Source organism: Sphingopyxis sp. EU05-FHT14B03 (assembly GCF_058790875.1).
In genome coordinates, this window is sequence record NZ_JBYTDC010000001.1 from 1 (window position 1) to 56,009 (window position 56,009).

Annotated in this window: 57 protein-coding genes and 1 pseudogene (1 of these 58 running past the window's edge); 26 read left to right on the forward strand and 32 right to left on the reverse strand. The window is 65.5% G+C overall.

Annotation, left to right across the window (positions count from 1 at the left end):
* The coding region (locus AC3WS4_RS00005; protein ID WP_492740339.1) for a tetratricopeptide repeat protein at positions 1–441 on the forward strand (441 nt) is incomplete at its 5' end.
* Here AC3WS4_RS00005 and AC3WS4_RS00010 read toward each other — a convergent pair.
* Complete coding sequence (locus AC3WS4_RS00010) at positions 407–1,591, reverse strand: S1 family peptidase (RefSeq protein WP_492740338.1); 1,185 nt, start codon at positions 1,589–1,591, stop codon at positions 407–409. The genes AC3WS4_RS00005 and AC3WS4_RS00010 overlap by 35 nt on opposite strands.
* A 241-nt stretch (positions 1,592–1,832) precedes the next feature.
* Between AC3WS4_RS00010 and AC3WS4_RS00015 the strand changes: the two genes are divergently transcribed.
* From AC3WS4_RS00015 to AC3WS4_RS00030, 4 genes are all read left to right on the forward strand, one after another.
* Entirely contained in the window at positions 1,833–2,984 is a 1,152-nt protein-coding gene (locus AC3WS4_RS00015; RefSeq protein ID WP_492740337.1) for an ImmA/IrrE family metallo-endopeptidase, read from the forward strand.
* Position 2,985: 1 nt separating this feature from the next.
* Positions 2,986–3,483: a DUF4411 family protein gene (locus tag AC3WS4_RS00020; RefSeq protein ID WP_492740336.1), complete on the forward strand. Its 498-nt coding sequence runs from the start codon at positions 2,986–2,988 to the stop codon at positions 3,481–3,483.
* A gap of 439 nt (positions 3,484–3,922) precedes the next feature.
* Positions 3,923–4,216, forward strand: coding sequence for a UvrB/UvrC motif-containing protein (locus AC3WS4_RS00025; RefSeq protein WP_492740335.1), 294 nt, complete (start codon positions 3,923–3,925; stop codon positions 4,214–4,216).
* Positions 4,206–4,451, forward strand: coding sequence for a DUF3253 domain-containing protein (locus AC3WS4_RS00030; RefSeq protein WP_492742548.1), 246 nt, complete (start codon positions 4,206–4,208; stop codon positions 4,449–4,451). Before AC3WS4_RS00025 ends, AC3WS4_RS00030 begins: the two co-directional genes overlap by 11 nt.
* Positions 4,452–4,621: 170 nt before the next feature.
* Here the strand turns inward: AC3WS4_RS00030 and AC3WS4_RS00035 are convergent, their stop codons facing one another.
* The 5 genes from AC3WS4_RS00035 to AC3WS4_RS00055 all read right to left on the reverse strand — a co-directional run bounded on the left by AC3WS4_RS00035 (position 4,622) and on the right by AC3WS4_RS00055 (position 9,191).
* Positions 4,622–5,551: a HEPN domain-containing protein gene (locus AC3WS4_RS00035; protein ID WP_492740333.1), complete on the reverse strand. Its 930-nt coding sequence runs from the start codon at positions 5,549–5,551 to the stop codon at positions 4,622–4,624.
* An 85-nt stretch (positions 5,552–5,636) separates the two neighbouring features.
* Positions 5,637–5,960 (reverse strand): DUF736 domain-containing protein, encoded by a 324-nt coding sequence (locus AC3WS4_RS00040; protein WP_439511475.1) that lies wholly within the window; start codon positions 5,958–5,960, stop codon positions 5,637–5,639.
* A 301-nt stretch (positions 5,961–6,261) separates the two neighbouring features.
* On the reverse strand, positions 6,262–7,065 hold the full coding sequence (locus tag AC3WS4_RS00045) for a TspO-related membrane protein (RefSeq protein WP_492740332.1): 804 nt from the start codon (positions 7,063–7,065) through the stop codon (positions 6,262–6,264).
* A gap of 132 nt (positions 7,066–7,197) precedes the next feature.
* Complete coding sequence (locus AC3WS4_RS00050) at positions 7,198–7,455, reverse strand: DUF5818 domain-containing protein (RefSeq protein ID WP_137892546.1); 258 nt, start codon at positions 7,453–7,455, stop codon at positions 7,198–7,200.
* A 167-nt stretch (positions 7,456–7,622) separates the two neighbouring features.
* Positions 7,623–9,191 (reverse strand): sensor histidine kinase, encoded by a 1,569-nt coding sequence (locus tag AC3WS4_RS00055; protein ID WP_062179339.1) that lies wholly within the window; start codon positions 9,189–9,191, stop codon positions 7,623–7,625.
* Positions 9,192–9,362: 171 nt separating this feature from the next.
* Here AC3WS4_RS00055 and AC3WS4_RS00060 point away from each other — a divergent pair, with 171 nt between their 5' ends.
* Positions 9,363–9,755, forward strand: a complete 393-nt coding sequence (locus AC3WS4_RS00060; RefSeq protein ID WP_054728006.1) for a response regulator — start codon at positions 9,363–9,365, stop codon at positions 9,753–9,755.
* Positions 9,756–9,822: 67 nt separating this feature from the next.
* Here AC3WS4_RS00060 and AC3WS4_RS00065 read toward each other — a convergent pair whose 3' ends face one another.
* The 5 genes from AC3WS4_RS00065 to AC3WS4_RS00085 all read right to left on the reverse strand — a co-directional run bounded on the left by AC3WS4_RS00065 (position 9,823) and on the right by AC3WS4_RS00085 (position 13,730).
* Positions 9,823–10,080, reverse strand: coding sequence for a hypothetical protein (locus AC3WS4_RS00065; protein ID WP_145923392.1), 258 nt, complete (start codon positions 10,078–10,080; stop codon positions 9,823–9,825).
* Positions 10,081–10,417: 337 nt separating this feature from the next.
* On the reverse strand, positions 10,418–11,380 hold the full coding sequence (locus AC3WS4_RS00070; RefSeq protein ID WP_492740331.1) for an NAD(P)/FAD-dependent oxidoreductase: 963 nt from the start codon (positions 11,378–11,380) through the stop codon (positions 10,418–10,420).
* 26 nt (positions 11,381–11,406) lie between these two features.
* Entirely contained in the window at positions 11,407–12,102 is a 696-nt protein-coding gene (locus AC3WS4_RS00075) for an MgtC/SapB family protein (RefSeq protein ID WP_054728014.1), read from the reverse strand.
* The gene (locus AC3WS4_RS00080; RefSeq protein ID WP_238586601.1) at positions 12,095–12,976 is read right to left on the reverse strand and encodes an NAD(P)H-hydrate dehydratase; all 882 of its coding nucleotides are present in this window, start codon (positions 12,974–12,976) and stop codon (positions 12,095–12,097) included. The genes AC3WS4_RS00075 and AC3WS4_RS00080 overlap by 8 nt, the downstream gene beginning before the upstream one ends.
* Entirely contained in the window at positions 12,969–13,730 is a 762-nt protein-coding gene (locus tag AC3WS4_RS00085) for a histidine phosphatase family protein (protein WP_062179329.1), read from the reverse strand. Before AC3WS4_RS00085 ends, AC3WS4_RS00080 begins: the two co-directional genes overlap by 8 nt.
* 295 nt (positions 13,731–14,025) lie before the next feature.
* Here AC3WS4_RS00085 and AC3WS4_RS00090 point away from each other — a divergent pair, with 295 nt between their 5' ends.
* From AC3WS4_RS00090 to AC3WS4_RS00105, 4 genes are all read left to right on the forward strand, one after another.
* Positions 14,026–14,772 (forward strand): HAD-IIB family hydrolase, encoded by a 747-nt coding sequence (locus AC3WS4_RS00090; protein ID WP_054728021.1) that lies wholly within the window; start codon positions 14,026–14,028, stop codon positions 14,770–14,772.
* Between the two features lie 308 nt (positions 14,773–15,080).
* On the forward strand, positions 15,081–15,224 hold the full coding sequence (locus AC3WS4_RS00095) for a hypothetical protein (protein WP_193749121.1): 144 nt from the start codon (positions 15,081–15,083) through the stop codon (positions 15,222–15,224).
* 112 nt (positions 15,225–15,336) lie between these two features.
* Positions 15,337–15,912, forward strand: coding sequence for a DUF4142 domain-containing protein (locus AC3WS4_RS00100; protein ID WP_492740329.1), 576 nt, complete (start codon positions 15,337–15,339; stop codon positions 15,910–15,912).
* A 141-nt stretch (positions 15,913–16,053) separates the two neighbouring features.
* Complete coding sequence (locus tag AC3WS4_RS00105) at positions 16,054–16,632, forward strand: DUF1989 domain-containing protein (protein WP_062179326.1); 579 nt, start codon at positions 16,054–16,056, stop codon at positions 16,630–16,632.
* A gap of 59 nt (positions 16,633–16,691) precedes the next feature.
* Here the strand turns inward: AC3WS4_RS00105 and AC3WS4_RS00110 are convergent, their stop codons facing one another.
* From AC3WS4_RS00110 to AC3WS4_RS00145, 8 genes are all read right to left on the reverse strand, one after another.
* The gene (locus AC3WS4_RS00110) at positions 16,692–17,027 is read right to left on the reverse strand and encodes a hypothetical protein (protein WP_152682318.1); all 336 of its coding nucleotides are present in this window, start codon (positions 17,025–17,027) and stop codon (positions 16,692–16,694) included.
* 40 nt (positions 17,028–17,067) lie between these two features.
* Positions 17,068–17,850: an SDR family NAD(P)-dependent oxidoreductase gene (locus AC3WS4_RS00115; protein WP_062179320.1), complete on the reverse strand. Its 783-nt coding sequence runs from the start codon at positions 17,848–17,850 to the stop codon at positions 17,068–17,070.
* Positions 17,843–19,060 carry a zinc-dependent alcohol dehydrogenase gene (locus AC3WS4_RS00120; RefSeq protein WP_492740328.1) on the reverse strand — a complete coding sequence of 406 codons (1,218 nt, stop codon included), beginning with the start codon at positions 19,058–19,060 and terminating at the stop codon, positions 17,843–17,845. Before AC3WS4_RS00120 ends, AC3WS4_RS00115 begins: the two co-directional genes overlap by 8 nt.
* 38 nt (positions 19,061–19,098) lie before the next feature.
* Positions 19,099–19,773 (reverse strand): SRPBCC family protein, encoded by a 675-nt coding sequence (locus tag AC3WS4_RS00125; protein WP_238586600.1) that lies wholly within the window; start codon positions 19,771–19,773, stop codon positions 19,099–19,101.
* Positions 19,774–20,001: 228 nt separating this feature from the next.
* Positions 20,002–20,658: a DUF6766 family protein gene (locus AC3WS4_RS00130; RefSeq protein WP_056350125.1), complete on the reverse strand. Its 657-nt coding sequence runs from the start codon at positions 20,656–20,658 to the stop codon at positions 20,002–20,004.
* Entirely contained in the window at positions 20,639–21,313 is a 675-nt protein-coding gene (locus tag AC3WS4_RS00135; protein ID WP_492740327.1) for a PRC-barrel domain-containing protein, read from the reverse strand. Before AC3WS4_RS00135 ends, AC3WS4_RS00130 begins: the two co-directional genes overlap by 20 nt.
* 199 nt (positions 21,314–21,512) lie before the next feature.
* Positions 21,513–21,710: a hypothetical protein gene (locus AC3WS4_RS00140; RefSeq protein ID WP_492740326.1), complete on the reverse strand. Its 198-nt coding sequence runs from the start codon at positions 21,708–21,710 to the stop codon at positions 21,513–21,515.
* Positions 21,707–22,456 carry a Crp/Fnr family transcriptional regulator gene (locus AC3WS4_RS00145; protein WP_062179311.1) on the reverse strand — a complete coding sequence of 250 codons (750 nt, stop codon included), beginning with the start codon at positions 22,454–22,456 and terminating at the stop codon, positions 21,707–21,709. The genes AC3WS4_RS00140 and AC3WS4_RS00145 overlap by 4 nt, the downstream gene beginning before the upstream one ends.
* A 398-nt stretch (positions 22,457–22,854) precedes the next feature.
* Here AC3WS4_RS00145 and AC3WS4_RS00150 point away from each other — a divergent pair.
* The 8 genes and pseudogenes from AC3WS4_RS00150 to AC3WS4_RS00185 all read left to right on the forward strand — a co-directional run.
* Positions 22,855–24,930, forward strand: a pseudogene (locus AC3WS4_RS00150) (catalase); the annotation flags it as partial.
* 119 nt (positions 24,931–25,049) lie between these two features.
* Positions 25,050–26,168 carry a glycoside hydrolase family 130 protein gene (locus tag AC3WS4_RS00155; RefSeq protein WP_062179308.1) on the forward strand — a complete coding sequence of 373 codons (1,119 nt, stop codon included), beginning with the start codon at positions 25,050–25,052 and terminating at the stop codon, positions 26,166–26,168.
* Entirely contained in the window at positions 26,161–28,383 is a 2,223-nt protein-coding gene (locus AC3WS4_RS00160; protein WP_492740324.1) for a hypothetical protein, read from the forward strand. The genes AC3WS4_RS00155 and AC3WS4_RS00160 overlap by 8 nt, the downstream gene beginning before the upstream one ends.
* Before the next feature lie 130 nt (positions 28,384–28,513).
* Complete coding sequence (locus tag AC3WS4_RS00165; RefSeq protein WP_152682317.1) at positions 28,514–28,801, forward strand: hypothetical protein; 288 nt, start codon at positions 28,514–28,516, stop codon at positions 28,799–28,801.
* A gap of 10 nt (positions 28,802–28,811) precedes the next feature.
* Positions 28,812–29,132 (forward strand): hypothetical protein, encoded by a 321-nt coding sequence (locus AC3WS4_RS00170; protein ID WP_062179299.1) that lies wholly within the window; start codon positions 28,812–28,814, stop codon positions 29,130–29,132.
* Positions 29,129–29,884, forward strand: coding sequence for an SDR family oxidoreductase (locus tag AC3WS4_RS00175; RefSeq protein WP_062179296.1), 756 nt, complete (start codon positions 29,129–29,131; stop codon positions 29,882–29,884). The genes AC3WS4_RS00170 and AC3WS4_RS00175 overlap by 4 nt, the downstream gene beginning before the upstream one ends.
* Before the next feature lie 19 nt (positions 29,885–29,903).
* Positions 29,904–30,482, forward strand: coding sequence for a hemerythrin domain-containing protein (locus tag AC3WS4_RS00180; RefSeq protein WP_062179292.1), 579 nt, complete (start codon positions 29,904–29,906; stop codon positions 30,480–30,482).
* A 121-nt stretch (positions 30,483–30,603) separates the two neighbouring features.
* Complete coding sequence (locus AC3WS4_RS00185) at positions 30,604–30,864, forward strand: DUF6894 family protein (protein ID WP_054728047.1); 261 nt, start codon at positions 30,604–30,606, stop codon at positions 30,862–30,864.
* Positions 30,865–30,876: 12 nt separating this feature from the next.
* Here the strand turns inward: AC3WS4_RS00185 and AC3WS4_RS00190 are convergent, their stop codons facing one another.
* Positions 30,877–32,184 (reverse strand): glycoside hydrolase family 130 protein, encoded by a 1,308-nt coding sequence (locus AC3WS4_RS00190; RefSeq protein WP_294048082.1) that lies wholly within the window; start codon positions 32,182–32,184, stop codon positions 30,877–30,879.
* Positions 32,138–34,486, reverse strand: coding sequence for a glycosyltransferase (locus AC3WS4_RS00195; RefSeq protein ID WP_492740321.1), 2,349 nt, complete (start codon positions 34,484–34,486; stop codon positions 32,138–32,140). Before AC3WS4_RS00195 ends, AC3WS4_RS00190 begins: the two co-directional genes overlap by 47 nt.
* A 385-nt stretch (positions 34,487–34,871) precedes the next feature.
* Between AC3WS4_RS00195 and cphA the strand changes: the two genes are divergently transcribed.
* Genes cphA through AC3WS4_RS00210 form a run of 3 tightly spaced genes read left to right on the forward strand, consistent with a single transcriptional unit; the run spans position 34,872 to position 39,238 of the window.
* The gene (gene cphA / locus AC3WS4_RS00200; protein ID WP_492740320.1) at positions 34,872–37,601 is read left to right on the forward strand and encodes a cyanophycin synthetase; all 2,730 of its coding nucleotides are present in this window, start codon (positions 34,872–34,874) and stop codon (positions 37,599–37,601) included.
* On the forward strand, positions 37,594–38,457 hold the full coding sequence (locus tag AC3WS4_RS00205) for an isoaspartyl peptidase/L-asparaginase family protein (protein ID WP_492740319.1): 864 nt from the start codon (positions 37,594–37,596) through the stop codon (positions 38,455–38,457). Before cphA ends, AC3WS4_RS00205 begins: the two co-directional genes overlap by 8 nt.
* Positions 38,447–39,238: a cyanophycinase gene (locus AC3WS4_RS00210; RefSeq protein WP_492740318.1), complete on the forward strand. Its 792-nt coding sequence runs from the start codon at positions 38,447–38,449 to the stop codon at positions 39,236–39,238. The genes AC3WS4_RS00205 and AC3WS4_RS00210 overlap by 11 nt, the downstream gene beginning before the upstream one ends.
* Before the next feature lie 15 nt (positions 39,239–39,253).
* Here AC3WS4_RS00210 and gntA read toward each other — a convergent pair whose 3' ends face one another.
* Together gntA and AC3WS4_RS00220 are read right to left on the reverse strand one after the other, a co-directional pair.
* Positions 39,254–39,940 (reverse strand): guanitoxin biosynthesis heme-dependent pre-guanitoxin N-hydroxylase GntA, encoded by a 687-nt coding sequence (gntA, locus tag AC3WS4_RS00215; RefSeq protein WP_492740317.1) that lies wholly within the window; start codon positions 39,938–39,940, stop codon positions 39,254–39,256.
* A gap of 204 nt (positions 39,941–40,144) precedes the next feature.
* Positions 40,145–40,696: a type 1 glutamine amidotransferase domain-containing protein gene (locus tag AC3WS4_RS00220; protein ID WP_492740316.1), complete on the reverse strand. Its 552-nt coding sequence runs from the start codon at positions 40,694–40,696 to the stop codon at positions 40,145–40,147.
* Between the two features lie 311 nt (positions 40,697–41,007).
* On the opposite strand from AC3WS4_RS00220, the gene AC3WS4_RS00225 reads away from it, so the two are divergent.
* From AC3WS4_RS00225 to AC3WS4_RS00245, 5 genes are all read left to right on the forward strand, one after another.
* Positions 41,008–41,676, forward strand: a complete 669-nt coding sequence (locus AC3WS4_RS00225) for a thermonuclease family protein (RefSeq protein WP_062179274.1) — start codon at positions 41,008–41,010, stop codon at positions 41,674–41,676.
* Between the two features lie 287 nt (positions 41,677–41,963).
* A complete protein-coding gene (locus AC3WS4_RS00230; RefSeq protein WP_083435714.1) occupies positions 41,964–42,545 on the forward strand; it encodes an RNA polymerase sigma factor in 582 nt (193 codons plus the stop codon).
* A complete protein-coding gene (locus tag AC3WS4_RS00235) occupies positions 42,542–43,450 on the forward strand; it encodes a FecR family protein (protein WP_062179268.1) in 909 nt (302 codons plus the stop codon). The genes AC3WS4_RS00230 and AC3WS4_RS00235 overlap by 4 nt, the downstream gene beginning before the upstream one ends.
* Positions 43,451–43,528: 78 nt before the next feature.
* Positions 43,529–46,465 carry a TonB-dependent receptor gene (locus tag AC3WS4_RS00240; protein ID WP_062179265.1) on the forward strand — a complete coding sequence of 979 codons (2,937 nt, stop codon included), beginning with the start codon at positions 43,529–43,531 and terminating at the stop codon, positions 46,463–46,465.
* On the forward strand, positions 46,459–48,447 hold the full coding sequence (locus tag AC3WS4_RS00245; RefSeq protein ID WP_062179262.1) for an Atxe2 family lasso peptide isopeptidase: 1,989 nt from the start codon (positions 46,459–46,461) through the stop codon (positions 48,445–48,447). Before AC3WS4_RS00240 ends, AC3WS4_RS00245 begins: the two co-directional genes overlap by 7 nt.
* Positions 48,448–48,535: 88 nt before the next feature.
* Here the strand turns inward: AC3WS4_RS00245 and AC3WS4_RS00250 are convergent, their stop codons facing one another.
* From AC3WS4_RS00250 to AC3WS4_RS00290, 9 genes are all read right to left on the reverse strand, one after another.
* The gene (locus AC3WS4_RS00250; protein ID WP_492742551.1) at positions 48,536–50,200 is read right to left on the reverse strand and encodes an asparagine synthase-related protein; all 1,665 of its coding nucleotides are present in this window, start codon (positions 50,198–50,200) and stop codon (positions 48,536–48,538) included.
* A gap of 41 nt (positions 50,201–50,241) precedes the next feature.
* On the reverse strand, positions 50,242–50,901 hold the full coding sequence (locus AC3WS4_RS00255) for a lasso peptide biosynthesis B2 protein (protein WP_062179257.1): 660 nt from the start codon (positions 50,899–50,901) through the stop codon (positions 50,242–50,244).
* Between the two features lie 42 nt (positions 50,902–50,943).
* Positions 50,944–51,078: a hypothetical protein gene (locus tag AC3WS4_RS00260; protein ID WP_274520227.1), complete on the reverse strand. Its 135-nt coding sequence runs from the start codon at positions 51,076–51,078 to the stop codon at positions 50,944–50,946.
* A 97-nt stretch (positions 51,079–51,175) separates the two neighbouring features.
* Positions 51,176–51,781: a GntR family transcriptional regulator gene (locus AC3WS4_RS00265; protein ID WP_062179254.1), complete on the reverse strand. Its 606-nt coding sequence runs from the start codon at positions 51,779–51,781 to the stop codon at positions 51,176–51,178.
* Between the two features lie 14 nt (positions 51,782–51,795).
* Complete coding sequence (locus AC3WS4_RS00270; RefSeq protein WP_238586598.1) at positions 51,796–52,701, reverse strand: phytanoyl-CoA dioxygenase family protein; 906 nt, start codon at positions 52,699–52,701, stop codon at positions 51,796–51,798.
* Between the two features lie 10 nt (positions 52,702–52,711).
* Positions 52,712–53,359 carry an acyl-homoserine-lactone synthase gene (locus tag AC3WS4_RS00275; RefSeq protein ID WP_492740315.1) on the reverse strand — a complete coding sequence of 216 codons (648 nt, stop codon included), beginning with the start codon at positions 53,357–53,359 and terminating at the stop codon, positions 52,712–52,714.
* Positions 53,360–53,416: 57 nt separating this feature from the next.
* Positions 53,417–54,142 (reverse strand): helix-turn-helix transcriptional regulator, encoded by a 726-nt coding sequence (locus tag AC3WS4_RS00280; protein ID WP_193749120.1) that lies wholly within the window; start codon positions 54,140–54,142, stop codon positions 53,417–53,419.
* Between the two features lie 243 nt (positions 54,143–54,385).
* Complete coding sequence (locus tag AC3WS4_RS00285; RefSeq protein ID WP_062179242.1) at positions 54,386–55,321, reverse strand: DUF2493 domain-containing protein; 936 nt, start codon at positions 55,319–55,321, stop codon at positions 54,386–54,388.
* Between the two features lie 313 nt (positions 55,322–55,634).
* On the reverse strand, positions 55,635–56,009 hold the end of the coding sequence (locus tag AC3WS4_RS00290; RefSeq protein WP_062183721.1) for a DUF7146 domain-containing protein. It continues 660 nt past the right edge of the window; 375 of the gene's 1,035 nt are visible here — the last part of the coding sequence; its start codon lies beyond the right edge, outside the window; its stop codon occupies positions 55,635–55,637.

Genomic DNA, 56,009 nt, shown 5'->3' on the forward strand with positions numbered 1-56,009 from the left:
AATCCCCGGGATGAAGGGGTCCTTTTTGCACGCCGATCACCCCACGAAGGGGGTGCCTATTGCACGCTGATCCTCAGCCTGCACTTGATGGGGCAGACCGATACCGCTCTGGCCTGCTACCGGAAGTCGGCGTCGCTCATCGAGGACGAAAAATCCGCGTTCTTTGAAAATCAGGCCTATATTCGCCAATGGGTGGGCGAATTGTTGCTGACCCGCGGCCACACCAAGTTGGCCCGACAATATTTTGAAGCGGCAATCGTGAAATGGTCCGTCGTCTCGCCGCCTAAGGCAGCAAATCTTCGCGAATATGTCACGGCAACCTTCAGCGATGAGACAAAGCCGGTCGATGCCAAGGCCGCGGAAGCAAGCTTTCTCGCGTGGATGGCGGGCCCGGGCGCGGATCCGGTCACACCGCCCGGCCTTCCGAGCAATGGTCGATAAGGTTGCGAAGCAGTTCGGCCGGTAGGGCTGCGGAGAAGCGCATCCGCTCGCTCGCCGAAGCCGCTGGCACCGCGGCCGCGCATTCGCACGCCTTTTCCTTCTCCTCCCGGTCCTCATCATCGTCCTTTTCCTGACGCGTTTCCTGGACCTTGCGCTCGCCTTCGAGCCAGTTGATCGTCATCCCGACACAGCGTCCGTCGCGCGTCAGAACCGGGCCGCCGCTGCTCCCGGGCGAAACGAGATTCGAGATGATCAGCGCCGGACATCGCTCCTCGTAGAGTTGTGCACGGCCATTCATTTCGCCCCGGTGGCCGAGCAGCAGCGAGTTAGCGCGCGGCACGAGCGGATAGCCGAGCGTGAACAACTCGTCGAACAAGTCTATATTGTCCGAGAGCGCGAAGCAGGGGCCGACGATCGGCTCGGCCAAGGCGGCGACGGCGATATCGTAATCCGGCGACCGGATTATCGGATTGAGGATAAGGCGCGCGCCCGCCTCCGACGTCACTGCCTCGACTACGACATCTTCGTCCGGATCGACATTATGCTTGGCCGTCACGAGATACTGCTGGCCCTCGTGACGCACAACGAAGGCGGTCCCGCGATAGATATCTCCGCCCTTGAGGACGTCCACTGCCGCGATCGCGCCGGCATAACGCTGCGGCAGGCGCGCCGGCGATGCAAAGAGATTGGCGAAACTGTCGTCGTCGATATGGCCATAGAGCACGTGTTCAAGGATCTGATGGTCGGCAAAAACGATCCCCGGCATCGCTGCAAACGTCTTCATGATCACGCCGGACGCAACGAGCCGCTCCCACATAATGATCACAATGACAGGCTTGAACGACTGGCCGCCGCAAATCATCGCCCGAAATAGTTCGAACGAGAACATGCCGAGATGTCGGCTGCATTCGATACGGTTCTCTGCGTAATGATCACCCGCTCCGAACGCAAATCCCGCGCGAAGTCGCTCCTCGAACGCGCCCGTGTCGGTGCGACGGACGCCAAACCAGTGCTGCGCGCGCCGCACATATTCGGCCATGTCGATTTCGATCGAACGGTCAAATAAGCTGGTGCCCATATCGCGTTCTACGCCGCCGGCACCCGTACGACGAATCCCTTCCTGGAAATGGCGCGCATCGAGGTCTCCCACTTTTCCCTGAGTTCAGCGGCGCAAATGAAGCGGACGCTCGCCAGAGCCACTCCGAAGTGAGCGGTTCTATGATTCGGGCCCAACTGCGTTCGCGACCATTCCCGTTGCATCGGGTGGTTTTACAGCCGTTTGCCACTGATCCCTCGATACGTCCCGACATGCCATTCGAGGAATTTGCTTCGCACTTGTTCGTAAATAGCGGTGCGCTTTCTGCGAATTCGTGCTTAGCTGCTTTCAAGCTATGCCGAAAGTTAATCCCGATATCCTGACTTGGGCACGCGAAAGCGCCGGGTTTGACGTCGCCGAAGCCGCGCGAGCAATAGGGCTAACGGGCGCAAACGCCGTGGATGCGCTCTCTGAATTGGAAGCGGGCGAAAGGCAACCGAGCCGCCGGCAGTTGGTCGAAATGGCGAAGAAGTATCGTCGCCCCTTACTCGCGTTCTACCTCGCCGAGCCGCCCAAGCCGGGCCCGAACACGCACGACTTCCGCACGATCCCTGAGCAGCGCCTTGGTAGCGAATCTTTGGTCAATGCGCTTGTACGAGACGTGAAGGCGCGTCAGGCGATTGTCGCCACTGCGCTCGAAGATGCGCAAGAGGCCGAGCCACTCGACATCGTCGGCTCTATGCTGGTTCAGGATGGGCCCGCTCGCCTCGCTGACGTGATGATGCAAACCCTCGGGGTCAGTCGTGAGGACTTCCGCGCAGCGCGAACCAAGGACGACGCTTTTCGGTTGCTTCGAGACGCAACCGAGCGCGCGGGTGTATTTGTCATTCTGATGGGGAATCTTGGCACGTTCCACACGGCCATCGACGCGGAGGTCTTCCGTGGCTTTGCCATGGCTGATCCGGTCGCACCCTTCATCGTCATCAACGAAAATGATGCGCGCGCGGCTTGGCCGTTCACCCTTCTACATGAGCTCGGGCACGTCTTCCTTGGGCAGAGCGGCATCAGCGGCTATCGTGCCGATCTCGAGATTGAACGCCTCTGCGACCGCGCCGCCGCGGCGTATCTGCTTCAGCCGGGCGAATTGGATCAATTACCAGCTGGCGCGCCGATTCCACCCCTAATTGAGGCCATCGGCGAATTCGCACACGCAAGACACCTGAGCCGCAAAATGGTGGCCTATAACCTGCTTCGAGAGGGAATGATCACCTCCAACAAATATCAGGCGATCTGCGCCCAGCTTGACGTCGAGCGAGCCGAAGCGGCGGCGGGACGGGCTAAGGGGCAGCCGAACTATTACGTCGTTCGAGGCCATCGAGTCGGGCAAGGGCTAATTCAGCTCGTAAATAGGATGGTCGCCGGCGGGGCGCTGACATCCACGAAGGCGGGCAAGGTCTTGGGCGTAAAGCCGACGGCAGTCGGCCGCATGACCGAGCGGGCCGCCTGACATGCTCTACCTGCTCGATGCCGATACGCTAATTCGTGGCGATCGCGGGTTCTATCCGCTGAGGCGTTTTCCGGTCTTTTGGCGCTGGCTCCTGCACCAAGGCGAGACTGGCCAAGTCAAGGTCCCGATAGAGCAGTACGAAGAGATTATCGTCGGCAAGGGCGAACTAGTCGATTGGTTGCGTGAGGCCGACGTAAAGGACGCACTCGTCCTCGATGAGGAAGCAGACCCCGACGTCATCGCCGTGGTGCTTTCATTAGGTTACGGAGAAAATCTCAACGAAGACGAAGTTGAGCTTCTCGGCCGAGATCCCTTTTTGATATCTTACGCGCTTACCGACCCGGCGAACCGCACTGTCGTGACATTCGAGGTCGCCGCCCCGAATCAGCGTCGCGGGAAGCGCAAAATACCGGATGCGTGCGCCCCTTTTGATATCCAATGCTGCAATTTAACGGGCCTAATCCACGCACTGGATTTCACAACCGACTGGCGCCCCTAACGCACCGACTTTTAATCGCTGCTTAAACAAACAACTGTTTTCGAGATTTCCGCGCTCGTGCCTGAATGGCCACCAGCAGGCGCGATGTGGCCTCGGCTCGAACATTCGGTGAATGACCGCTTTCGGGCACAGTCCGACGGGTCTCGAAACGGCCGAGATCGGGCGCTGAGCCGCCGGTCGCCGGAGTTGCAATCAGCCCAAAAAAAAAAGGCGGCCGGAAAGGCCGCCAAGTTTTTGTGATGAAGGAGCCCCTTCATCGGGTCGCGGGTGGCACATACTTCAGCGCGAGGAAGACACCATAGGAATTGCCGCACCGGTTCGGCGATTCTTTCCCACTGATGCCGCAGCGCAACACATCGTTTCGTGTGCAACTTATGCGGCGAAATGCAGACGCTCCAAATAGGATGCGGCCAATGCTCGGGTCAGGCGTATAGCGAGAATGTCCAAGGCGATCGAAGCACTTCAGAAAAGAATGCAAGCCGCTGTCGACGCGCTCGACTTCGAAGAGGCACGCCGCTGCCGAGACCAGATCAATCTTTTACGCGGCGGCGCGGCGCCCGAGGCGGTAGAGCGAGCGGACCTGTCCGGCATCGAGCGGCAGCAGCCCGGCGCAATGGGGCTCGGCACGAGCCAGCAACGCATGACGCCGCCTCAGGGATGGAAACCGCCACCGAAACCCGACCCTATGACCAAAGGGCGATCTTCGCGTAGTGCGGGCAAGCGTGGACAATAAAGTACAAGAAGCTGCTCTCGCGCTTCTGGCCGCGCGGACGGCCGATGGATCAGTATGTCCGAGTGAGGTCGCTCGCGCGATAACCCGCGGGCCTAAATGGCGCAGCGCCATGCCCGCCGTCCATGCGGCAATCGACGGCATGCTCGCGAGCAATCTGGTGCAGCTTAGCTGGAAAGGTAAGCCCCTCGCCCGACGCAAGGGACCGTATCGTATCGGGACGGCGATCAAAAACTAAGTTCGCCGACTTAACCTGTGTTTATTGCCACGAACCAGCAGAGCCTTATTGTCGCCGGTCTAATGCTTCCGTGCGACCCCGGAGGCAAAAGGGGCATCTTTCGGCGGGAGACCCTCTGCGCCGAAAGAAGAGAGGGCTCTGCCACGGCAGGGCCCTTTGCTTTTGGAACCTCAGCCAGCGTCGCGCGCGGTCGCCTCCAACAGCGCAATGCGCTCGCGGCACACCAGTTCAACCATGCCTGCCAAGTCAGCAATGCGCTCGCCCAGCCAAGCCAACTCTGCCTCAGAAATGCTGTAGTGCTTCGAGTAGCGCGCCTTGATGTAAGCCTCCTTGAGCTTCTCGAAACGCGAGCGATCGATCTTTTCGAGGCGCGGCCATGCTTTAGCCAAGCGCGGATCGATGCGTTCAGCCTGCGTCCGCAGGAAGGCGAGATTATGCACATGCGGTGTGTAGAAGCTGCAGACGAGTAGCGCACAGTGGTAGTAACGCTCTGTCGCCTGATGAAGATTAAACGCCGCCTCGCGTAGCCCATCTTCAGAGATGAGGAACTCAGCGGCGCGTTTAAACTTGCCAGCGCTCGGAAACCACTCTTCAAAATATTCCCGCGCCATCTCGAGCGCCGCATGCGGCGTCTTCGGCTGCGGCTCGGCAAGCTCGCTGTCCTCGGCTTCGTAAAGCGCGATCCCGTCGCGCGCGACGTCCATGAAAAAATAGCGCCCCTGCGACAGCCCGCTATTCACCTCGTCGAGACTGTGCACGATGAAGTTCACCGGCGTCCGCAGCGTCTTCGTTACCGACAATTCCCGAATGAGCCGGTCGTCGAGCTTCGACCAATAATCGGCCCGATCGGTCAGCCGCTTATCGTTGACGATGATCAGCAGATCATAGTCCGACTGATAGCCCTTGGCGGTGTGCGGCTCGTCGACCCAGCCGCCGCGAGCATAGCTGCCGTAGAGAATGATCTTCGAGATGCGCCCCTTCTTCTTCCAGCCCTGCGTCGCGAGCGCCAGCGCATCCTCGAATTCTTCGAAGATAATCTCGACGACGCGCTCGAGTTCGCGCTGCTTGTGCGGGGGAAGATGGTCGATACCGCTTTTCATCGTCGTCACCCTATCAACGCGGCGCCTCCTGCGCACCAGCTATTGCAGCCAGTGCGAGGATAAACCGCGTGTTTCTCTAACGCCGTCAGTCGGCGGGGTTCCAGAGCAGCGCATAAGCGTCGGGATTGTCCTGCCCCGCCGCGCGGGCAAGGTTCGCATAAAGGCGTCGCTGCCCGAACTCGGGGGCTTCGAGCGCGAGCGACACATAGCGCCGCTCGGACACAGCCGCGAGGCGCACCCATCCCGCGCCGATCTCGACGTCGTCCGAATAGACGCGGTAGTCGGGCTGCACCTCGCTCCCCTTGCCGCGGTTGATGCGAATTTCGATCGGCACCCGGATCGAGAGGGTGCGAAGTTCGCCGACAAAGCCCTTCTCGATCGTGCCGCTGACGAAGCCGATGGCTCCCATGATGTGTCTCCTGCCCTTGCCCGCGAGCCCGTCCCGCGGCGCAGAAAGGCAGCCGGGGCGCCGCCAGGCGCCGGCGCACCCAGAGGGCCGCAACGGCAGTGGAGGACGGGCGAAGCCCGTTGCGCCGGGGCCGCGCCCCGGCAGACGCCTCAAGCGCGGGTCGGGATCGCGGCTGGCCGCAGGGACGCGGCGATGCCCGGTGCGCCTCGCCGTAAGAAGGTGCCGATCGCGCGCTGAACCTCGGAAAAGTTCGAAATCAAACCGACTGCGGCGAAGACGCTCGAGCGTCCCCGAGACAGAATTACGATCTCGAAGCGGACCAATGGTGCGCGCCGCCGTCGCGCCAGCCCAGCGAAATTCCGATCAGCACCAAGATCGCCGCGATCGCTGCAGCCACCGCGACCGCAACGGCCTCCTGCCCGCCGGCTGCAAAGATCGCTGCCAGCGCCCAGAGGAAGACGAGCGCGAAAGGCGGATTGCCCTTGCCCCGCGCAAGGGCCGCGGCCGCGATCAGACCGCCGACGACGATAATCGCGGCGGAGATGAGCGGCGCGACATCGGGCGCAGCGTCGACGCCATAGTAGCGCAAAGTGGCGGCGACATTGACGATCGACGCCGCCGTCAACCAGGAAGCGAGCGCCGACAGCGGCAGGATGGCGCCCCAGCGCTCGGCCGCCGAAAAGGGCGCCGTCCAGGCAGCGATACGGCGATAGGCGATGAGGATCGAGACAAGCGAGCCGAAAATGATGAGGGTCGATACCGCGTCGATGTCGCCTAGCTGCACCCAAGTGGCCCAGAGCGCATTGCCGAGAAAAGCACCGGCTGCCGGCCAGCGCAGCGCGGCGAACAAGGTGCTATCGCGCCCGGCCGACGTAAACTGGAGAAGCGAGAAAACCAGCGATCCCAGATAAAGCGCTCCCCAGATCGAGAAGGCCCAGCCCGCGGGCGTTATCAGCGTCTGCACGGCGTCCGAACGCTCGCCGACCGGCGTGCCGATCCCCATCACGGGCAATAGGGCAGCTCCGATCTGCGCCAGCGCACAGAGAAGGACGACGATACGCGCCGGATCGGCGGCGGGTGCGGGGGTTGCGATGGTCTGGGTCATGCAGCTCTAACCGGCGTCGTACAACTTTGTTCCGCTACTTGGGCCGGTCAAAATTGAGAGGCATCCGGACCGCCTGCGGACATCCGGCTTTACGATCCTCCCACCAGGCGGCTTCGGCCAGTGGCGGCGCGGCTATGCTTCGATCGGCGAGCCGCTGTCCGGAAGAGCACCACCCGCCGCGGTAGCGCCTTCTGGGGCGACGCCGTCGACCTCGACAAGATCGTCGCCGACGAGCGTGCCCGTGATGCGCACGCGCTTCTCGACATGGTCGACGGGGGTGCGGCGAAGGTCGAGCCGCCAGCGGCCGCCGAGGTCGCGGCGAAGCGCGAAGCCGCCTGCCACCCGCAGCAGCATTCCCGACTCGTCGATGCGTGATCCGATTCCCGCCATGGCTACGCCTTAACCGAGCCGCGCCGGACTCGCCAGCCACGAGCAAGGTTTGAGACGCCCGCCCTGCGAACCGCTCCCTTCGACCATCGACCTTCGGCCCGCACCTTCGATCCTCGACCCACGAAGCGCGCGAACCTCGCGCGATCCCGCCGCGCCCAAGATGCTGGTCATGCGGGAAGCTCGAGAGTGCAGCAGACACCCTCGGGCCTGAATTCGATCGCGGCGCTGCCGCCCTGCCCGCGGAGCGCCCGTTCGAGCATCCGCGTGCCGAACCCCGTACGCGCGGGAGGCGCGACGGGGGGACCGCCCTGCTCGCTCCAGCGCAGGCGGAGCCGATCCCGGCCGCTCTCGTTCACCATGTCCCACTCGACCGCGACCGTGCCGGCATCGCCCGACAGCGCTCCATATTTGACCGCATTGGTCCCTAGTTCGTGCAGCACCATCGCCGCGAGCAGCGCCCTTGAAGCCGGCACCTCGGCGTCCGGCCCCGCGAGGCTGATGCGGCCCGGCTTCATCTTGTCGAAAGCGTGGAGCGCGCGCTCGATCATTTCACCGGCCGATACGGTGCCCCAGTGGCGCTCGGTGAGGAGGTCGTGCGCGTCGGAGAGGGCGCGGACGCGCGCCTCGAACGACTGGCGCTCGGCGGCCGGCGTCTCGCGAAACGTCTGCGCGGCGATCGCCTGGACCATCGCGAGCGTGTTCTTCACCCGGTGGCGCATTTCGGCGAGAGTGAGCTGGAGCTCCTCTTCGGCCTTCACGCGCGCCGCGATCTCGACGCGCGCCGCCTCGTGAAGATGGGCGTTGTCCATCGCCACCGCCGCCTGCGCAGCCACGGCCTCGACAAGCTCCTCGACCTCGGCATTGAACATGGCGGGCTCGTCATGGCCAAAGAAAAGCCCGCCGAGCACCGCGCCCGAGCGCGAGATGACGGGAACCGCGAGATAGCTCACGACGGGCAGATGCCCCTCCGGCATGCCGTGGTGCGGCGCGCTCAGGCCGTAGCGCGGATCCTTGCGGATATCGTCCGACCGGATCGTCCCCGCTCCGCGGAACGTCGGGTCGAAGACGGCGGTATTGCGCGGCATGCCGAAGCGCTCGAACGCCTCGCGCGGGGCGCCGGATAGCGAGAAGAGCAGGTAACTTTCGCCCTCGTCGCCCAGCACATTGTAAAAGAAGGCGCCGAAGCGCGCACCGCTGAGCTCCGTCGCGATATCGGTCACCGCCTGGACGATCCGTTCGAGGTCGAGATCCTGCGATACGAGGAGGGCGGCGCGATTGAGGTGGGTCAGCCGCTCGGCCTGGCGGGCGAGCTGCGCCTCGACCGCCTTTCGTTCCGAGATGTCGCGCGCGATCTTCGAAGCGCCGATGATCGTGCCGTCGGCGCGGCGCACCGGCGACACGGTGATCGAGAGGTCGACGAGGCTGCCGTCCTTGCGCCGACGGACCGTCTCGAAAGGCGGAACGCGCTCGCCGGCGCGCACACGCTCGATGATCGCGGTTTCTTCGCTGCGGCGTTCCTCGGGGATGAGGGTGAGGATCGAGCGGCCGACGATCTCGTCGGCACGATAACCGAACATGCGTTCGGCCGCGGGATTCCAGCTGGTGATGGTTCCATCGAGCGTTTTACTGATGATCGCATCGTCCGAGCCCTCGACGAGCGCCGCGAGGTGCGCGGCACTTTCGCGAACGGCTAAGCCCCCTTGCGCCGCTTCGTCCTCGACCAGCGTCTCACGCATATGTCATGGTCCCTGCCCCTCCGATGGCCCCTGCGTTCCCGAAACGGGAATTCGCTATGGCAAAGAAACCCTTGAGTGGTTGATGCGTTCCGCCGAGACTGCCATGCGCCCAGCCGTGACGCCGAGCGACCTCTCAACTTCGATCCATGTTTCAGGGCGAAAGTCATCAGCGTGCCAAACCCGTCCCCCGCCCCTCTCTGCACGGCCATCGTCGCCGAAGACGAATGGCTCGTCCGCATCGACATCGTCGAGGCGCTCGAGGCAGCCGGGTTCGCGGTTCGCGAGGTCGAAACCGCCGAGGACGCACTACTCCTGATCGGCGAGGAGCGACCGCATATCCTCGTGACCGATATCCGGCTTGCCGGCGCTCTCGACGGATGGAGCCTCGCGGAAGCCTATCGCGACGCTCATCCGGGCGGCGGCGTCGTCTATGCCTCGGCCAATGTGCCGCTTGCCGACCGCCAGGTCGAGGGCAGCTTCTTCTTCTCGAAACCCGTGCTGATGAGCGCGCTCGTCGATGCATGCCTCGGCCTCTGCGCCGGGCAAGACGGCCGGCCCGCCTGAGGCGGGCAAGCGGGCGTGATCCACCTGTCACGCGTCCATCGCGCGCCCGTCACCTCCGCAGCGCGGGTCAGGCGGCGGCCGCCCCTGCCTGAGCAGAGGGCCCCGCGGTGCCTTGGGATGGGGGGAGGCCGTGCAGCTTCCAGAGATTGGCTTCGGTCTTGCTCATGCGAACGAGAAGCTGCTCGCCGTCCCATAGTTCGACCTCGGCACTGCCGCGATCGTTGAGCGCGAACTGGAACGCCTGATAGGCGTCGGGCGCGCGAAATTCGACGCGGCGCGGCTCGCGCGCATCCTCGCCATGAAAAAGAAGATGAAAAAGGCGCATGACATGCTCCATTCCTGTTCCGGAGCAAGCGCGACCCTGCTCTCAGCACCGATCGGAACGCCTCAGGCAAAGGGCGGACTGCAAAATCAGGCAGCCGCAAGAGACGCCGATGAGGGTGGGACTCAGCCACTTCTGCATAGCAGATTTGGGACCCCAAGGCGCGAAAATCGTGATGATCGAGATCAATCCTGCACGCGCTGCGGCGGGTAGCGCCCCATCCGCCCGTCGCGTCGCCAGATCCATCGAGGCAGGTTTTGCCCAACGACCATGTGGGCCGAACGCGCCCGGCCGAGCAGCTTTCGTGCATCCGTCGAAGCGATAGCCTGCCCCTTGCCTTTCAGTGCTGGTCCGCCATTACATGCCCTTCGACACGGCGCAGCCAGTTGTGAAGCCGCGTCGCAGCCGCCGCGCCATGGCCCGTCGCGGTGCTGATCTGGTCGAGCCCGGCGAGAACATCGCCGGCGCCGTAGACGCCGGGCATCAAGGGCTCGGCAAAGGCATCGGCGGGCAGGCAGCGATTGGCGTCGCCTTGGAGACCGAGCCCCGCCAGCAATTCGCTGCGCGGTTCGGATCCGAGCGCCGGATAGAGGGTATCGAAAAAAAGTGGCTCATCCGCACCCTCCAGCTGCACCGCTATGCGTCTGTCCCGGTGCGCGAGGCGAAGCAGCTGCCGCTCCTCGATCCGCACGTCGCTGGCCGCGAGTTCGGCACGCTGCGCGGGCGTGAGCTCGACCTGCCACTTGGGGATGAGGGTCACATCGTCGGTATATTGCCTCAGGAACATCGCCTCGGCGGCGCCATGAAGGTCCGACCCGAGTACGGCGATCTTGCGCCCGCGATGCTCAAATCCGTCGCAGATCGGGCAGTAGCGCAGCGCGCCGCTCCGGACGGCGGCGTCATGGTCGCCGCTAGCGAGCACCGCCTCGTTGGTGATGACGCCGGTCGCGAGAATGAGCCCGCGCGCCGACAGGCGGCGGCCGTCCTCGAGCCGCGCCGCGAAGGGGGCACCGCCGGCGCCTGCGGACAGACAGTCGACGCGCGCCAATTCGATTTCGGCACCGTATCGCCCTGCCTGATCGGTGAGCCGCGCGACGAGATCGGCTCCCGATATTCCGTCGGGAAAGCCGGGCACGTTCCAGGCCATCGGCGCGCCAAGCGCGCGCGAACGTCCGTCGTGGAGCACGAGGGTGCGGCGGCGATAGCGCGCAAGATAGAGAGCGGCGGTGAGCCCTGCGGGTCCCGCGCCGATGACGAGCGCATCATAAGCGGGCTCGCCCGAAGGGTCGCGGCCAGCGGGCATGCGCGCTCCCGTTCCGGCCCCACCCTTCATCCCTGCTGCGGCCTGATGTCGAAGGCGGCGATGCGATCGTCCCCGCTGAGCGCCGCCGCCAGCGCATCGGCACATTCCTCGCCATAGCCTGCGGCGATCGCGGTAAAGCCGGGTGCGCCGCCGGCGCGGCGCTGTTCGACGGTGATCGCCTTGAGGCCATGTTCCCCGAGCAAGGCGATGACCTCGGCCGAGGCGATGCTCGTGCCCGCCCGATAATCGAGCGTGACATGCGCGATACGCCGCTGCGGCGCGTGGCGCTCGGTCCAGGTGACGGCAGCGAGCACGAGGAAGGTCGCGACGCCGCCGAAGATGGCGAGTTCGTAGAAGCCTACGCCGAACAGGATGCCGAGCGTCGCGGTCATCCAGAGCGATGCAGCGGTGGTGAGCCCGCGCACATTGAGCCCCTCGCGAAAGATCACGCCGCCGCACAGGAAACCGATGCCGGTGAGCACGCCATGCGCCATGCGCACGGGATCGATGCGCACGACCTCGGTCGGCGTGTCGGTGAGCCATTCCATCTGGTGAACGGCCGACAGCATGAGGAGACAGCAGGACAGCGCGACGAGGATATGGGTGCGCAGGCCCGCCGGGCTCGCGCGATATTCGCGCTCGCCGCCGATAATCGCGCCGGCGATGACCGCCCCCGCAATCGGCAGCAGGAGATCGGGGTCGAGGAGATCGAGCTCAGACACCGCGCATCAGCCCCGGGACGAGCGGCAGCAGCTCGCGCGCAAGATAGCCGAGCGGCCCCATGGTTTCGCCGAGCCGCCGCCCCGCTTCGCCGTGCAGCCAGATGCCCCAGGCGGACGCCTGCAGGGGCGAGAGGGCTTGCGCGCCGAGCCCGGCGATGAGGCCCGCCAGCACGTCGCCCGAGCCGCTGACGGCAAGGCCGAGCCCGCCGCCCGCATACGCCAGGCAGCTCCCCTCGGCGATGAGATGGCTCGTCGCGCCCTTGACCATCACCGCCGCGCCGAACCGGTCGGCGGCCTTGCCGAGCGACGCGAGCGGGTCGCTCGCGACCTCCTCCTTCGCTACATCGAGCATCGCGGCAAGTTCGCCTTCGTGTGGGGTGAGGATTGTGTGCGCGGCGCGCGCCCGGATCGCATCCGAATGCGCGGCCGCCGCGCGCAGCGCGACGGCATCGAGGAGGAGGAAGATGTCCTCGGGCAGCGCCGGCAGCAGGGCTTCGAGCAGGGTCCGGACGATGTCGGCGTCGATCATCGCGGGTCCAAAGACGATGGCGTCGTGCAGCGCCACCTCGGCGAGCAGCAGTTCGGCCGCCTCGGGCGCAATCTCGCCCGCTTCGGTTTCGGGGAGCGCGACGACGGCGCAGGCCGGAAAGGCGATGCCGATCGGGATCGCGGCCGAGGCGATCGTCGCGATCGTCACCTTGCCCGCCCCGGCGCGGAACGCCGCCTCGGCGGTCAGCAGCATGCCGCCGGGCACCCGGCGGCAACCGCCGATCACGAGCACCCGGCCGCGTCCGTTCTTGTCGACATTGTCATGATGATCGGGAAGCGGATGCGCCTTGAGCCAGGCGGTGTCGAGCGGGGTTGCCTCAGCCACGCGCGGCCACCATCGCATCGGGTTCGCGGGTGACGGGGACTTCGCCCTCCATTGGCGCAGTCACATTGTAGCGCGACAGGACGAGGTTGCCGTCGCGGCCCACGTCAGCGTCGAAGCGATATTCGGTGATCGCGCAATTGGCGACGTCGCCTTCGCTGTCGATTGCCAATATCTCGGCCTCTCCCAGATTTTCGATGATGGTGCGCAGGCAAAGGACGACCACCTGGTGCGCGACGATCATCACGCGCCGCCCGCCATAATGGAGCGAGACGGTGTCGAGCAGTGAGCGGAGGCGCAGGATCACGTCGCACCAGCTTTCGCCGCCCGGCGGGCGGTGATAGAATTTACCGAGCGCCAGCCGGAATTCGGCCTGATCGGGATGCGCCGCCTCGATGCCGCGGCGCGTGAGGCCATCGAGGATGCCGAACTCCTTCTCGCGCAGCCGCTCGTCGATGCAGATTTTCTCGTCGGCCGCGCAGCCTCCTGCGCCGCGGAAGATTTCGGCGGTCTGCACGGCCCGCACATAGGGCGAGGCGAGCATGATCTCGGGGCGGCCGTCTTCCTCGCCCGCGGCGAACCAGGCGCCGAGCGCCCGTGCCTGTTGCTCGCCCAGCGCCGAGAGGGGCACGTCGACATCGCGGTGGTCGAGCGCGATGCGCAGGTCACCCGCCGCGTCGGCGGCATCGCGCGCGACATTGCCCGCGCTCTGGCCGTGGCGAACCACCCAGAGCACCGAAGGCCAGCGCGGGGTCATCGAATGGCTTTCCTCGTCATCGACACGCTAACGCCTCCAAAGCCGAACTCGTTGCGTTAGGCTCGCGGGTCGCCCAGCGAGCGGCCCCGACCTTGCCGCGGCCGCGGCATGCCGACAACGACGGCCCGCCATCCGTCCCCGCCACGCCCGCTCCCGCCGTGCTCGTAGCCCCGTCTTTGACATTTTGCCCGCGAGGTAGGTCGGGGCGAGGTGCCCGCAGGAACTTCGGAAGGCCTCAGGCGATTGGGATGCTTTGTCGGCTCAGCGTCGGCGACAGCGAACAGAGGAGACAATCATGAAGAAACTCGTCGCCTTCGATCTCGATGGAACCCTGGCGGAAAGCAAGCAGCCGCTCGCCCCGGAGATGGGCACGGCGATCGCGAAGCTCCTGGGCGTCGCCGAGGTCGCGGTGATTTCGGGCGGCGACTGGCCGCAGTTCGACAAGCAGGTCGCGAGCCGGCTTCCGGCAGACGCCGATCGGGGTCGGCTCTGGCTGATGCCGACGACGGGCACGAAGCTTTTCGTCCACCGCGGCGGCGGCTGGACGCCGCTTTATGCCGAGCTGTTCAGCGACGAGGAAAAGGCGCGCATCCTCGCCGCCTTCGACGCGTCGCTCGAGGCGACGGGGTTCGTTCCCGAGGAAGTCTGGGGCGATCGCATCGAGGACCGCGGCAGCCAGATCACTTTCTCGGCGCTCGGCCAGCAGGCGCCGATCGCCGCCAAGGAAGTCTGGGATCCCGACTTCGCGAAGCGGCGGATCATCCAGGCGGATCTCGGCGAGCGGCTCCCGGGCCTGTCGATCAACATGGGCGGCGCGACCTCGATCGACGTCACGCGCGAGGGCGTCGACAAGGGCTATGGGCTCAAGAAGCTGAGCGCCGAGAGCGGAATCGCGCTCGGCGACATGATCTTCATCGGCGACGCTATCTTTCCGGGCGGCAACGACTATCCGGCGAAGTTGCTAGGACTCGACACGGTGCGCGTGCGCGACCCCAGGGAGACGATCGCGGTGATCGAGGCGATCGTCGCCTGCCTCGGTTGAAGGTGCGTCAGGCGACTGCGAGCCGCGCCGCGCGCCGAGCCCTTTTTGGCCGCACCGGCGCCGCGCCGCCGCCCTCCCGCACGCATGATAAGTCTGGCGAAGCGCCGAACGCGCCTGCCCGCCTCGCCCCACCGCCACGCGGCCGCGCCGTCGCGAAAGGCGGCCGGAACACGCACGGCGTCCCGGACCGTTGCCGCACGCCAAAAGCGTATAACTTCGATCAACCCGGCTCCTCTTTCACGCAACAAGCCGGACAAGCGCGGGGTTTCCATATTGGCCCGCCTCGGGCCGCATGGAAAGGATGCGTCATGGCACAGAATGAGAAGAAAGACGGCAAGCAGCAGGGTAGCTCGTCCGGCAAGGGCAGCCAGCAGCAGCAGGACGGCAGCAAGAGCCAGTCGGGAGCCGACAAGCAGTCGGGAAGCAAGGACCAGGGCAAACAGCGCAGCTGACCTCCGCCCCCGCATTCCGGGTGAAAGACCGGGCCGCGCGCGCTGCGACCCGGTCTTGCATGCGGAAAAGCCGAGAGGCCAAGGCGCAGAAGATCATTTGAGGAGAGACGAGATGAAGACATGGATTGGAGCCGCGGCGGTCGCCGCGATCGTCGCGGGATGCGGCGGACCCGATACGCGCGACGAGGAGCAAGCCGCCGCGTCTGCTGACACGGCCGTTGTGGCATCCGAGCCCGGTCCGGCCGCCGCAACGCCGGCGCAAGCAGTCAGCACGGCCGATTATGTCGCGCAGGCGGGTGCCGGCGACCTCTGGGCGGTCGAATCGTCGAAAGCCCTGCTCGCCAAATCGAAAGATGCAAAGGTCAGGGCCTTTGCCGAGATGATGATCGACAATCACGGAAAATCGACCGCGAAAGTGAAGGCGGCCGCCGCGAGCGCCGGGGTCGAGGCGCCGGCACCGACACTTGCTCCCGACCAGGAGAAGATGCTGGCGGACATCAAGGCCGCCGATGCCGCGGGTATCGACAAAATCTATCTCGACCACCAGAAGACCGCGCATGGTGCGGCACTGGCGCTGCACCAAGGCTATGCTGCCTCGGGCGAGGCGGTCGCACTCAAGCAGGCGGCAGCAGAGATTGTGCCGGTGGTGGAAGCGCACCGCGCCGAACTCGGCAAGCTGGCCCCCTGACAGAGGCTCGGAACCGGCGTCTCAAAGCCGCCGCGCGATTAGCGCGGCGGCTTTCGCTCGCCGCATTTCGTCCTCCTCCCGGCAACCGCTTCATGACATCTTAGTTCATTCCCGCCGCACCTTCTCAGTTCAGGAGCATTCATGACCGACCGGATCGCGCCCCGCAGCGGCGTCGCCTTCACGCTTCCCAAGGACAAGATTCTCTGCGTGACCGACCCCGATGGCGGCCAGGTCGGCGACCTTCTTGCGTTTCGTGCGGCGGATCCCCGCGAAGCGATCTCGAACGGGCGAACGTTCGACTATGAAGAGACGATCCGGCTGACGACCGGCAACCGCTTGTGGTCGAACCGGTCAAACGCATTGCTCGAGATCGTCGAGGACAGCTGCGGGGTGCATGATTTTCTGCTGACGCCATGCAGCGAGGCGACCTTTCGCCATTTCTACGCCGACAAGCCCGTTCATCGCGGCTGCTTCGGCAATCTGGCCGAAGCGCTCGAGCCATATGGGATTGCTGCCGACGCCATTCCCGTCGCGTTCAACCTGTTCATGAATGTGCCGGTCGGCAGCGAAGGCAAGATCCGCGTCCTTCCGCCGACGACGAAGGCCGGTGACTTCATACGGCTTCGCGCGCTCGACGACCTGATCGTCGGGCTCACCGCCTGCTCGGCCTACGACAGCTGCGGCGGCAGCTTCAAGCCGATCGACTACCGGATCGAGTGAACGGCCGGGTACAGCGCTGCCAGAGCGATTGCGCCGCGCCGCCCGACCACCGCGAGGGCCTAACGGCTCCCGCCAACCGGCGCGTCCGCCCCCTTGCCGGGCGGGGGCGTATCGGGTTCGGCGGCGCGCCCGCCGCCGCCTTGCGGGTCGCTGTCATAATCCTCCGCATTGCCTTTGCCGCCGGCACCCGCGCCGCTTCCGCTGACAGGACCGCTGCCGGTGCTGCGCCGATGGCCGCGGTTGGCGGCGCCCGATACGTCGCCGGCCTCGCGCTCCCCGGCGGGATAGCGGTCGGGCGTCGTCTTTCCGACATTCTCCCGGCGTTCCATGGGCTCTTGCGGCAGCGACCCGTCCCCGGCGGAGCCCCCATCCCTGCTGTCATTGCGATTGTTCATGATCGTCTCCTCTTCACCAAATGATGCCGGATCGGCCAGATCAGCCTTGCGTCCCCGACCCCGGCTCGGCCAGCTTTCGGTGCATCTCGGCTGTCGCCGCTTCGCTGAGAACGCCCGATACGAGGACCTGCGCCTTGTTCTTGAGCCCGTGAACGACCGCATGCTCTCCTGCGAGGAGCGCGTCCCATCCGGTTTTCGCCACATCGGCGGGATCGTCTTTTTCCGATTGCCCGACCTTGGTGTCGAGCATGCCGGCCCGCTCGAAAAAGCGCGTCTCGGTCGCGCCGGGTTTGAGACAGGTGATGGTGACGCCGCTGTCCTTCAATTCATTGCCAATCGCCGCGGCGAAACTGTCGACGAAGGCCTTGGTGCCGTTGTACACCGCCTGGAAGGAGCCGGCGAGATGCCCGGCGATCGAGCCGGTGATCAGTACCTTGCCTTCGCCGCGCGCGACCATCGCCTTCAGGACCGGCTGAAGCAGCAACAGCGTGCCGGTGATATTGGTGTCGATGACGTGACGCCACGCGTCGACGGGCTGGTCGAGAAAACCGTGGCCGAGGCCATGACCCGCGTTGGCGACGAGAATGTCGATCGGCCTGCCGCCCGCAGCGGCAAGAAGACGTTCGACCCCGGCAGCAGTCGCGAGGTCGGCTTCCACCGCCTCGACCTCGACGCCCTTGGCAAGGAGGCCCGCGGCAGCATCGACGAGCGGCTCGTCGGCCGCGACGATGAGGTCGTAACCATCCTTCGCGGCGAGTAGGGCGATCTCGCGGCCGATACCGCTCGAGGCGCCGGTGACGACAGCGAGTTTGCGATCAAGCATGTTCCATCTCCTGCCGGGCCGAGACGGCCCCTTTTGCGAGGCCGGGCTTGAGTACGATCTTCGTGTAGAGGTCCTGCTCGTCGTGCCAGTGCCGGTACATCTCGGCCGCGTCCTCGAGCGATGCGTGATGCGAGATGAGCGAGACGGTGTCGAACTTGCCGCCCTGGATCATATCGAGAAGCTCGCCTGAATAGCGCTGGACATGCGTCTGTCCGCTCTTGACAGTGAGGCCCTTCTCCATGAGCTGACCGAGCGGGAATTTGTCGGCGAAACCGCCGTAAACCCCGGGAATCGAAAGACGGCCGCCCTTGCGGCACGCAAGGATCGCCTGGCGCAAGGCGTGGATGCGCTCGGTGGACGAGAGCAGTTTGACCTTCACCTGGTCGAGAATGTCGTCGACCGTGAACCCGTGACTCTCCATGCCGACGCAGTCGATGCACGCATCGGGGCCCACGCCGCCGGTTATTTCGGCCAGCGCCTCGCGGACATCGACCTTCGTATAGTCGAGGATCTCTGCACCATATTTCTTCGCGAGCGCGAGGCGCGTCGGAAAGTGATCGATCGCGATCACGCGCCCGGCGCCCAGCAGCAGCGCCGACTGGATCGTGAACAGGCCGACGGGGCCGCAGCCCCACACCGCGACGGTGTCGCCGGGCTCGATGTCGGCGTTGACCGCCGCCTGCCAACCCGTCGGCAAGATGTCCGAGAGGAAGAGCACGTCGTCGTCGGCAAGGCCGTCGGGAATGACCACCGGCCCGACATCCGAATAGGGAATGCGGACATATTCGGCCTGCCCGCCGGCGTAGCCGCCGGTGAGATGCGCATATCCGAACGCCCCGCCCATCGCATGACCCATCATCAGCTCGGATGCATCCCGCGTCTCGGACGGGTTGCTGTTGTCGCAGGCGCTATATTGCTGCTTCTCGCAGAAGAAGCATTGCCCGCAGCTGATCGTGAAAGGCACGACGACGCGCTGGCCCCGCTGCAGCGTCGAGGATGCGCCGGTCTCGACCACTTCACCCATGAATTCGTGGCCGACGATATCGCCCGCGCGCATGCCCGGAATATAGCCGTCGTAAAGATGAAGGTCCGAGCCGCAGATCGCGGTCGAGGTCACGCGAATGATCGCATCGCGCGGGTTGACGATTTCGGGATCGGGAACGGTTTCGACACTGATCTTGTGGCGTCCCTGCCAGGTAACGGCGCGCATGGCCTTCTCCTTGATGTGATTGTGCTGCGGTTCGGCGTTCAGATGTGCGGCTCGGCAGGGCTCTCGGCGCCTCGCGCGGAGGGCGAGGCATTGGTCGTCACTTCGCCCGTTTCCATAAGCTGCTTGAAACGGTGAAGGTCGCGCCGCGCCTGCACTTCGGGCTCGCGCTGAAGGAGCTTGGCGGCGAGGCGCCCGACCTTCCCGGCGGGCGGGTCATAGGCGAGGATCAGGCTGACATAGGTGCCTCGCCCCGCCGGCGCGTCGGTGAAGCGCACCTCGCCGCTGTTCGCGATGTCGGAGGCCGGCGTACTTTGCCAGTAGATCGATGTGTCCTCGACGCGCTCGGTGATGCGGTTGACCAGTGTCACCTCGCGCCCGGCGGGCGCCTTGATCGTCCACTGCGAGACATCGTCGCCGAGGTCGTCGACCGCGACCACATTCTCCATGAAGTCGGGAAAGCGTTCGGGCGTCCATGCCGCATAGAGCTCGGCGCGGGGGCGATTGATCAGCACCGACTTGCCGAACATCGTGCGGGAGGAGGCTTTGTCGAGCGTCCAATGCGGCGCGTCGGTCGCGATTGTTTCTTCCTGCCCTCGGCTCTCGCGGTGCCGACGGCGCTGCCAGAGCGACGCGACGGTTGCGAGCACGGCGATGCCCGCGCCAGCGGCGGCGAGAATCAGCGGATCGGGAAGGTCATTCTTGGATCTGGACATGGATCATCTCCCGCCCGGGCAGAGGCCGGGCGTCATCTGGGGAGCGTCGGCGGGGCCGGCGCCGGTCGGGGGAAGCGGCCCCGACTTCGGGGCGATGAACGACTGACGCCCGTCCGCTGCGATCGTTCCGCGGTTCGAGGATTAAATCGGCGCTCCGAGCGCCCAGCGAGACAGGCACCGGGGCAGCGGGGCCGTAACGCCCACGCCGGTTCGCTCGGCCATTCGCCGTCACGATCCCGTCTCCGCGTGCGGAGCGGCGACGGGCTTCGATTCGGGCGACTCTTTCTGACGAAGGAAGATCGACAAGAGCACCAGAACGGCGGTCGACAGAAATTCGCTCTGCCAATTCTGGAAGGATTCGAACCAGAGGCCGGGGTCGCCGAGATAGGCGAAGGTGGAAAGGGCGATTTCGCCATGCTCGCGCGCGTCCTCGGCGGCCGCGCGCGCGCTCTGCGTCCAGTGGAGGATGAAGGAGGCAAGAAACAGCATCGCGAGCACCAGCCCCAGCGACCGAGCATAGAGAGCGCGCGCGAGACGACCCTTGCGCAGCACCGCAGGGGCACCGGGCTTGCGCGCCTGCGCGGCAAGATCGGCGTCGCGTAGCGGCGCGTCGGGACCCCGCGATTCCGACGAGCCACGCTGAACGAGCATCGCCGTCAGCACGACATAGGCCGACATCTGGAGAAACTCGCTCTCCCAGTTTTCGAACACCGAGGACAGGAATTGCGGACTGCCGCCATAGGCCCAGAGCGAGAGACCGGGCTGATGGTGCCGCGCAGCGTCCGCGAGCGCGACGTGCCACCCCGTTACCCAATGGCCGACGATCGACGCTGCGAACAGCAGCAGAAGCACGATGGTGAGACCATTATCCTTGAGCCGCGTCATGGGCCCCTTCCTTTCTGGTACCCCTCGGCCCATCGCCCGCCGCCGCCGCGGGGGCGAGCGACGCCTCCGTGGCTATCTGTCCGCGTGGGGGCCGCGCAGGCCAGGCGGCGCCGTCGAGCGTATCGCGCTTCTCATATTCCGCCGCGCTCATCAGCAGCACGAGCCCGTCGGCATGACAGTCGAGCATCGCCGCCGGTACCGCGCGCAGCGTCTCGTCGATGGCGCCGAGCCCGCCGCTCGCGACGACGACATAAGAGAGGCATCCGCTTTCGCATTCGATCATCGCATCGACCGCCTGGCCGACAACTTCGCCGCGGATATCGCTCACCGGAAGACCGCCTAGCGCACTCGCGGCGAAGAGCGAGGGCGAGGCCGCGATCCGGCTTCGCTTCGCGGCACGCCGCGCGCCATCCTCATAGCCGCGCTGGCGGCCGAGCCATCGCCATATTCCGACGAGATTGACGAGCGTCAGGAACAGGTTCGTCGCAAGAAGATTGGTCTGGCCCGATGTGAACCCGACGACCGACCAGGCGAGCGAGCCCAAAGTGAACACGACGAAGCCCGAGCCGGTCACGCGCGCGCCGAGATTGGCTGCCGTCATCATCGCCGCGATCATCGTCGCGGCAGGCGCAATCAGTCCGGCGGCCTCTTCCACGTGCGGCTCTCCTCGGTCGGCGGCACCCGCTGGCGCCGCTCCCGGGCAGAACCCGCCGCCGTATCACTGCGTTCCCCCGGACGGCGGCGATGCAACATCGATCAATGCATTTATCGGCGCCGCGCGCTGTGCGTCGGCTCCCTGGCGCCAAATCGGCGACGGCCCCGTCGCCCCCGTACGGGCGCGATCAGGCGATCCTTCAGGACCGCCTGGCCGCGAGCTGTGCTTCCGCGCGCCTCGCCGCCTCGATAAGGCTTTCGCCGGTACTGCGCGCCGCCGCCGAGGTCATCGTCACCGCGACACCGTCGGGGCCATCGAGCAGGACAACGCCATCTTCGGCGGTGGCGACCCCCGCTTCCGTCTCGGGCGGCTGGGGGGAAGACAAATCGTCGGTCATCGGCGGGGCCTCTGGTCTGGGGGCGGCGGAGATGCGGGATCGTCGATATAAAGATAGGCGGGATCGAACTGGCCGCGTCGCGCCAGCTTCGCGGCATCGAGAATCTCGACCTTGCCGTTGCGGAACGTACAAAGCCCTTCCTCGCGAAGATGGCGTACGACCCGGTTCACATGCACGGTCGTCAGGCCGCAGATCTCGGCGACGTCGGCCTGCGTCAGTCCGAGCGTGAACTGGCGCCCGTCGCTCAGCCCCGCCGACTGGAGACGCACATTGGTTTCGCAGAAGAAATGCGCGACGCGGCCGATGGCGTCGAGGCGGCCAAGCCGGAAGAGCCAGGCGCGGTGGATCGCGGCGTCGAGCAAGGTCGCGAACCAGAGCTTGCGCGTGAGCTCGGGCATCTCCTCGGTGATCGCGTCGAGCTCGACATGCGGGACGATCGCGATCGTCGCCGGGGTCATCGTACCGACATCATGGTCGAGGTGTTTCAGCGGGTAGGCGTGGAGGTCGACAAAGTCGCCCGGCAGGTGGATCGCGACAAGCTGGCGAAGACCGTCCCGGTCGTCGAGATAGCGCGACATGATGCCCTCGACGAGGAGCGTGCTCTGGTCGAGCCACTGGCCGGCGCGCGCGATGATCTTGCGGGCCTCGACGGTCGAAGTGGTGCTGATGGCGGCTTCGAGGCGCGCGCGCTCGCCGGCGTCGAGGCTTACCCCGCGACGGTCTCTCAAGAAGCGATCGGTTAACATCACTGACGTTCCCTGTTTCGTCCGAAATGCATGAGCGGGCCTGCTCGACTGCGAACATTCCGAAAGCCCGGCAACCCCTCACAAGGGAAGCGGAATCGTCATGATCGAGGTTAATCGCAAACCCGGTGCAGCAACTTTCAAAGCGCGAACTCGTTCCATCGCCGGGTCCGGAGGGCGTGCTTGCACGCCCTCCGGACCGCGTTCCGCCCAACTGCTGCGCCCCTTCAGACAAAGCGAGATCCGACATGGCCAAATCCCCCACCGCCCCCTCTTCCACCCGCGCGGACGCCGCGAAGCCGAAGCCGCGCCGTGGGCAGAGCGCCGCTGCGATCGCGGGCAAGGACATGGGCGGGGAATCGGTTCGTAAAGCGCCGGTCTTTCCGGCCGATGCGCCGATCATGCAGAGCTATGGCGAGGATCGTGGCACCGGCGGCGAGACGCATCAGGCGGGCGCCGGCCATGCGCCGCTCACCACCCAGCATGGCGTGCCGGTCGCCGACGACCAGAACAGCCTCAAGCAGGGCGCGCGCGGCCCGACGCTGCTCGAGGATTTCCATTTCCGCGAGAAAATCTTTCACTTCGACCATGAGCGCATCCCCGAGCGCGTCGTTCATGCACGCGGCTATGGCGCGCACGGCTATTTCGAGCTTACCGACAGCCTCGCCGACGTCAGCCGCGCCGACATCTTCCAGCGCGTCGGCGAGCGCACGCCCGCCTTCGTGCGCTTCTCGACCGTCGCGGGTTCGAAAGGCTCGTTCGACCTCGCACGCGACGTGCGCGGCTTCGCGGTGAAGCTCTACACCAAGGAAGGCAATTGGGATCTCGTCGGCAACAATATCCCGGTCTTCTTCATCCAGGATGCGATGAAATTCCCCGACCTCGTCCATTCGGTGAAGCCCGAGCCCGATCGGGCCTTCCCGCAGGCGCAATCGGCCCACGACAATTTCTGGGATTTCGTGAGCCTGATGCCCGAGAGCTTCCACATGATCATGTGGGTGATGTCGGACCGCGCGATCCCCCGCTCGTTTCGCACGATGGAAGGCTTCGGCGTCCACACCTTCCGCCTCGTCGACGCGAAGGGCAAATCGACCTTCGTCAAATTCCACTGGAAGCCCAAGCAGGGCCTCCAGTCGGTGGTGTGGAACGAGGCGGTCAAGATCAACGGCGCCGACCCCGATTTCCATCGCCGCGACCTCTGGGATGCGATCAACAGCGGCGATTTTCCCGAATGGGAACTCGGCGTTCAGCTGTTCGACGACGCCTTCGCGGACAAGTTCGAATTCGACGTGCTCGATGCGACCAAACTCATCCCCGAGGAGCAGGTACCGATCCGCACCGTCGGCCGCCTCGTTCTCGACCGCGTCGTCGACAATTTCTTCGCCGAGACCGAGCAGGTCGCCTTCTGCACGCAGAACATCGTCCCCGGCATCGACTTCTCGAACGATCCGCTGCTCCAGGGCCGCAATTTCTCCTATCTCGACACGCAGATCAAAAGGCTCGGCGGCCCCAATTTCACCCATATCCCGATCAATGCGCCCAAATGCCCGATGGCGCATTTCCAGCAGGACGGTCATATGGCGATGCGAAACCCCGTCGGCCGCGCCAATTACGAGCCGAACAGCTGGGGACCGACGGACGGCGGCCCGCGCGAGGATCCCGCGCGCGGCTTTGCGAGCTTCCCCGAAGAGGCCGAAGGCGCCAAGCGGCGCATCCGCCCCGAGAGCTTCGCCGACCACTATAGCCAGGCGCGGCAATTCTTCGTGAGCCAGACCCCGATCGAGCAGAAGCATATCGGCGACGCGCTTGTCTTCGAGCTGTCGAAGGTCGAACGCCCCGACATTCGCGCCCGCACCGTATCGCATCTCCTCCATATCGACCGCGGCCTCGCAGCCACGGTTGCCGATGGCCTGGGGCTGCCGCTTCCGGCGCCCGCCAAGGCCGCAACAAAGCCGCTCGCCGACCTTCCCCCTTCCCGGCCGCTCAGTATCCTGCTCAACGGCCCGGCGAGCTTCGCCGGACGCAAGCTCGGAATCCTCGCGACCGACGGCGCGGATGCGCGGGTCTTCAAGGCGCTGACCAAGGCGGTCGACGCCGCCGGCGCTGTCTGGGAACTGGTTGCACCGAAGATCGGCGGGATCACGCTCTCGGACGGCACGAGCGTCGCGGGCCGGCACAAGATCGACGGCGGGCCGTCGGTGCTGTTCGACGCGGTCGCGCTTCTCCCGAGCGACGACGGGGCGGCACTGCTCGCAGGCGATGCGGCGGCCAAGGACTTCGTCAGCGACGCCTTCGCGCATTGCAAATTTATCGGACATGGCGCCGAAGCGGCGCCGCTCTTCGCGGCCGCCGGCCTCGCCGACAAGCTCGACGACGCCTGCATCGCGCTGGCCAAACCTGGCGATGTCACCGCCTTCCTCGATGCCTGCGTAACGCTTCGGCACTGGCCGCGTGAAGCCGGCGTCGACCTCGACGCAAAAAGCGGAACGAAGGAGGCGGCCGAGACATCGGCATCGCGCAAGGCGGTATCCGCTCCGGCAGCGAAACCGGCTTCCAAGCCGGCACACTGACCGGCCTGGGCGAAGGAGCGGTACCCATGCAATTCGCGACCGATCGGCTGGTCTTCGGCCCCGACGATGTCGATCTGTCGCGCTCGCCGCTCGCGGGTCAGCTCGGCCGCGAGACCTATGTGCTCGGGGCCTTCAACCCGGGCCTGCTGCGCCTCGCCTCGGGCAATCTCCTGATGATGGTGCGCGTCGCCGAGGCGCTCCGGGTCCCGATCGAGGATGGTCATGTCCATTCGATCCGGTGGGAGGCTGGGCGCTACAAGGTCGATAGCTGGCCGCTCGAGCTGTGCGATACGTCGGATCCCAGAAAGTTCATGGTGCACGGCGGTAGCTGGCGGATCATGGCACTAACCTCGCTTTCGTGGCTGCTTCCCGTCGAGCTCTCGCCCGACGGGCTCGAGATCGTTGCCGTCCATTACGACAAGGCTGTCGATCCGGGCGCGGATTTCCAATGCTATGGCGTCGAGGACGCGCGCATCAGCCGGGTCGGAAGGCGCTGGTTGATGACCACCTGTTCGGTGAGCCCCGAGCGCCACTCGACGACGCTCTACAGTTCGGCGAACGGCCTTGACTGGGTCTTCGAGGGGATCGTTCTCGATCATCAGAACAAGGACATGCTGATCTTCGAGGGCCTGATCGACGGCCGCTATTGGGCGCAGACGCGGCCGCTCGGCGATCTCTATTTCGCCTATCCGCCGGGATCGAAGTGGCGCGCGGGCCCCTCGATCAACCTCGCGACCTCGCCCGATGCGCTGCACTGGAAGCCTCATGAGGCCCCCGGCATCCGTCCGCATGCCGACACGGTGGCGACCGCGCGCATCGGCGGCGGCACCCCGCCGATCCGTACCGACGCGGGATGGCTCACGCTCTGGCATGGGGTCGAGCCGAAAGAGATCGTCGGCATTTACCGCACCTACTGGTCGCTACTCGATCTCGACGATCCCTCGGTCGTCCTCCGCACCGATCACCGGCCGCTCCTCGAGGCGAACCCCGAGCTTACGCGTCCGCTCGAAGACAAGCTCTATATACGCGATGTCGTCTTCACGACGGGCATCGCCGATGGCGGCGATCATTATATCGTCGCGTCGGGGGAAGCCGATCTTGCCTGTCGGATCACCCATGTTCCCAAGGCCTGTTTCGGTGACTGACCAACGCGTGGAGACGCGCCACGACACGCCGCTGACGCCCGATCTCGTTCGCGTTCGCGGCGAGCTCGCGGTCGCTACTCCGATCGTCTCGCAGAGGCTCGACGACCTCTCCGTCGAACTTGCTGCGGGCGGCGAAGCGCTCTGGCTGTTCGTCCGGCGCGCCGACAGCGGCGGCGTCGCCCTCCGCGCGGCCTCGTGGCCCGGCGCGGCGAAGGTCCGCCGCGTCAAGCGCGCGGGCGGCGAGCTCGCCCGCGTGCATGTCGAAAGTGCGATCGGCGCGCATGAGGTCGCGCTCGAGGCGCGACCCGGGCCGCTCCCCTGCCTCCGCCTTGTCTCGACACTCCGCCCCTCGGCGCCGCTGCTCCTTCCGCCCGGAGCGCGCGATCTCTTTCCGTTCGACGCCCAGGACGATCCGATGGGGACCCGCGGAACCGTCGAGGCGGTGCAACGCGGTCTCAACGCCGGGCTCCTCTATGGCGAACTTACCGACCCCGCCTTCGGTACCTTTTTCTATTTCCAGGATTTCACCGCGCTCAATCCCTATTTCCAGGCGACTGGCACCAATCCGGATGCCGCGGTGGGAGGCATCTGGCCGGGGCTGGGCTTCCGCCTTCCCGGCCAGACGCTCCACACGGCCGGCGAAGCCGCGCCGCTGGCGCCCGGGATCACTTATACGCTGAGCGATGCGAGGCTCGTCGTCCGCGACGGCTCTCCGGCAGACGAGCGCGACAGCGCGCGGCGATTTCTCCAGATGCTGGGCGCCGCCTATCGTTCGCTGTCTCTGCCGCCGACCGACTATCGCGACTGGCGGCAGCGGGCCGCGCGGACGGCGCGACATCTCGGCGCCGCGCCGGAGGCGACCGTGCGCCATTATGGTCATCGTTACATCCACCCCTATACGGATGCCGAATATCCGGACGCCATGGTCCAGATGTCGATCGTGCAGGCACTGCACGACTGGGGGAAATGGCGCGGCGAGATTCATCCCCTCGAGGAAGAGTTCAAGGCCGGCCTCGGCAAATTCTACGACCGGAAGCTCGAGACGCTGCGCCGCTATCTGCCCAATGTCGGTGACGACAAGGATGCCGATGCCGTCGACAGCTGGTATCTCTACCACCCGCTGCTGAACCTCGGAAAACTCGCTCTCGATGGCGACGCGAAGGCGCGGCGGCTGTTTCTGAAATCGCTTCCTTATGCCATCCGCGCAGCGCGGCATTTCACTTACAAATGGCCGATCCAGTACAAGATCACCGATTTCTCGGTCATCACCGAGACCGCCGGAGCCGACGGGCGCGGCCAGACCGATGTCGGCGGCATCTATGCCTGGGTGATGCTCGAGGCGTTCGAGCTCACCGACGAGAAGCTGTATCTCGACGAGGCGTGCGCCGCGATCGACACCGCGGTCGGTCTGGGTTTCGACATCAATTATCAAGCCAACCTCACCGCCTGGGGGGCTGCCGCCTGCATGCGCTTGTGGCGGGTCACCGGCCGCGACGTCTACCGCGAGCAGAGCTATGTCTATCTCGCGAGCTTCTTTCGTCACACCGAGATCTGGGAAAGCGAGATCGGCCTCGCCGTTCATCACCGCAACTTTCTGGGCGCCACCTGTCTGCAGGACGCACCCTATATGGCGATCTACGAATGTTTCGACAGCTTCGCCGCTTTCGAACATTATCTTGCCGACAGCGGACCCGACCTCGAGCCTGCGGCGCGCATGCTGATTTCGGAATATTGCCGCTATGCGCTCGATCGGGCCTGGTTTTATTATCCCGACGCCCTGCCCGCCGAGGCCGTCTCGGACGAACAGCGCCCCGGTAACGGGCGCATCGACCCCGCCCTCTCCTTTCCCGTCGAGGATCTTTATGCCGACGGTCAGCCCGCGGGCCAGGTGGGGCAGGAAGTCTATGGCGCCGGGGCCGCATTCATCTTCGCGACCCGCGCCTTTCACCGCGTCGACGGCGCGCCGTTCGACCTTTATTGCGATCATTTCGTCCGTGCCCTCGAGCGCATGGCGCCAGCGCGGCTCTCGCTTCGCCTCGACGGCGGCGAAGGCTGCACGGCCCGGCTCAGCTTCGTCCGGAAGAGCCAAGGCGAGCTTCCCGCGATACGCGTCGCCGCGGCGGACGGCGATGCGATCCGGCCCGATGGGAACAGCGGCGACCGCCTCGATTTCCTCGTTCCGGCGAACGGCAGCCTCCTTCTCAGCTGGAACTGAGGCGTCCGCCACGCACGCCCGGTACAAACAGCGCAACATTTGTTAATCGGTGCGGCGCCGCGGCAACTTTGAGGCCGCCCCCCCGTTGCCCTTTCAGCCTCCCGGATTTTTTCTCAAGCTGGAGACAGACATGGCACACGCAATGACGGCGCCCCGCCGTTCGTCGGGGTTCGGAAAAATTCTCGGTATCGGCGTCCTCGGGGCGCTGTTCTGGTTCACGCGCAAGCAGGCGCCGGCCGATGTGAAGGACGACGGCCATTCGGCGGCCTTCGCCGACGGCGAGACACATCCCGAAAATTTCGATCAGACCCGCTCGGCGGGACCGGACGGCATGCGCGACGAGGTAAGGCGTAAGTGGGACCGCGTCGACCAGGCCGCCGACGAATCCTTCCCGAGCAGCGATCCGCCAGCTTACTGAGGGACTGACGATGAACGCTCCCGTCACCGGCCAAGTCGCGGCAGTAACATCGGACGACCCGGCGCCCGCACGCAAGCCGACGCTCATGCTGCACTATGCCGAGGATCATATCGGCCTCGAGAAGCGCCTCCTCTTCGAGGCGGCGAGCCCCGCAAGCGCGCTCGATATCGCCGCCGGCGAAGCGGCCGGCCGCTCCGCACGGCTGTTCGTCGACGGCGCGCCGCTCTGCAGCCTGCTCAAGGCCGACGATGACAATCCCTACTGGGTCGTCGCCGCGCCGTCATTGCGAACGAGAGATGAGCCCACCACGACGTTCGAGGAAATGCCATGATCGACGAAGCCGACGCGCATACCGAGGCTCCCGACATCAAGGGCCGGCGCGCGATCATAACCGGGGGCACGACCGGGATCGGCCGCGCGATCGCGGTCCTCTTGGCAAGTTACGGCGTCAAAGTGTTCATCTGCGGCCGTACCCCCGAACATCTGGAGGATGCGCTGCAGCGCGTCCGCGAAGTGGGCGAAGGCGACGGGATCAATGTGGATCTTTCGGTGGCGGAAGACGTCGACCGGTTTTTCGAGGCAGCGCGAGACTTTCTCGGCGAAATCGACATTGCGGTAATCAACGCCGCCGTCCCGGCGGCGGCGCTTGCCGACGCAGGCGAGAGTGAGGCGCGCTACCAGCTCGAGACCGACTTCACCGCCTATCTCGTCTGCGCCCAGGAAGCGGCGCGCTGCATGTCGGCGGGCAGCGACATCATTATGATCGGATCGATGACCGCGGTGTCGCGCGGTCCGGGCAGCTCGATCTACGTCGCGGCGAAAAGCGGCATACAGGGCTTCGTCCAGTCGTTCCGCAAGGAGCTGGCGGAGCAGGATATCAAGGTCGGACTGATCGAGCCCGGGTTTACCGGTGCCGACTTCCAGTATCCCGAATTCCCGCCCGAAAAGCAGAAGGAACTGATCGGCAAGCATCAGATGCTTCGCGCCGAGGACATCGCGGTCGCGGCCCACTTCATGCTCGTTCAGCCGCGACGCACGGCGGTATCGCTCATCCGCGTCGAGACCCGCCTCGACCATCCCTGACCTTCCGAAGGAGCCTTCCATGTCCCTCAACATTTTCGCCAACGCGCGCCAGCCGCTGGGCAACCCGGCCTTCCTGCTCGGTGCGGCCGCGGCGGGGTTTGCCGTCGGCCTCGTCGCCAACCTCGGCCGAAAGGCCGCGGTGCAGAGCCTCACCGCGCTCAAGGGACAGTGGGACGAGGGCCTCAAGGCCGAACACCGGTTGACGATGACGCTGTTCGACGCACTCGAGGCGACCGACGAAAGCGACGTCAAAAAGCGAAAGGCGCTGCTCGTCCAGCTCCAGCACGCGCTCGCCAAACATGCGTTCGAAGAGGAGAATGTCGTCTATCCGGCGATGCGCGACCATGGCCAGATCGAGGACGCCGACAAGCTCGTTCACGACCATGGCTATGTGAAGCAATATCTTTTCGACCTCTCGGAAATGGACGCCGCCGACCCCGCCTGGATCGCCAAGGTCCGCGAATTTCGCAGCCAGATCGAGGCGCATGTCGAGGAAGAGGAACAGCGCCTTTTCCCCCGTCTCAGGGCTGCGCTCGGCGACGACGGCAACAAACATGTGACCGCAGTGATGAACAAGGCTGGATTTGCCGCCGCCTGAGCGCCATAGGCGGGTATGAGGCCCCCCCGATCGGCATGTGTCGTGGTGCAGTGACGAAGGGGCGGTGGCCGGATCGAAACCCTAGGCAGACTTGTGAGTTGCCGAAGGTGGGAGAAGTTGGATGCCCCGTTATTATTTCCACAGCAGCAGCGGCCAGCGCGAGCTCGACGATGAAGGCGTCGATCTGCCCGACACGGCCGCAGCCCGGGTCGAGGCGGCCCGCTATGCGGGGCACCTCCTCGGGGACAATCCCGAACTCATCAACGATGTCGATACGCTCCGGATCGAGGTGACCGACGAGGATGGCTGCCTGTGTTGCGCCGTGCTCGTCGCATCGGTCGATGCCAGGCGGAAGATCGAGCGTCCCGCGCCCTTTAAATAAGGCGCCCGGCCTCTAACGCATGCTCGCGAGCAGCCGCTCGATCGGCGTCGTCGCAAAACCGATCGCGCTGTCCGAAATCCCGTAAGGTATGAACAGGTCCCCGCCGACGCGCATCGCGCCGCAGGTATAGACCACATTCGGAACATAACCTTCGCGGTCGCTCTCGGCGGCCGATAGGATCGGGCACTCGGTGCGCGCGATGAGTTTGGTCGGATCGTCGCGGTCGAGCAAGGCCGCGCCAAGGCTGTATTTGCGCATCGCACCGACGCCGTGCGTGAGAAGGATCCAGCCCTCGTCGCATTCGATCGGGCTGCCGCAATTGCCCATCTGGATGAGCTCCCACGCATAGGCGGGACGCATGAGGATCTGTCCCTCGTCGTCCCAGTCGGTGAGACTGTCCGACGCGATGATGGTGATGTTCTTGCCGTCCTGCCGCGCGATCATGAGATAGCGGCCGCCGACCTTGCGCGGAAACAGCGCCATGCCCTTGTGGCGCGCGGCGCGCCCCGACAATGGTTCGAGCGAGAAGCCCGAGAAATCGGTCGTGCGCAGGAGCTCCGAGCGGATCGCCTGCCCCGAATAAGCGGTATAGGTGCCGATATATTCGGTGCGACCGTCGTCGTGCACGAAGGGCACCAGACGCAGATCCTCGATGCCGCCGCGCTGCGCCTCGGTCATCGGAAAGAGAACGCTGTTCGAGATCGCACTGTCGGGCTGGCGGTGGACATTCACTTTGCCGTCATCGCCAAGCCGATGGCGGTCGTCGGCAACCGCCGCCATCGCGGGCCCCGACTGGGGCCAAAGCGTGAAGTCGCCGCCCTCGCCGATGATTCCCTCGCGGAAGGCGACCGAGCTGATATGGCCCTCGCCCACCGCGCGCATCGACATGAGAAAGCGTTGCTGGTCGGCGGCAAGCCCGCTCTGGTCGGGATGCGGGACGACGCTCGGGTTCATGAGCGCGGCGGCGGCATAGCTATATTCGTGACAGAAATAGGCGCCGATCAGCCGCCGCTTGACGGGCGAGACGATGGCGGGATCGAGCTCCAGATCTTCCGCGACCTCGGCGAAGCGTTCGTCGAAGATCCGCCCGATCTGCCAGTGGCGCTCGGAAAAATCCTTCCACACGAGGCCGAGCTGTGCCTCGGCCTCCTCCTCGTCCATCGCCAATATGTCGGCGGCGAGCTGCGCCGCCCGCGATGGTTCGGACACATTGGACTGCCAGGCGAGGTGGAAGGGCCTCAGCACGACCCGCGCAGGGTCGGCCGCAAGCTTGTCATGAAGAATGTGCAGCGGCGTGTGGTTCGGATTGCAGATCAACATCGCTGGCGCTGGTGTCCTTCGCTATCCCCCGCGTCCAGAATGTATCGGCCATCGCGCGGTGCGCAAGGTGAAAAGCCAGCGCGGACTCGGCCCCGACATTCGAATTGACCCCGTGACGGGTCAGCCCGTCGCAGCAGCGCCCCGTTGCCGAGCTCGCGATCACCGCACCGCGGTCGTTCGCGCCGAGAAACCAGCCATAGGCCCGCTCGGCCCGGTCATGCCAGCGCAGCTTGCCCGTCAAGCGGTAGGCGGCGGCGGCGGCATCGACCGTCGCCCAAGCTTCGAGCGGCTGTTGGTCGAACGGAAAAAGCTCACCCTCGGCGCCGAAGCCCTCGCAGCCCATCGGGCGGAAATGCCCCTCGCTGCTCGTCTGGATATCGCAGAGCCAGTCGAGCGCCCCGATGCCAGCCTCTTCCATCGGAACCGAATCCGTCCGCCGCCCGGCGCGCAGGAGCGCCTCGGCGAGACGCGCATTGTCATAGGCGAGAGCGGGTTCGAACCACTCCCAGCCGCTCCGCCGCGCGCTGCGCCAGAGCGCGTGCAGGAAGGCGCCGCCGCGCTCGACGATCGCGCCTGCCGCGGCATGCCCCGGCTCGCGCGCCAGGAGTTCGTCGGCTCCGAGAAGTGCGAACGCGATCGCGCGCGGACTTTTGAGGTCGGCCGCCAAAGGGGCGGTGCGCGCAAATAGTCCCGCGCACCAGGCGCGGAGTTCCGGCGTGCGCGCGTGCGCTGCGCCATGGCCGAGCGCCCAGAGCGTGCGCCCGTTGCTGTCTTCGGACCCTTCATCCTCGAGCCAGCGCCGGTCATAGGCCATGAAGTTGCGGAAGCGCCCGCGATCGGGGTTCCAACCATGGTGAAGGAAGGCGGCGTAGCGCGCGAAGAGCAGGCCATATTCCTCCTCGCCGAGCGACGGGCTCGCATTGACGAGCATCAGCGCGCGCGCATTGTCGTCGATGCAATAGCCGTGATTCCGGTCGGGAATGAGCCTCGTCCCGTGCTGCAATATGCCGACATCGTCCGAGAGCGCGCGGATCGCGGCGAAGGAGGGGAACATCCGCCGGGGCTCGCGCCGCGCCGGCACGGCCGCGACGTTTTCGATCAGCGATGCAAAGCGCGCCGCGATGACCGGCCAGGCGGTAGACCGGCCGCGCGCATAGGCGCGCTCCTGGAGCGCGCGCCGTTCGCCGGGGTGCGCGAGCAACAGCAACACCGCCTCGGCGATCGCGTCGCTGTCGGCCCCGCCGAGCAGGATGCCCACGTCATCGGCGAGCAGTTCGCGTGCATGCACGAAGGGCGTCGATACGACCGCGCGGCCGAGCGCCACCGCATAGGCGAGCGTACCCGAAGTGATCTGCGCGAGATTGGGATAAGGCGCGAGATAGATGTCGCAAAGTTCGATCTGCTCGAGGAGTTCGGGCAGGTCGAGAAAGCGGTTTTCCCAAGCGATATTGTCCGCGACGCCGAGCTCCTCGGCGAGATCGGCAAGGCTCTGCCGATAGGCTTCGCCCTCGGCAGCGACGAGATTGGGATGGGTGGCGCCGACGATCCGATAGAGAATGTCGGGATATTGGGCGGCGATCGCCGGCAGCGCGCGGATGGCCGCTTCGAGCCCCTTGCCCGGGCCGAGGAGGCCGAAGGTCGAGACGACCGGACGGCCCGCAAGGCCGAACCGCTCGCGAAGCGGCGAACATCCCTCGAAGGCCCGGTCGGGGGTGCCATGCTCGATGAGCTCGATGCGCTCGGCCTTCGCGCCATAAACGCGGATCAGCGTCTCGCGGCCGAAGGCGCTCATCACGACGAGCTTCGCCGCCTTCGCGACGAGATGCTCCATCACGCGCCGCTGGTCGGCGCTCGGCTCGGCGAGGATGGTATGGAAGGTGACGATCAGCGGCGCCGCAACGCGGTCGACGAGCCCCAGTATCATGTCGCCTGCGGGACCCCCGAAAATCCCGAACTCATGCTGGAGCCAGACCGCGTCGGCGCCGCTCGCGTTAATCGCCTCCGCGGCAGCGCGATATCCATCGGCATCTTTCTCATAGATGCCAGCAACGGCTGCGGAATCGCTCGCATCGCCCGGCCTGGCTGCCATCGCATAGACATCGATCGCCATGTCGGGACGCGCGGTCGTCAGATGGTCGTAAATGTCGGCGGTGAAGGTCGCGATCCCGCACTGGCGCGGCCGGAAACAGCCGATGAGCGCGAGGCGCCGGGCGCGCGCGGCAATACCGGCAACGGGCCCGCCGTGGCGGCTCTCTTCATTGTCGAATGCGGTAAGGAAGCTGGTCTCGCTGTCGAATTTCATCGTTGTGCCTTCTGTCCGGTCCCCCCGAATGAAGAACAGGCGCGCGCATCGACCTTGCCATTCCTTCCCCTCGAGACGGGATTCAGAGGAGAACGGTCGAGCCCGAAGGGCGCGCCCCGCTCTGGCAGGAGATGCGTCATCGCCTGCTTCCCCAACGCGCCTCCGCGCGTGCAGTTGCCGACCCGCCGGCAACAATCGCCATGATCCAGGTTAACCCCGGCAACCGCGCCCAGCCGCTCGCGTTGGCAGCTGCAGGACCCAACCCAAGGACAAGCATGCCGCCCTTCCCCCTCTCCCCTCCCGGCTCCGACTTTTCGCGCGCCCCGGCTCGAACCGCGCCCCTCGACCGCGGCAACCGGTCGCTGCCCCCTGCAAGGCCGGCGCATTGAGCTTCGCCCAGCTGCGCGTGCTCGAACGCTCGGTCTATAACGGCCCCAACCTCTACAGCCGGCGTCCGATGATCCGGATCCGCGTCGATCTCGGGATCCTCGACGATTATCCGAGCGACCGCCTCCCGGGTTTCGACAATGCCCTGCAATCGCTGCTTCCCGGCCTCGCGGACCATGGGTGCAGCTATGGCGCGCCTGGCGGTTTCTTGCGCCGGCTCGCCGACGGAACCCGGCTCGGCCATATCATCGAACATGTGGCGATCGAGCTGCAGACCAGCGCCGGGGCCGCGGTCACGAGGGGCAAGACGCGCAGGGTGCGCGGCAAGCCGGGCCAATATGATATTCTCTACTGCTACGCCGATGCGCCGAGCGGCCTAGCCGCCGGGCGGGCAGCCATAGAACTCGTGAACGCGCTGCTTCCCGCTGCGATGCAGGGTGCCGAAGGTCTCGATCGTATCGCCCCGGAATTGGACGGCAGAGCGACCGATACAGACACGAGGGTGGGCGCGCTTCGAGCGATCGTCCGCAAGAACGGGCTCGGCCCCAGCACCGCGGCGCTTGTCGCCGAAGCGCGGCGCCGGCATATCCCCGTCTTGCGGCTCGACAAGGCAAGCCTCATCCAGCTCGGCACCGGCCACCGCCAGCGCCGCATCCGCGCGAGCGTGACAGGCGCGACATCGCTGATCGGCGCCGAACTCGCCACCAACAAGCAGGCGGCGAAAGAGATGCTCGCGAGCATCGGTATCCCCGTACCGCGCGGCGAACTCGTGCGAACGGTGTCGGAGGCGGAACGCGCTGCCGCGAAGCTCGGCTGGCCGGTCGTCGTAAAACCGCTCGACGGCAATCAGGGCCGCGGTGTCACCACGAGCGTCACCGACGATGGAGCTCTTTGCGACGCCTTCGAGCGAGCGCAAGCCATCGCACCGCGCGTCATCGTCGAGCAGCAGCTCGTCGGAGCCGATCACCGCATTCTCGTTGTCGGCACATCCGTGGTCGCGGTCGCCGAGCGTGTCGCCGCGCATGTGGCCGGCGATGGCTGGAACAGCGTCGCGGATCTGATCGAGGCGGTTAACAACGATCCACGCCGCGGTGTCGGGCATGAGGCCGTTCTCACCCGGATCCGCATCGACGCCGCGCTCGAGGCCTTTCTCGCCGAGGCGAAGTTCACTCTCGCGAGCGTGCCCAAGGCAGGCGAGATCGTGACGCTCCGCGGCGCCGCCAACCTCTCGACCGGCGGGAGCGCGATTGACCGGACCGATGTCATTCATCCCGAAAATGCGGCGATCGCGATCGACGCCGCCGCCGCGCTCGGTCTCGACGTCGCCGGCATCGACATGATCGTCCCCGATATCGCACAAAGCATTCGTGCGTCGGGGGGCGGCATCGTCGAAGTCAACGCCGCGCCCGGGCTTCGCATGCATCTTGCTCCATCGGAAGGGACGCCGCGCGATGTTGCGCGGCCGATCATCGCCTCGCTCTTTCCGAAGGGCCAAAAGAGCCGCATCCCCGTCTTCGCGGTGACCGGAACGAACGGCAAGACGACGACGGTGCGCATGCTCGCGCGGATCCTCGAACACCATGGCCTCACCACCGGCTTCACCTGTACCTCGTGCGTCTATGTCGGCGGGACCCGCAGCGCCGGGGGCGACGCGAGCGGCCCCAAGAGCGCGCGCATGCTGCTGCGCCACCCCCGCGTCGAAGCGGCGGTTCTCGAGACCGCGCGCGGCGGGATGTTGCGCGAGGGGCTCGCCTTCGACGCGTGCGACGTGGGGGCAGTCCTTAATGTCACGCCCGACCATCTCGGCCTCAAGGGCGTCGAGACGCTCGCCGACCTGGCGCGCGTCAAAGCGACCGTTGCCCGCAACGTCAAGAAGAGCGGCGCCTGCGTTCTCAACGCCTCCGACCCGCTAACCGTGCGGATGGCACGCCGCGCCCGCGGACGGATCGTCTGGTTCACCGGCGGAGCGTTAGCGGATGCGTTGGCACCGATCGAAGCGCATCTCGAGAGCGGCGGACTGGCGATAAGCTGCGAGCGCCGAACGCTCATGCTGCATCGGGGCAGCGAATCCATGCCGATCATTCCCATCGCGAATATTCCCGTGACGCTGAACGGGACGGCCCGGTTCAATGTCGGGAATGCCGCCGCGGCCGCCGCGATGGCCGCCGCCTATGGGATTGCTCCGGGTATGATCGCCTCGGGCCTCGCATCCTTTCGTCCAAACTACGAGGATTCGCCGGGGCGTCTCAGCCTTGCCGAGGCGCACGGGGTAAGGATCGTCGTCGATTATGCCCATAACCGCGCCGCGCTCACCGCGCTCGCCGAGTTGCTCGGCTCGATGCGCGGCGACAGCGACGCCCGTGTGATCGGAATGATCGGCATCCCGGGGGACCGGCGCGATTGCGATCTCGTCGATATCGGCGCACTCTCGGGCGGGATGTTCGACGTCCTGATGCTGCGCGAGAATGTTGACCTCAGGGGACGCCCACCCGGCGAAGCCAATGCCCTGATGCGCAAGGGCGCCCTCGCTGCGGGGCTCGATGCGGCCGCGATCGGTATGCACGATGGTGAGTATGACGCTGCCTCCGCTTGCCTTGCGGCCGCGCGCCCGGGCGATATCGTCGTGCTCACGCCGACCGACGTCGACGGAATATGGAGGATCGTCGAAGCCTGGGCGGCGGGCGCCGGTCCTGAGGACGCCCGGTTGCTGGAGGCGGCGCATGGCTGACGGTCGTTGGGCGATCGCGGTCCACGGCGGAGCGTGCCGGATCCCGCCAGCGCTGCAGGCGCCGCGCCGCGAGGGGTGCGCGGCAGCGTTGGAAGCCGGCAGGATGATATTGGAGCGCGGCGGCAGCGCGCTCGAGGCGGTCAAGACCGCGGTCTGCCTGCTCGAGGATGATCCGCTGTTCAACGCGGGCCGGGGATCGGTGGCGAATGCCGACGGCGAGGTCGAGATGGACGCGGGTATCATGGATGGCGCCACGCTCGACGTCGGGGCGGTCGCTTGCGTGCGGCTCCTCTACAATCCCGTCGAAGCGGCGCATGCCATGCTTCGCGAGCCGCCCGTGCTCCTCGTCGGTGCCGGCGCCGAGGCGTTCGCACGAGCGAGTGGTATCGCGGAATCCATGGAAGCCATGCGCCCGGCGACAGCGGGCGAGAGCGACCATGATACGGTCGGCTGCGTTGCGCGCGACCGGGCGGGACATGTTGCCGCGGCGACATCGACCGGCGGACTGGCGGGCACGCTCGCCGGGCGCGTCGGCGACGCACCGCTTCCCGGCTGCGGCTTCTATGCCGAGGACGGCATCGGCGCGGTGTCGCTTTCGGGAGACGGCGAGGCGATCGCACGGACGCTGCTTGCCGCGCGCGTGATGCGCGCGCTCGAGACAACGGGCGCCAGCGCGGCGGCTACAACGATTTACGAGCCTATGGCGCGCCTCGGAGCCGAGGCGGGCGTCATCCTTCTCAACCGCGACGGCGCGATCGGCATCGCGCACAACAGTCCGCATTTCGCCGCCGCCTATGCCCGCGAGGGAATGTCCGCGGTTTCCGACATCGTCTGGAAGGATCACCATGCCCATTAATCGCGGCCCCCTTTTCCTAATCGGCGGCCATGAAGACAAGGATGGCAGCCGCAAGATACTCAGTGCAATCGCTGCTGAGCTGGGCCAAGGCACGCTCGTCATCGCCACCATCGCCAGCGCGAAGCGCGACGGATATTTCGAGGCCTATTGCGAGGGCTTTGCGCCGCTTGGGATCGGCCGGCTCGTCGAGCTTTACCTCGATGATCGGGATCAAGCCCGGGATCCGGCGCGTCTACGGATGATCGACCAAGCCGACGGTATTTTCTTCACCGGCGGCGACCAGTCGCGCCTCATGAGCCTGACCGGAGATACGCCGATTGAGGCGGCCATTCACGCGCTGCACGATCGCGGGGGACTTATCGCGGGAACGTCGGCGGGAGCCTCGGCGCAGGGCGAAACGATGCTCGTCGGCGGAAGCGGTGAAGAGACGCCGCGCATCGACGACATCGAACTGGCGCCGGGGCTTGGCCTCATCCCCGACTGCATCATCGACCAGCATTTCGCGGAGCGCGGGCGCATCGGGCGGCTTCTCGGCGCGGTCAGCCGTCGTCCCGACTGTCTCGGAATCGGGATCGATGAGGACACCGCGCTCCGGATCGAGGCCGGCACCGCGCGGGTGATCGGAAGCGGCGGCGTCACGATCGTCGACGCGTCGCGGGCGAGCCATTCCGCCGCCGCGGGCGCCTCGTCCGGCGGCATCGTATCGCTTCACGGCGCGACGCTTCACGCGCTGCGCGATGGGGAGAGTTTCGACCTGGCGCCGCGCCGCCCGGCAAAATAGGCTGCGCACCGGCGCTCAGGGCGCCGCGTTACGTCCGGAGAAGGGACACCGCCAATCGGGTCCGACAGCCCGCCCCGAATATTGCCGTGCCTCCGACACGTCGCCGTGACGGGCAAGCATGGGGTTCGCGCTTCCGGCCAAGGCGATGTCGCGCGCGATGATCTTTCCGCGCATCGTCTCATAGACGTCAGCCTCGCGCAGTTTCTCGAACTGGTCGTGGAGGTTGAACACCAGTGCGGGGCGTTCGAAGCGGCGAGCGGGACGGCTTGCTTGGGGGTGGAGACCGACGACGAAAAAGGCCTCGCCGCCGAAGCTCAGCGAAAAGTGCGGATCATCGGGGCTGTGACTGACGCGCGGATCGGGCGGCTGGCCCGCCCAGTCGTCCTTCCGGCTCAGCGAGTCGATACGCTCCCACAGGCATGTCTCGAACGCTTGCTCGTCGAGCCCACCATCCTCCTCGAAGATCACCACGAGCGAATGGAAGAGGCTCGGCGAACGCGCATAACTCCAGGCGAGATCGAGGAGATTGGGGTAGATGCGTAAATCGTCCCATGCCGAGCGCATGTCGCGGCCGACGACGAAGCGGATCTGGCCCCGCGCAAGCGCAGACTTGGCTCCGACACAAGGAAAATCCGCGGCGCGAATGAAGTGCTGGAAGCGTTGAGCCAGCGGATGGGAGCTGTCGTCGGTTGGCGGTAGCATGCTGCTGAAACCGCCCCCTCTCGTCGCAGTTGCAGCGAGTTAACTTGGGTTGCGTCGATTTTTCGGTCGCCTCGTCTCCGCTCATTTTCGATCGGTGGCCTGCAGCCGTAGTGTACAGCTTAGCCCCCTCCAAGTATCTCGAAGCCCGGTTATTCCACCCAATCAAGGGGGCGCTCAGAAACACAACTTCTGACCCCAGAAATTTCAGCTCTCGTCCTGCAGCGCCTCTATGATCGCGTCGCAAAATGCAGGCAAATCGTCGGGGCAGCGGCTGGTAATGATGTTGCCGTCGATCACGACCGCCTCGTCGACCACCTCGGCACCCGCGTTCGCGACGTCGGTCCGTATCGACTTATAGCAGGTCAAGCGCCGCCCCTTTGCCAGCCCCGCTTCGATCAGAAGCCATGGCGCTTGGCAGATGGCCGCAACCGGTTTGCCGGTCGCGGCAAAGTCACGAATCAACGCCACCGCGTCGTCATCGACGCGCAGAAGATCCGGATTGATCTGACCGCCCGGCAGTATGAGCGCGTCGTAATTGTCGATATGGACATCGGATATCTTGAGGTCGACCTCGATCTCGTCGCCCCAGTCATCTTCGTCCCAGCCGGTAATATCGCCCATCTCGAGGGACGCGATATCGATCTTGGCTCCAGCGTCCTGAAGACGCTCAAGCGGGACCTCAAGTTCGGATTGTTCGAAGCCGTCGGCGGCCATGATGAGGATACGCCGGGACGATAGGGGTTCGGTAGTTGCCATGAGGGGAGCTCCTTTGCCTGTTATCCAGACAAATGCGCCGCGCCTTCATATGTTGCCTGCCTCGGCCCATGCCTGCCATGCGAAGCTACAAATGAAAAAGGCGGCCCCGAGGGGCCGCCAAGTCAGTGAATGAAGGGAGCCCTCCATTCGGGTCGCGAGCCGGCGGATAGACGATCGCGCAAAACAGGCGAGCAAAATCTACCATGCCGTAGCGTTATGCGGCGGCGATGATGCATCTCGGCAACAGTTTGCAATGGCTCGGGTCCGATCCTGCAAGGACCTGGTAAGCCGAAGCGGTTATCCTCGGTGACATGAGACATATCATCGCCGCCTCGCTGCTGCTGCTCGCAGTCCCTGCTCTCGCCCAGGATATCAGTGGAGTGGCACGCGCCGCCGACGGAGATTCGCTCGACTTCGGCGGGATCGCGGTCCGGCTTCACGGCATTGATGCACCCGAACTGTCGCAGACTTGCGAAAGGGCGGATAGAAATTGGGCCTGCGGCAAAGCTGCTGCGGCCAAGCTGGCCGCGCTCGTCGGTGGACAGCAGATCATTTGCGAACAGCACGACATCGATGCTCATGGACGCACCGTCGCCGCCTGCCGCGCCGGGGCCACCGACCTTGCCGGCGCGTTGGTCGACGCCGGGCTTGCGGTAGCCCTCGCGGACTTCTCGGACCGTTATGTCGCGCATGAGGCCCGGGCCAAGGCTGCGCGCCTTGGTCTTTGGGCCGGGACATTCCAAATGCCCGCAGACTACCGCGCCGCGCACTCTCACACGGTCGCCCGCGACGCCCAACGGCGCCGGGAATCAATCCCCTCACCCGCTCCGCGCGCGGGGCCTACGACCACATATTATAGCAACTGCAAGGAGGCCTGGGCGTCCGGCGCTGCCCCCCTCCGCCGCGGGCAGCCGGGCTATCGTCTCGAGATGGACGGCGACGGAGACGGGATCGCCTGCGAGCCCTATCGGCGCCGCTGACAAGCGAGGGTTCAAAGGAAGAATCCGATTCGATTTGGATGCAATTGCTCCGGGGACTCTTGCCCTGACGCACCGTCGGGCTATGCTTGCCCTGCATCGGGCAAGAAGGCGCGCGGTGCCGGGTCGTAAGAAGCCTCGTCGGAAAGCCTTGTGAAATTTCCATCCGCTGCCGGGTGGCCGACGCGTATGTCCAGGCCCTCGGGCTAAAGGCGGCGGCGCATATTTCCGAATATGTTCTTACCACTCCGGCAGACTCGCTTTCCGGCTCGACCGGTAGGCGATATGGAATGGACTATGACGACGCCCCCTCGGCAGGCCGCGGCCTCCCGTCGGGAACTCCCCTTCCCCCCGACGACTGGGCCGGTCATGGCCATGACGCTCGGATGGAGAATCTCTACGCTTCGCACCATGCACGGGTCGCCGGAATCTTCCGACGCAATGTGCCGCCGCAGGAGGTGCCGGATCTTGTCCAGGAGACGTTCCGCCGGCTCATGTCCGCTAAGGGGTATGGCGCCGGATTTCTGGAAGCGCCCGCCGCCTATCTGGCATCCGCCGCGCGCAGCATTCTCAAGAACCGTGCGCGTTCGGGCGTGCGCAGTCATGTACAGGCCCATGACAGTTTCGAGGACCAGCAACTCGCCGGTCCCGATCCCCACGCCGTTCTCGAACAACGCGACCTTCTGCGCCGCGCCGAGGATGCGATCGCTGCGCTGAATCCCACCACACGGGATGTATTCCTGATGCACAGGCTCGATGATCTGAGCTATTCCGAAATTTCACGAATCAAAGGCATGAGTCTGAAACGCGTGGAAAAACATATCGCCAAGGCCCTCAAAGCGATCCGCAAGGCGCGAGACGCACAGCTGTGAGGCGGGCGGACAGCGAGGCGGCCGACTGGGCCGCCAAGATGCACGGCTCGCCCACCGAAGCCGAACGGGCCGCATTCGCCGCGTGGCACGCGAAGCCCGGCCATGCGGACGCCTATGCCGAGGCAGAGGAACATTATATGCTGGGTGCTAGCATGTCGCGTCAACGCATCGGCGCCCAGGCACGTCCGTCGCAAAGCGCACCGCGCCAGCTTCGCTGGGCGGTCGCCGCGGTCGCGGCTGTGAGCATCGCGATCGGCTTTGCCTGGCACCTCGGTAAGCCTGTCGACGTCGAACAGATTGCCGCCGGGCCAATGTTGCCCGGCCAACTTCGCCTTGCCGACGGGTCGACGGTGACGCTGGTGGACGGCGCATGGGCTGAACCGCAGTTCACGACAAGCGAGCGGCGCGTCCGCCTGCACGGCGGGCGCGCCCGCTTCGAGGTCGCCCATGATGCCGGCCGGCCATTCATTGTCATCGCAGGGCGATCCGAGACCATCGCGCTCGGCACGGTGTTCGAGGTTGATGCCCGCGCGTCCAGCCCGAAGATCAAGCTGGTCTCGGGCTCGGTCGAGGTTCGGCTCGGCGGCACCGCGAAAGCAATCCGGCTCGCTCCGGGCGAAAAGGCGGAAGTGTCCGAGACCGGCCCGCGCCTTCTTCCCGAGATGACGCCCCCCCTGCCGTCGACGATGCTCGCGGCCAATAATCTGCCGCTCGGCGCGGTTCTCGACGCGGCGAACAAGACCGGCGGCAAGCCCATCCGTCTTGACGATCCCGCCCTTGCCTCGCTTCCCGTCACCGGCCGGTTCGACGTCGCCGACGGCGACAGCCTCGCGCGCAAGCTTGCCGCTGCGCTCGGCCTTACGGCCGAGGACAAAGGCAACGAAATCATCCTCCGGAAAAAATAGTTCGATCGGGAGGGGGGATCATCCTCTCCCGGTGTTTTGCACCCCAGACGGCCAACAGTGGCCGCTTGGGGAGGTATCATGAAGACCAAGTTTATTGCGGCGATGCTCGCATCGGGCACTGCGGCCATCGCGATCCAGGTGCCGAGCGCGCAGGCCCAAATTCAGGCTCGGGTGGGACAGCAAAGCTACAACCTCCCGGCGCAGGATCTTGCCACCGCACTCCAGCGATACTCCGAAATCTCCGGCCGCGAGGTCATCGCCTCCGGCACGATCACACACGGCAAGCGCAGTTCTCGCGTGACCGGCCGCCTGAACGCTGACGCTGCCCTATCCCGCCTCCTCTCCGGCACCGGTCTCATCGGAGAACTCATCGACGGCGCCCTGGTACTGCGCGAGGGAAACGACGGTGCCGCGGCAGCGCAATCGATTGATGGCCGTGACGAGGCGATCGTCGTAACCGGAACCCGTATCCGTGGAACGGGCCCCGTCGGCTCGGCCGTCGCCACCATCGATCGCGATGCGCTCGATCGCAGTGGGCGAGCAACGCTCGCCGATTTCATCCAGACGATCCCCCAGAACTTCTCGGGTGGTCCCGCCGAGGCCAATGTCGGGTTCAGCAATCGCGGCAAAGCCTCATCGAATATCGCCTATGGGAGCGGCTTCAACCTGCGCGGCCTCGGGCCCGGCGCCACGCTCACGCTGTTCGATGGCGCGCGGCCCGCGCTGGGCGGCGGGTCGGGCGCCTATGCCGATGTATCGCTCGTGCCCTCCGTCGCCATCGACCGGGTCGAGATTCTCACCGACGGCGCGTCCGCAATCTATGGTTCGGATGCGGTCGCGGGGGTGGTGAACATCCGCTTTCGCAACCGCTTCGAGGGCGCCGAGACACGGCTGCGTGCCGGGACCGCCGATGGCGATTATGGCGAGGTCCAGATCAGCCAGATTTTCGGTACGGGCTGGTCTGCGGGCCACCTCGTCGTCGCAGGGGAATATAGCAAGCGTGGCAATCTTGAGGCGACAAAGCGACCTTTTGCTACCGAGGATCTTCGAGCCTTCGGTGGCCCCGATCTGCGCTCGAACTATAACAGCCCCGGGACCATCGTGGCCGCAAACGGCCAGCGTTTCCTCATTCCGCGGGGCCAGAATGGTCGCGGGCTGACGGCAGCCCAACTGACGCCGAGCGCGGATTTCAACCGCGGCGACGCGCGGCGTCACACCGACATTCTGCCCGAGCAGGAGACAGGGAGCCTCTATGGAAGCGTCGAGCAATCGCTCGGCTCGCACGTCACATTATTCTCGCGCGCCCTGTATTCGGAGCGGCGTTTCGAGGCACGACGCCGCGTCAGCGGCCCGACGCCGGTCCGCGTTACAAGTGCGAATCCCTTTTATGTCGACCCGATCGGAACGGGTCAGCCGATCAACGTCTATTATGATCCGGCAGCGGACTTCGGCCCGGAAAGCCTGCGCGGCACGGCAAAGGCCTTCAACAGCCTCGTTGGCGCACGCGCCGACATCGGGACCTGGTCGATCGAACTGACCGGCGGGTTCGGACGCCAGAAGGAGCGTTATGACAGCTTCAATCTGGTCCACAGCCTGCGCTTCTCGCGCGCGGTCGCCTCGACGAACGCCCCGCAGGCGATCAATGTCTTCGGCGATGGCGCGGTCAACGACCCGGCGCTGATCGACAGCCTGCGTGGTACCATCACCGCCAAAACCCGGTTCGAGGTTTGGACGGGAGCCCTCCGTGCCGACGGCACCTTGTTCGCGCTGCCCGCGGGCGACCTCAAAATGGCGGTGGGCGCCGAGTATCGCCGCGACCGCTTCACCTTCGAGCAGGTGCTCGACCTCGTCACCGACACGCCGCTGGTCATCGGCATCCCGGGTCTGCCAGACAAGCGCGTCGTCAAGGCCCTCTACGGCGAACTGGTCGCCCCAATCTTCGACAGCGGCGCCAGCTTTCCCGGCGCGCTCACCGTGTCGGCTGCCGGACGCTATGAGGATTATTCGGACTTTGGCGACACCGCCAATCCAAAGTTCGGCGCACGTTGGACGCCGCTCCCTGGGCTGGCGTTCCGCGCTTCCTATGGAAAGTCGTTCCGCGCGCCTTTCTTCGACGAACTGGTAGGCACCGCCAACGCGCTCTACCAGACGCTCCGGGTCGCCGATCCCTCGTCGCCGACCGGGCAAACCGTTGTCCTCGCACTCTTCGGCTTTCGTCCCGACCTGCAGCCCGAGCGCGCCGAGACCTGGACCGCCGGCATTGACTTCGAGCCTCGAGCGATCCCGGGCACGAAGCTGTCGCTAACCTATTTCGATATCCGCTACCGCGACCGAATTGCGTCGGCATCGAGCGATAGCCGGAATATCCTGAACCGGCGCGATCTTTATGCGTCCATCATTCAGGACAATCCGGACCTCGCGACGGTGAACGGCTATTTCACTGGGCCGAACTTCTCGAATGGACTCGGCGTAACCCCAGCCGACGTCCGCGCCATCATCGATCTCAGGACCCGCAACCTATCAACTTCGGCGATCCGAGGTCTGGATTTCGACCTTGGCTACAGCCGCCCGGTTGGCGGCGGGAGCATCTCGCTCAGCCTCGGGGGTACCAGACTATTCGCGATCGACAACCAGATCACCGAAAGCGCGCCGCGCGAGCATGTGGTCGGAACCCTCGGTAGTCCGGTGAAGCTTCGTCTTCGCGCGCGGGCTGGCCTAACGCTCGGAGCCTTCGATGGTGGCCTCGCGGTGAACCACGTGGGCTCCTACCGCAACCTCACGGTCACGCCCGTAGAGCGCGTCAGGAGCTGGACGACCTTCGATCTCCAGCTCGGCGCGCGGATCGGCGATCCCGATCGACGCTCGCTGCGGATTGGTTTCAGCGTCAACAATCTTTTCGACAAGGATCCGCCCTATGTGCAGTTCCGTGGGCCGAGCTATGCGATGGGCTATGACCCCGAACAGGCTAGCGCGATCGGCAGGAACATGGCGCTTCAGGCGGTCATTACATGGTGATTGCCGCCGCGTTACTGGCCGCCGCTAATCCGATAGCGGCGGCCCACCGCAAACCTGTCGCGGCTACTGACCTCGTCGAAGTCGCAGAGATCGGCGGCCCGACGATTTCGCCCGATGGGACGCATATCGTCTTCCGTGTCAGTCGGCCCTCGCTCGAAACCAACGAAACGAGCCTCACATGGTATATCGGCGCGGTCGACGGGTCCGAGCCGGAGTTCGCGGCGGACGGCGGCCTCGCTCGCATCGACGGCGCGGGCCTCGTCGCCGACCAGACCCCGGTCTGGGACCCCGACAGTCGCGGATTTCGGTTCCTTGCGTACCACGCCGGGGCGATCTCGCTTTGGCACTGGAGAAAGGGTGCCGGCGCGCGCGAAGAAATCCGCGAGGATGCAGATATAGTCGAGTTTGCGCTGTCAGCGGACGGCAAGAGCCTTCGCTATACGGTCGGCGCGACACGGGCGCAGATCGAGCAGGCGGAGATGAAGGCCTATGAGGAGGGTGTGCTGGTCGACGCCGCCGTCGATCTCAACCAGGCGATCGCCGGCGGCGTCATCGACGATGGCAAAAGGATCATGCAGCGCTTCACCGGCCCCTGGTTCGACCGTCGACGGATATTGTGGGATGCGCCGCGCCGCGAGAAAGCCGTGCAACTACAACCGGCCGCCACCCCTCTCTCCGGCTCGCTCAAAACGGAGACCCGTACCCCATCGCAAGGGGTCTCGGTCGCCTCGGACGACGGAAGCGTTGCGACCGTAAAACGCGCGGCGAAGCGCACGACCTTGACCGTCACCCGCAAAAATGGGGCGACAATCCTCTGTGCCGCTCCCATCTGCCAATCGCCAGGATTACTGGTGACGGCGTGGAGGCCAGGCCGGGACGCCTTGCTGCTCTTCCATGATGCCGGCAGCGCGCGCGAGGATGTGTGGGAGTGGAGCGTCGGCTCTCGCACAGCACGGAAGATCGTGACGACCGATGGTGCGCTTCGCCTGACCGACCGCCCGCTTCGCTGCGCCGTGGCGCGCGACGCACTCCTCTGCGCCGAAAGTCAGCCCCTCATTCCGCCGCGCCTTGTCCGCATCGCCCTCGCGGGGGCGAAGCATAGCGTCGTTTTCGAACCCAATGCCGCACTTGCGAGGCGCGTACGCGCCGAGGCCATTCCGCTCGCCCTCCCGGGCAATCGCTCAGCCATCCTGCTGAGGCCTGCCGGGACGAAAACTCCGACACCGGTCGTCGTCCAGAATTATCATTGCGCCGGGTTCCTGAAAGGCGGCACTGGCGACGAGCTTCCGATGCTGCCGCTCGTTGAACATGGCATCGCCGTCCTGTGCATCGATCCGTTTCGCGGACCACCGCGTGGTGGGCAGGAAGGCACCTACGAACTAGCCCGGACCGTCATCGCCGCCGCAATCGAGGATCTTGCCAAGGAGGGCCTCGTCGACCCGAACAAAGTGGGGATTGCGGGGTTCAGCCATAGTTCGGGCGTCGCGCTCTGGGCTCTCCGCCATAGCAAAGCATTTGCAGCAGCGACGATCGGGACCGGCCAAATTTCGCCCCATTACTTCTGGACCAATGCCGTCCCTGACCGCGGCTTTGCGGCAACGCTGGAGGATTATTGGCGCATGGGCGATCCGGACAGCGACCCGGCGCGCTGGAAGATCGCGTCGGCGGTTTACGACATCGCCGCGATCGACACGCCGATTTTGATGCAGTTGCCCGATGCGGAAGCCCCTTGGACCGCGGAGTTTCACACCAAGCTCAAGCGCGCCGGAAAGCCGGCGGAGATGATCGTCTATGCAGATGAGCTCCACAATAAATATCAGCCGCGACACAAGCGCGCCGTCTATGACCGCAATCTCGACTGGTTCCGGTTCTGGCTGACCGGTGAGGAGGACCCGGCTCCGGAGAAATCCGCTCAGTATGAGCGCTGGCGCCATTATCGCGCCGGAGGTCCACAGGAGCCCTTGCCCGTGCCTGCGCGATAGGTTCGTGTCGGGCGGGCCTCCCCCGGGGACCGCCCGGCACGACATCGCAGTCAAAGCATCAATCGCATTCGATGACGAACATCCTCTGCTATTCTCCTCCAGAATGCGGATGTGCGACCGAACGCGCCCATCGCTCGATATCCGCGAAGCTCAATATCCGGGTCACCATGACCGGATCGGGCCTTGTGTCGTCGGCGAAGAGCGCTGCGACCGCATCGAGATCGAGGAGTCCGGCTCCAGCCAGCCATCCGTCCAGCAGAAACGAGCGAAGGCGCTGGCGATGGGTTTCAAAGGCAGGAAGGAATACCGACAATATGCGCCCCTTCCCCAGACGTTCGATCACCATCTCGGGCAGGTCCTGCCGGAACGCCTTGCGCGCAAGCGCGCGGTTCTGGCCGCCCTCTCCCCACTGCCAGCTCGGGACGCCGAGCGTATATTCGATGATCGGTTGCGACAGCAGCGGCGCGATCATCGGCATGGATACTGCGCGGTCGTAGCCATCGAGAAATGGCTGCACGATGAGGAGTTTTATCGCGTAGACCTGCTGGCCCGGCGAGGCGCGATGTGCCTCGACCATCCAGGGATGCTCGGGATGATCGCGTGCGAACCGCCGCGAGAGCAGGCTATGATCGACTGGCCAGAGCGGCGGCGGCTTCAGCAAGCGCTTCATGGCATAGCCCAGCGCGCGCCACATATTGTCGTTTGCGAGTTGCGCGAGATCTCCCGCCGCGCGCCATCCCGAAATCGGCCCTTCGTAGCGCAGGGCATCGAGCACCGGCGCGGCCGAGGTAAGATAGCCGAACACATTGTCGCCGCCGGTACCAGTGAAGATCGCGTCGGCCTTGAACTCGCGCGCACCTTCCAGATAGGCGCCGTCGCTCGGACCGAGCAGGCCAAAGCCCCCTGGCCTCGCGCGGAGTGTCTGGGGCGGGGCCATCGGGTCGCCAAAGGACGGACGCTGCCACTCGGCCAGCGGCGCGCCGACATGTTCGGCAACCGCTCGGGCATAGGGCCGCTCGTCACCGTCGGGGTCGGTCGTCGCCATCGTGAGCCCGCGCCAAGGCCGACGGCGTCCGCTGAGGCAGGCCGCCATAATGCTGCTGTCGATCCCTCCGGAGAGCTCTAGCTGCACGCGCTCGAACCGCATGCTCCAGGCCGACACTGTACGGCTGACCTTGTCGCGAAGCTCCTCAGGATCGATCCGCTCGGGAGGTCTTTGCGTATAATCCCATGGCGACCAGCTCGCCGGCCGCGTCATGTCCTCGCCAAGGACTGCGATCTCGCCGGGCAATAACTCGCGGACACCGCGAATCTCGCCTGCTGCCCCGCGAAGCAGGGGAAAGCGCATCCAGGCATCGATGCGTTCGGGGTCGAGCGTGTCGAGCGCGAAGCCCAGCGCGCGCGCGAGCGGCAAATCGGTGAAGGCAGTACGAACCAGCCCTCCAGACCCATCCTGGGTGAAGCAGAAAAGTGGAGGGCCGCTCATAGGGGATCGCAGGAGAAAAGTGCTGCCGTCCTCTCCGGCCCAGAAGAGAAGAAAATTACCCCAAAGCTGGCTGATCGCCCAAGCTCCCTCGCTCGCTACGATGCGCTCGACCTCGGGGGGCGTCAGCGCCTCGCAGGGAGCATATCCCTGGCGATGAAAAGCCCAGCCGACCAGCGCCACGCCGTGACTAATCCAGGCGGTCGTGCGGGCATCGACGATCAACCTGGCCCGCCCGATGCTGCCGGCGTCGTGGAACCCGCCCGGCAAAACCGGGGTATGAGGCCCCGCGACAAGAGCGCAGCGGATCGTCACAACCGGAAAACCGGCGTATAGTCCGCCACGGCATTGATATTGTCGGAAAGTAGCAGCTCTCCCTTTTGGACCCAGGCATGGGCAGCAAAGGGATCGATGCGCACGCCGAAGAGGACGTCGCAATCGACGTCGCGCTTCCAAAGAAATCGCGCAAGCGCCAGACTGTCGGGCACGCAGAGGCGGCGCCAGGGTAGCTGCACCCGCGCTGCCGCATAGCCGCGAGCCATTGCTCCCGGATCCGTGGCCCGGTCGGCGCGGCCGCGAAGGTGTCGTGCTTTCAGGGCACGCCAGCGGGCAACCGTTGCACCAATCCCCTGGAAGCGAAGGCGCAGCGAGGCTCCGGCGCGATATCGACCGATTTCGAGCGCGCTGGCGCGCTCGGCCTTGCCCGCAAGCTCCAGCGCGCTTGCCGTCGGTGCCGGCACCGATATGGGCAAAACGGCTGCGCCGGGTCCCTTCGCAAGGAGTCCCCTTGCCGTGAGACGGTCAAGGGCCGGGTCCGCGCCAGACCTTGGTGCTCCGCTGGTGCCGAGAGCGGCAAGCGCTCCGGCTTCGGCGCCGCGAAGCATCAGGTAGCGGTCGGCCTCAATATCGAGGAGCACCGCGCCTCCGCCGACGAAGCCGAAGCTGACATGGGATGGAAGATGATAGCTCATGGCGATACGGACGCGGCGCCGCGCGCCGCGTCCGCCATCCCGTCAGTCGGCGGTGATCGCGCCGTCCGGCTTGAAGTGGATGACCGAGCCATCCTCGGGATAGGGCAGAAGCCCGCCGAGCGTTTCGACGCTGGCGATGCCCAGTTCTTCGATTTCGGCGTTGTCGATGCGGTCCATGGGACCCTCCTTTGCTGACGCCGCGGAATTGCGGCATCATTAAAGCTACGCCCTTGAATCGGTATAGGAATTTTATAATTCTCGAATATGTCGAATATTATCTGAGCGGGTCCGAACGCGGCTTGAGTTCCGCGACGACGCGGCCCGCCTGGGCCATGCGGCGCCGGTGAAAGGTCGTGATCTTGCTGCGCAATGCCGTCCAGCGGCCGAAGCGATAATCGTCCTCCATCGCCGCGAGCACGACCCTCAAGCCGCCATCGATCCGCGCTTCGGCCACGCGAAATCGCTGACAACGCTCGACCACATTGATGATCGCGTAGCGCAGCTCGCGGTTCGGGCTCCCCATCGCGATTGCACGGAACAGCGAATCGACGGCTTCCGGATAGGCCGACACATGCGCGAGCTCGACGAGCATTCCGGGCGGATCGGGGCGCGGCGACTGCCCCTTCAACGCGATGCCGAGGAGCGATCCCGCCCACGCATACAGATCGTGAAGATCGGCCTCGGCGAGGAGCGGCTGGCGGAACCCCTCCTGATGCCAGCTTTCGACGATCCTCTCGCCCGACAGGCGGTGCAACGCATCGCGAACTGGGGTCGCGCTGGCGTCGAAGGACTTCGCCAACTGCGTCGGATCGAGGCGCGTGCCCGGTGGATAGCTCCCTGACAATATGCGCGCCTTCAGCTCCAGGTAGACGCGCTCCATGGTCGTGCCCGGGCTCACGTCGCCAGTGCCCCGCCCTCAGCCCGCTGCGCCGCGACATGTTCGGCGAGCAGTGCCTGCTGATCGGGCCGGAGCGCGTCGATCGCGGCAATCGGATCTTGCGGATAGCCATCGAACAGGACCGACGGGCACTGACCCTCGAAATTGCCGAGATTGGGCCGGTGCTGGGCATATCCCGCAAGCGCCGCCACGCCGGGCGAGAATGCCCGCGCAATCTCAGGCGGATAGGCCAGCCACTGATTTTCATAGGGCTTGAGCCAACCGAGGCAGTAGCTGACGATAATCCCGCGGCGGACGTCGCAGCTCCGGTTTCCGCCGGCGCCGTGCAGCGTCGAGCCGAGGAAGACGATCGCGTCGCCGGGCTCGGCCTCCGCAATAATCGGGGCCTCTTTGGGCTCCTCGACCAAGGCTTCGACGCCATGGCTGCCGGGCCAGATGATCGTCGCGCCATTCTCCTCGGTGAAGGGTGTCAGCGGCCACATGACATTCACCAGATATTCGACCTCGCCCAGCGCACCTTGCCACATATCCTGGTCTCGGTGCGGGAATTGCGCGAGCGCGCCGGGATGCAGCTCGATCGCCTGCGCGAGATTGAGCTGGATCCGCTCGCACCAGTTTCCGAGCGCAGTCTCAGCCAATTCGAGGATCGCCGGGTTCATCACGAGATCGGCCATATGCCGCGAGCGGATCAGGAGGCGGCCGAACCGCTTGGTCCGCTCGCCGTAGAAACCGCCCTCGCAGAAGGGCGTCGCCTCGTAGCGTGGTCCGAGATCCGCGGCGATCGCTTCGATAAGCAATGTCGGAGCGGCGCCCTGCAGAACCGCATAGCCGCGGTCCATGAGGGCATTTGCGGCAGGGGATCGATGAGATCGCTCGTCGAGGGCGGCGTGGTTGATCAGCATCTTACCCTCCTTAGGCTGCGCAGGCGGCCGAGGCCGCGATTGCATTGCTGACGATGCCTGCGGCCGCGAGTTTTGCGACGGTGGAGGCATCGATATCGATGCGGAGGCCAACGAGCGCCTGCCCACGGTGGAGGAGCGGCTCGCCGAGTGAGTGACAGTCCCAGCCGAAGGTCTGGATCTGACGGAACCAGGGCAGTTCGGCAACGCCGGTATAGGTGCTGACCTCGTTGGCGAGCGCGAACTCTGCAAGCCCGACCAGCAGCGCGTCGCGCGCGATCCGCCGCTGCCGCGCGCCGATGCCCGGCGATAGGCAAAAGCGGGTGATTTCGAGGACGTTGGGGCCCTGCGGCACGTCCCCTGCGACCAGCCCCGGGAAGAGGCTGTCGAGGAGGGCAGGCCGGGTGGTGAGTAGCAACCGCGCCGAGGCGAGATGCTCGCCGTCCGGATCGGTCACGATCAGATAGGTGGCATCGACGTTATCGAACTGGTCCAGCTCGAAGCGATCGGCCAGCGCAGGAATATCCCATTTCAGAAGATCGATGAAAACGCGCTTGCGCGCCTCGAACATCGTGCGCATCGCCTTGTGCTCGAGCGCCCGGTTGGTGGAATCGACAATTAGCAGCATGGATTTGCCTCCGTTTGAAAAGAGGCGTTCCAATTGAAGGGCTTTTCGCCGCTGCACCATAGCATGATCGGGGGGTGTCCCCAATTTTTCTCAGCGCTTGGCGATGTCCTCGAAACTTATGTCGCCGTCGTACAGCGCGCGCACGGTAAGCGTGATACCGCCATTCGCCTCGTAGCGCTGGCGGGCATTGCGCAGATGTTCGCGCACCGTGTCCGGACTGAGACCAAGTCTCAGCCCTATTCTGGGCACGGACTCGCCCTTGGCTGCCCATATCAGCACCTCGCGCTGCCGACGGGTAAGGCGTGGCCCGATGTGCGCGAGATCCGGATAGGCGATAAGGCGCGCCGCATCGAAAGCGGGACCGCCAATCATCCGCGCAAATTGCAGCGCGTCGGCACTCGCAGAACTACCCGGCTTCCACGCAAACGAAACAGAGCCATGCGCATGGCCGGGAAGATGCGCCGGCACGGTGAGACCGTCACCGATGCCGTGCCGCCGCGCCTCGGCAAGAATGACTTCGTCTTCGGGCCGCTCGGTCTTCATATCGTGCCACAGGAAACCCGACATACTGCGCTGGCTCTCGCGGTGAACGGGATCTGTTACACCCAGACGTTGCTCGTCGAACCAGAGAGCCCATTCTTCCGGATAATTGTGGACGCGCACGCCCCGATCCGGAGCCGCCAGGAAGTCGATATGGTGACTAAGTGCGAACCACGAGCAGCCCATTCGCGAACACGCTTCCTGCAACAGGTCGGCGAGACCCGCCTTGTCCTTCACCCGGCTGACGTCGAGCGCAAATGCATGCGCGGCGTCCATCGTCGGCATTATGACCCTTGGCGCGCCGACCGGCGTTTCCGACCTGCCGGGTCCGCGAGCCCCTCGTCAGTGCGTGCGGCCTTGCCCTCTTACAAGGCTGGCCGGCCCGCGACGGCCGATCACCGCTGGTCCAGGCGATCTTGGGAGAATCTGAAAGTGCGGGCTAACCCCATATTATTCAAATATATTCCAGAGATAGAACCAGATTGAGGCAATTTACGCAAAGCCGCGGAAATCCGCGGCTCAGCCACCGCCCTTGCGGAAGTCCCACAGCGGAATGCCCATTTTCATCGCCTTGTCGGCGAGATTGTCCTGAATTCCAGTTCCCGGAAAGACGATAAGCCCCACGGGTAGCGCCTCGAGCATCCGGTCGTTGCGTTTGAACGGCGCCGCCTTGCCGTGCTTGTTCCAATCGGGCCTGAACGCCACCTGCGCGACACCACGGTTGTCGGCCCAGCAGGCTGCCGCTCGCTCGGCGCCGGTCGGCGTTGCGCCGTGGAGGAGGATCATATCGGCATGCCGCACGCGAGCCTTGTCGAGTGCAGCCCAGATCGCGTTATGATCGTCGCTATCGCTCCCGCCGGTAAAGGCGATCCGCGTTCCTTCGGGCAGCAAGGTCGCCGCCTTTTCGCGAAGGCGCGCGTCGAGGAAGTCCCGGCTGTCGACGACCGATGCCGTCAGCGCTCTGTGATGCGCGCGGGAACCGGTGCGGGGCATCCAAGCCTTGCGCATGTGAGTGCGGAATTGATCGGCGGCGGCCTCGCGGAAGAATTCCATGGCGTCGCGCCTCTCGATGAGCGAGATGCCTTGAAGGGTCGCGCGTTCGAGCTCGACCGAGCGGATCTCACTGCCATCCTGTTCGCGTTGCAGCTTGCGCTGGAGCTGCTCATTTTCGTCGAGCCGGCGCTCGATCCGATCGCCGGCGCGGTGGAAGAGGTTGACCAGATTCCAGAGCAGGTCTTCGAGATCGGGTTCGATACGGGTCTCGGCGAGGCAGCCCGTGAGCCCGTCGAACATATCGGCGATGGCGCCTCCGGCAAGCCGGGCATCCGGTAGAGGCCGCGGGTCGGGTTCATCCTCATAGGGCCGGTAGCCGAAGAGCTGCATTTCCTGGAGGAGATAGGCAGTCGAGCCGGGTTCGGCAGAAGCTGAGGCGGGATGGTCGTTTGGAACGGTCATTTCGGGTCTCCTGGCCTGGCCGCGCCCGCGCGGCCTTCGCGGCGATGAGGTGCGGCATGCGGGACGGGACCGCACCCCGCCGGCGGGCGGGGCCGAAGCGAAGCGGAGGATGGCGCGCTCGCGGCTATTTTGCTTCGCGATGCAAAGGGGCCGACGGCCCCGGCGGAAAATAGCCGCTTGCGCCGCCATTGCGGCTCCCGCCCCGCCTGCCGCAGTCGCCCTCTTGCGAAGGCCGGGGCACGGCCCCGACGGGCGTCCGCGATCCGGTTTCATGTCCTCCCTTTCGCTTCCCTTCTCCGGTTCATCTCTGGCCTCAGAGAAAGAACTGACGGTCCGACGGGTGAAGCTGGCGCTCAAGAGACCGGACGAGGCGATCGCGGCCAAGAAGCATAAGATCGGAGTTGAAATCGCCGCGCTCGGGTTCGAGCGAGATGATTTCGATCCCGACCGGATCGGCGCGCTCTGCCAGTGCTGCGGCCGCTCCGGCCCCCGCGGGATCGTCGTCGCGCGCGACGTATAGGCGACGCAAGACGGGCGGAAAGGCGATCGCCGCGAGATGCGCGGCCGACGTTGCGGCAATCAGGGACATGGTCGGCATCGGCTGGCGGAGCGATAGCAGGGTCTCTATCCCCTCGCCCGCTGCCATGACCGGCGATGCCGGCCCGAAGCGGACGCCATGACCGAGAAG

Coding starts and splice junctions, on each gene's coding strand:
- AC3WS4_RS00165 (WP_152682317.1), top strand. CDS start 28,514: ATGGCACACGCAATGACGGCGCCCCGCCGTTCGTCGGGGTTCGGAAAA.
- AC3WS4_RS00120 (WP_492740328.1), bottom strand. CDS start 19,060: ATGCGCGCCGTTACCTGGCAGGGACGCCACAAGATCAGTGTCGAAACC.
- AC3WS4_RS00015 (WP_492740337.1), top strand. CDS start 1,833: ATGCCGAAAGTTAATCCCGATATCCTGACTTGGGCACGCGAAAGCGCC.
- AC3WS4_RS00225 (WP_062179274.1), top strand. CDS start 41,008: ATGAGACATATCATCGCCGCCTCGCTGCTGCTGCTCGCAGTCCCTGCT.
- AC3WS4_RS00155 (WP_062179308.1), top strand. CDS start 25,050: ATGCAATTCGCGACCGATCGGCTGGTCTTCGGCCCCGACGATGTCGAT.
- AC3WS4_RS00020 (WP_492740336.1), top strand. CDS start 2,986: ATGCTCTACCTGCTCGATGCCGATACGCTAATTCGTGGCGATCGCGGG.
- AC3WS4_RS00140 (WP_492740326.1), bottom strand. CDS start 21,710: ATGACCGACGATTTGTCTTCCCCCCAGCCGCCCGAGACGGAAGCGGGG.
- AC3WS4_RS00175 (WP_062179296.1), top strand. CDS start 29,129: ATGATCGACGAAGCCGACGCGCATACCGAGGCTCCCGACATCAAGGGC.
- AC3WS4_RS00270 (WP_238586598.1), bottom strand. CDS start 52,701: ATGCTGATCAACCACGCCGCCCTCGACGAGCGATCTCATCGATCCCCT.
- AC3WS4_RS00180 (WP_062179292.1), top strand. CDS start 29,904: ATGTCCCTCAACATTTTCGCCAACGCGCGCCAGCCGCTGGGCAACCCG.
- AC3WS4_RS00035 (WP_492740333.1), bottom strand. CDS start 5,551: ATGAAAAGCGGTATCGACCATCTTCCCCCGCACAAGCAGCGCGAACTC.
- AC3WS4_RS00045 (WP_492740332.1), bottom strand. CDS start 7,065: ATGACCCAGACCATCGCAACCCCCGCACCCGCCGCCGATCCGGCGCGT.
- AC3WS4_RS00055 (WP_062179339.1), bottom strand. CDS start 9,191: ATGCGTGAGACGCTGGTCGAGGACGAAGCGGCGCAAGGGGGCTTAGCC.
- AC3WS4_RS00240 (WP_062179265.1), top strand. CDS start 43,529: ATGAAGACCAAGTTTATTGCGGCGATGCTCGCATCGGGCACTGCGGCC.
- AC3WS4_RS00100 (WP_492740329.1), top strand. CDS start 15,337: ATGAAGACATGGATTGGAGCCGCGGCGGTCGCCGCGATCGTCGCGGGA.
- AC3WS4_RS00185 (WP_054728047.1), top strand. CDS start 30,604: ATGCCCCGTTATTATTTCCACAGCAGCAGCGGCCAGCGCGAGCTCGAC.
- AC3WS4_RS00190 (WP_294048082.1), bottom strand. CDS start 32,184: ATGTTGATCTGCAATCCGAACCACACGCCGCTGCACATTCTTCATGAC.
- AC3WS4_RS00280 (WP_193749120.1), bottom strand. CDS start 54,142: ATGGACGCCGCGCATGCATTTGCGCTCGACGTCAGCCGGGTGAAGGAC.
- gntA (WP_492740317.1), bottom strand. CDS start 39,940: ATGCTACCGCCAACCGACGACAGCTCCCATCCGCTGGCTCAACGCTTC.
- AC3WS4_RS00255 (WP_062179257.1), bottom strand. CDS start 50,901: ATGAGCTATCATCTTCCATCCCATGTCAGCTTCGGCTTCGTCGGCGGA.
- AC3WS4_RS00195 (WP_492740321.1), bottom strand. CDS start 34,486: ATGAAATTCGACAGCGAGACCAGCTTCCTTACCGCATTCGACAATGAA.
- AC3WS4_RS00085 (WP_062179329.1), bottom strand. CDS start 13,730: ATGACCCCGCGCTGGCCTTCGGTGCTCTGGGTGGTTCGCCACGGCCAG.
- AC3WS4_RS00090 (WP_054728021.1), top strand. CDS start 14,026: ATGAAGAAACTCGTCGCCTTCGATCTCGATGGAACCCTGGCGGAAAGC.
- AC3WS4_RS00285 (WP_062179242.1), bottom strand. CDS start 55,321: ATGACCGTTCCAAACGACCATCCCGCCTCAGCTTCTGCCGAACCCGGC.
- AC3WS4_RS00230 (WP_083435714.1), top strand. CDS start 41,964: ATGGACTATGACGACGCCCCCTCGGCAGGCCGCGGCCTCCCGTCGGGA.
- AC3WS4_RS00210 (WP_492740318.1), top strand. CDS start 38,447: ATGCCCATTAATCGCGGCCCCCTTTTCCTAATCGGCGGCCATGAAGAC.
- AC3WS4_RS00145 (WP_062179311.1), bottom strand. CDS start 22,456: ATGTTAACCGATCGCTTCTTGAGAGACCGTCGCGGGGTAAGCCTCGAC.
- AC3WS4_RS00040 (WP_439511475.1), bottom strand. CDS start 5,960: ATGGGAGCCATCGGCTTCGTCAGCGGCACGATCGAGAAGGGCTTTGTC.
- AC3WS4_RS00065 (WP_145923392.1), bottom strand. CDS start 10,080: ATGCGCCTTTTTCATCTTCTTTTTCATGGCGAGGATGCGCGCGAGCCG.
- AC3WS4_RS00245 (WP_062179262.1), top strand. CDS start 46,459: ATGGTGATTGCCGCCGCGTTACTGGCCGCCGCTAATCCGATAGCGGCG.
- AC3WS4_RS00265 (WP_062179254.1), bottom strand. CDS start 51,781: ATGGAGCGCGTCTACCTGGAGCTGAAGGCGCGCATATTGTCAGGGAGC.
- AC3WS4_RS00105 (WP_062179326.1), top strand. CDS start 16,054: ATGACCGACCGGATCGCGCCCCGCAGCGGCGTCGCCTTCACGCTTCCC.
- AC3WS4_RS00115 (WP_062179320.1), bottom strand. CDS start 17,850: ATGCTTGATCGCAAACTCGCTGTCGTCACCGGCGCCTCGAGCGGTATC.
- AC3WS4_RS00130 (WP_056350125.1), bottom strand. CDS start 20,658: ATGACGCGGCTCAAGGATAATGGTCTCACCATCGTGCTTCTGCTGCTG.
- AC3WS4_RS00025 (WP_492740335.1), top strand. CDS start 3,923: ATGTCCAAGGCGATCGAAGCACTTCAGAAAAGAATGCAAGCCGCTGTC.
- AC3WS4_RS00125 (WP_238586600.1), bottom strand. CDS start 19,773: ATGTCCAGATCCAAGAATGACCTTCCCGATCCGCTGATTCTCGCCGCC.
- AC3WS4_RS00260 (WP_274520227.1), bottom strand. CDS start 51,078: ATGGACCGCATCGACAACGCCGAAATCGAAGAACTGGGCATCGCCAGC.
- AC3WS4_RS00220 (WP_492740316.1), bottom strand. CDS start 40,696: ATGGCAACTACCGAACCCCTATCGTCCCGGCGTATCCTCATCATGGCC.
- AC3WS4_RS00170 (WP_062179299.1), top strand. CDS start 28,812: ATGAACGCTCCCGTCACCGGCCAAGTCGCGGCAGTAACATCGGACGAC.
- AC3WS4_RS00095 (WP_193749121.1), top strand. CDS start 15,081: ATGGCACAGAATGAGAAGAAAGACGGCAAGCAGCAGGGTAGCTCGTCC.
- AC3WS4_RS00050 (WP_137892546.1), bottom strand. CDS start 7,455: ATGGCGGGAATCGGATCACGCATCGACGAGTCGGGAATGCTGCTGCGG.
- AC3WS4_RS00070 (WP_492740331.1), bottom strand. CDS start 11,380: ATGCCCGCTGGCCGCGACCCTTCGGGCGAGCCCGCTTATGATGCGCTC.
- AC3WS4_RS00110 (WP_152682318.1), bottom strand. CDS start 17,027: ATGAACAATCGCAATGACAGCAGGGATGGGGGCTCCGCCGGGGACGGG.
- AC3WS4_RS00205 (WP_492740319.1), top strand. CDS start 37,594: ATGGCTGACGGTCGTTGGGCGATCGCGGTCCACGGCGGAGCGTGCCGG.